Below are 57671 nucleotides of genomic sequence, written 5' to 3'. Positions count from 1 at the left end.
ACCAGCTTGCTGACGTCGAAGCAGGGCTGAACACCATAGAAGGCATACAGGTCAGATACTGTCGGCAAGTCGGAGGGCTTGTCGGGCGCAATGAGCGTCACCTGATGCCCAATGGCCCCGAACGCCTGGCACATCTTCATGACGTGGACGGAATTGGCAGCGGTAGACGGTAGCGTCGAACTCGAAAGATAAGCCAGTTTCATAGCATTCGTTTCAACTTCATGACGACACGTTCCAGCAAAGTCGGGCGGAACAGCTTGAGCCCAACGAAGTCCTTGTGAATAGTACTCAGTTTGTTGTCAGCATCAGCCTTGATCTGCGGCCAGGCCGCGGGCTTTTTGCTGGCAACGGCAAAGATATAAATGGACGCGTCCGACTCATCATTATAGCTGAGGTACAGCGACTCCATGCCGTTCTTCTTGAACAAACGATCTACCGCTTGCGGAGTAAAGCGCCAGAAGTCACCGTACTCGGCGTGTTGCTCTTGGATGAACGGCAGCACGATGATCACCAAGTCCTTGCTCATTGCGCAAAGGTTGGCGAATGCTTGGTCCACTTCGAATACATGTTCAAGCACCGTATGGTTGAACACTACATCGAATTTGCCCTGCAAATTTTCAGGACACGGCTGTGTCAGGTCGAGGAATATTTCATTGGCACGATCTCCCTGAAAACCCCTGGCTTCGGATTTGTAATTGGTAACGAAGTACTGGTCGGAAGACGAAAAATAGCGCTCGTAAAAACTCCCGGCCTTGTCTTCATCGCGCCAGCCTGAAACGTTGACCACACTGCCTTGGCAGGCAGAGGCAAACTTCTTCAGTTCATCATTGGACCAGAGGCGTGCCTTCCTGAATTTCCTATCCACGATCATACGCTTTCACCAAATATCACAATTCGCATCACACGTTCACCACGAATTTCGTCGTCGATACATGCGTATTTTTGTGTTGAATCAAGGCGCGGGTGCAAATCTGCCCTGAACTCGCCTGTAATGTGTTTGCTACGGAAGAACGAGCGACTCCAAACCACCGCATTTACGGCACCGTCATAGATCATCAAGGTCTGCCGGGCCCATCGGTCGGGATAGGTGTCGGTAAGAAAGCGATGTTGCGCATTAAAGTAGCTGGGATGTCCATCGACCTTGAGCACATTCTTGCCAACCGCCTTGACCTCGAACTGATCACCGTGCAACAGGTACTCGTGATAGAACAGAGGACCGTCAGCAGTCAGCGCGCAGTAAATGAGCAAGGTCTGGTCATCACGCCAAGTATAATGAGACACGCGGCCTGAGTTATTCAATATCACCAGTTTGGCGCTTCCCCGATCAACCCAGAGCAAACGGCTATAGCGCTTCCCATCACGGACCCACAGGTGCAGGAAGATAAAGGCAGCCCCGGACGGGTTGAAACTCAAATGATTGATGTAATGCTCTGCGCCTTGCATGGACTCGACAGGGGAAAACTCAAAAAGTGCCGAATAGCTGACAACAAGGCTCTGCTGATTCGACGCAAAGTCGTACAGCATAATACCGCCCTGTTGCGGCACAGGCTGTGCCGATGTGCCATCCTCAAAAACACTGTAACCGTACCCTGGCCTCAAGCGCTGAAGGCGCGCGAAGTCTAGCGAAAGCCCCCACTTACCGTCTTTGGAGATTTCATAAAGCGGAAGCGGTGTGGTCATGACTATCTGGCCGGTTTCGACATCTTGAACCACACCAACATAGTCACTGCCAGAAGCGTGATTGTAGAAAACCTGCCGCGTCACCCCAATGGCAGGGTACCACTGCAAGCGACAACCTTGCTGCCAGCACCAGGCAGTAGTCTGGCCGATACCACGAAATTCCTCAGGGTTGTCAAGTTGGTAGTAGCCAACTTCCATAACACGGTGTGGAGCTGGGGTTTTCAACGCGAGATCAACACGTCCTGCAAGCACTCGTTTACCATCGGCGGCAAACGGCGAGACGTCATAATAGCCAAAGAAAACATGATTGCCTGGCGAACTCAGGATCACTTCTTTGCGACGTTCTGCGATGTGTCGGGACATTACCCACTCGAACATCCATGACAGCCGATATGAGACCATGCGTATGACGAACTTCACAGCACGGGTGAATTGCTTCTTCATCGGTTGAGTATTTTCCTGAACAGCTTGCGAAATGGCTGACAAAGCACCGCACGCTGGAGGCGTGGGCGAAGTTGATACGCCTTTGCGCAATCATCCATCCCTGACTCAGCCAGCACGAACTTCAGCTGTTCTGCAGTAATCTCGGAAGAAAAATCCTTGAACAGCTGACCCGCCTGACGCAGCACCGGCTCAGATTCGTAATCAGTCGTTTCAAAATTTCTGAACTCTGCGCTGGGACCGCAAAAGAAAAACGGAATCCCCATCTCAACACTATAAAGAAGGTATGACCCCGCAACATTTGAGCTTGCATACTTATGCTCTGCCAATATTTTGTAGAAATTCTGGGCAAAGTCCTGCCCCTTCCGGCCGCCGGCGGAATATACCCTAAAGCCGCGCCGCAGGTAGTCACGATGCCGACCTCTTTTGATGTCATCATCATGCATACATATATTTACCGGCTGGAGCTCTGCTGGCAGATCGGCCAAATTTTTACAGTACTGCTCAACATCGAAAACTGTCTCGACTATCGTGCCAGAGTGCGCTGGGAAAGCAATTGTCCCACGGGCCGCTGGTGCAGGAACTATACCTTCCCGCCTCCGGTAATGGATGAATGGCGCCCCCAGAATCTCGACAGGAACGTTGCTTTTCCTGCGCCAGGCTTCAGCCTGACGCGCATTGAAAACCAAAATCAAAGCGAGGTCTTTTTTCAGATCTGCATCACGTGGCGCCTGCAGCGTATACCAACCGTGATGCACTTCCAGCGAGAGCGGCAACCAGTCACCCCAATTCAGATGCTGCTTGACAAGCTTATTGAAGCCATAATTCGTTATCTCTTGGCCAAAAAAGCGCAACGCGAGTTTGGCGCCAAGACTAGGCGCTGGAGGTAAGCTGTCAAAACCAGACATTTCATCGCTAACTGCCAAATGCCTGATCTGTAAAAAATCAGTTGGATCACAGATTGGCTGTGGTTCTGGCTGTGTGGTCATCAGATAACCTGAAAATCATCGAAGGTGACTGGTGAATTGACAAAAATATCGCGCTTCGCAACTTTCCCGACAACTTGATCCATATATTTTGGTGCCAGCCCATAGCCTGGACGGACACTGCGCACGCAATCTTGGCCGATCACCTGCCCGGCCTTGATGGCCTTGACGAAATACAACGAGCGGCGAAACTTAACGTTGCCCTGCTCACTGGATTTGTACCCGTAATCTACCTGACCGAGTGCCGTATGTACCGTTTTTGCATCCCGGCATAGAGCAGCCAATTCCGGCGGTTGCAGTGAAAAACTATCGTCCGGCCCACCGCCAGCACGGTCAAGCGTGAAATGTTTTTCGATAATCGACGCACCGAGCGCGACGCTTGCAATAGCAGTCGTATTGTCCAGCGTGTGGTCCGAAAGTCCCGTGACCAGACCAAACCTAGACTTCATGTCAGTAAGGGTTCGCAAGTTATAGTCCGCGGCAGGGGCAGGATAGCCACTCACACAGTGCAAGATAGCAAGCTCCTTGCAGCCGCCACTCCTGGCGGCGTCAATGGCTTCCTGAATTTCTTCAGTATCAGCCATGCCAGTGGAAATGATCATCGGTTTCCCGGTACCTGCAACGTACCGGATCAAAGGCAGATCAATGGCTTCAAACGAAGCAATCTTGTAGGCCGGCGCGTTCAGGTCCTCAAGCAGGTCGACTGCTGTATTGTCGAACGGAGAACTGAAGATAGTAATACCCACATCGCGTGCATGCTGAAACAGCATGGCGTGCCACTCCCATGGCATTTGGGCCTCGAGGTAGAGGTCATACAACGTACGCCCGTCCCACAGACCACCATGTATTTTGAATTCGTCGGAATCAGCGTTCAACGTGATGGTATCAGCGGTGTATGTCTGCAACTTTACCGCATTCGCGCCAGCCTTTTTAGCTTCCTCGATAATCTTCAAGGCGGTGTCAAGGCGACCATTATGGTTCGCCGACAATTCGGCAATGATATAGGGAGGGCAGCCCTCACCGATAGAAACACCATTGATCTGCATTAGCTTCGACATACCGTCTCCTTTACATAATTTGCAGCAAACTCAACCCCCATATTGGCCAACACATCGACAACCGACAAATGCGAAGCAAACGCCTTGTTGCCGAGTTGAACATATTCACCGGGCGAAAAGCTCTGAAACACTAGATTGATCGATGTCTGTCTCTCGAAACCATCCGACTCGAGGTAGTCTCGAGCGCCCTGAGGAGAGAGGTAGCGATCACAGCCAAGCGCCTCGCAAATGCGAATGACATGCGCGGTACGCTCGCCACTGCATTTCAAATCCGAGGCTTGAATGAAACGCGTATCAAGCTGCAACAGCCTGGCCAGCCTGATGATGATGTCTTTGTTGAGCTCGAAAAGATGCGTATGCCGACTTTCGTTATACACAGGGTTGAGCACATCAAGCAGTACTTTACCGCCAGGTGTCTTTTGATAGGCCGCTTCGAGTGACTTCCAGTGCTTTCCACGCCACGTGGTGATTTCAGGCAGTTCGATATCTGATATCGGCGTTTGCAACGGCATCTTCTTGACCGGCACGCTCAGCATGTGTTCATTGCCCGACAACAGAATTCTGTTACGGCTTTGCCAGGATTGCTTCTCGAACTGTACATCATCAAGAAAAACGAATGTATCAACAGAGGCGATCAGATTGAAGTAGCCAGACCATGGCAAGTAGGTCGGCTGCATGATGGCACAGGTGCTCATTTGTTGACGACCCTCTGGAAGGAAGCCTGAATGCTGGCGATTTTGGCGTCGCGACCATAGTACTGCCACCCGCCTGGGATCACCGAGTTCTGCTCCAGCAGCACTGACAGTTGATCAAGCAGTTGCTTGTCCCTGAGGGTCAGTAGCACATAACGTTTCTGTCTCATAAATGCGGGGTCGATCATGCGGCAGGTCCACCCAAGCCGAGTCATCAAAAGCTCCGCGGCACTTTGCAATTGTTCAATGTCTGCGTCCGCTTCCAGGAAGCCCTCGACGGTCACTTTTGGCCCATTGAGGTCATAGCTGAATATCCGGGTGAACGGCATATCTTTACAGAACGCTTGGTAATAGACCGGATCCCGCGGCTGGTCGCCTTCTATTTTACCAACCAGGTTGAAAGCATTGATGACCGGCGTGTCCAACCTCACACCCAGAACCGCGTGCGCCAGCGCCGTCGGGTTGGCACACCAAACGGTGATATCCGCCTTGATCGGCTCCCTCCTCGTCTGGAAGCTCAACTGCCCTTCCGCCATGAGCGGCACTACCGGGGCTCGAAGATTGACAGCAATGCCACGGCGCTGGAACTCGGCCTCTACCCGTTCAAAAAAATCATTGTAACCCTTAACTGGCAGGGCGGCCTCCTGCACCGGCAATGGCGGTTCAAAGCAGTTTCTGGGTACGCCAAGCAAATCATCAGCCGTAGCAGAACGCTGCTTTTCTGCAACTACGTAATCCAGCGCGTCGGGGTAGTAAATGCGCCCCAGTTGCATGTGATGGCAATTGCTAACCTCCAGGTCCAAGGGGTCGCCAAATCTACGCGCCCATCCAAGCAACTCAAGCGAAACCTCCGGCGTATAAGCAGACAGCCGCTCATGCAGGTTTAGGAAGGTGCTATCGGTAAACTGGAACTTCGGTTTGCCCGGCACGACAACTTGGGCAAAGTTATCATGACGGATGGCCTGACCGAAAAAGTCATTAACAGAGCCATACCGATGCGGAAACTCTACCAACTTCAAGCCTGGAAGTTTTTTGGCAATAGCTATCGCATCAGAGCCGACGTTGAGGTACTGGCAGTTCTGGAAATAAACTTCCTCGCCCACGAGCAGGTCTCGATGAATGCCCCCGAGTACCTCTGCCGCCTCATAGACGCTCACGTCATGCCCTTGATCGTGGAGAGATAACGCCGACAAGCAACCTGTTATTCCACCACCAACGATAGCTATCTTCATTTTTTTCCCGGCACGCGGTACGCGTAGACAGCAAACTCGAAAGGTACCTGCGTATCTTTGACCACGTAGTCATTGCGAACAGTCAAGTACGGCGTAATCGTCTTTACATAGCTGAACACACGCTCAGGATCTACATACCAGAGGCCTGGATCACGATAGTCAACATAACTGCTCATCAAATTGAACGCCAAGCCCTTGTCGGCGACATCAAATAGCTTTTTCACGCTATCAGCGAAGAACCCCCAGTTATCGTCGAGCACATTGTTAAAAACACCGCTCACGAAAACATAGTCGAAACGCTCATGGCAGAATTCCTCCCATAGGCCAAATCGGTGCTCTGGGTGTTTTGCCCGCCCATGCACGAAAAAGTTTTCAAGAATATCGACGCCGGTGTAGGAAAACTCAATACCTTGCTGGTGCAGATATGTGGCCAAATGGCCAGTACCGCAGCCGAAATCCAGAATTTTCGCACCGTTCAGATCAGCGATCGACGCCAGGACAGCGAATCGTGCTTCCTGTGACGCTCGTGAAGAATACTGCGCCGCCTCAAAAGTGTCGCCATGAGTTTCCAGCAGGTTACTGTAATGAATTCTATTTTTTTCAGTCATACATAGGACTCCAAATGACAAATAACCTGCCTGGCGCCATCCACCGGGACGACTCCTGCACCAGTAGAAAGGTAGGGTAAAGCGAGTAACTTAGTGAAGGTATCAAGGACCTGATTCGGATCTGAAAGCACCGTTGGCTCCACCACGATCGCCCGCCCCTGGCTGGCAAAATAATGTGCCACCGTCGCCTGAATATCGGACAACGGGATCAAGGCACAGGGCACTTCCAAGGCTTGCAGCTCAACAGCGAACATACCGCAGGCCACAACTGCCGCTCGCGTGTACTTGAGCAGGTCGCCAATACGATCATGGGCGACCGTGAAGGCGACATCCTGTTTGCGGCACCATTCGATGACGTCGTTTTTCCAAGGATTCATGGGACCAATCAGTACATGCAGCGGAAAGGCCAGATGTTGAAGATCGATATTCTGCAGCAAGCGCAGGGTATAGTTACCGGAATCCGCCCCCCCCAGAAAAACCAGGATACTTCCATTAGTGCCCAGCACATCACTGCACTCGCGGCGCTGCTCGGAGACATCGGAAAACTCTTTACGCAGCAGGGTGTAACGCGGCCCGAGCAACTTCAAACAGGAAGCCGGCACCAAATTGTTATAACGGAGGTGGTTAGCCTCAATGGCATTCTGGTCCACCAGCACGTCGCACGCATGCCATCGATCAGCAAGATCATCAATCACCGCGATACGCGCACCACAGCCGCCGAGGATCCTCTCCCAGCGCGCATCGAGCTGGTAATGATCCACGCATAACCAGTCAAATGCTTTCTGATGACGCTCAACCAACGCGAGGGTATCTTCAGCGTCGAGCTGCCAATCCCAGCCTTGTGCACATTGATAATGACTCGACGACTTCAGCGGCCAGACTTCGAAAGCCAAGCCCTTCAATTTATCGATCAAATTACCTTCGAGTTCGACACAAATGAAGATCACCTCATGCTGGCGTTCTTGCAGTGCTTCTGCCAAAGCGATGCAGCGCATCACGTGACCAGACCCCATACCCTCAGAGGCGTCTACACGAAATGCGACAATCACACCAGTTCTCCGTCACCACGATTCATGAACTTGAACAACCACTCCGCACGCATCCAATCCTCCATCGTATCGATATCTTGAACACGGCTGCGTGGCAGGATCACTGGCACGGTGTCGGACAGGAAAACAGGCTTTTCATCCAACCAAGCTTCTGCCGTTCCCCAGCAAAATTGACCGGCATCATGATATGCCTCAGTCAAGTCTTGTGACCGCACATGGAAGTTTTCCGGATTAAACATATCAATACGATTGTCGGGCTTCAAATAGATAGCGCGCTGAATCGGATAAGGGAATGTGGTGACCGAAAGGGCAAAATCGCAGCCTTCACGCTCCATGGCCTGCAATCCATTTTGCAGATCGTGGCCTTGCAGCATGGGCGCGGTGGCATAAATGCAGCAGACTTGTGAAGCCGACCATCCCTGGTCGCGCAGCGTTTGAATCGCATGGGCGATAACCGGTATCGTTCCGGCCATGTCGCCAGATAATTCAAGTGGCCGAATAAAAGGAACCTCGGCACCACAAGAACGGGCGACAGCGGCTATTTCTTCATCATCGGTGGACACAACGATTCTGTCAAAGCAGCCGCTGGCTTTCGCCGCTTCAATCGACCACGCCAACATCGGCCTGTCGCAAAACAATTTTATATTCTTGCGTGGAATACGCTTACTGCCGCCGCGCGCGGGAATGATAGCAAGCCTCATGCTTTCCACCTTTTACTATGCATTTGAATACTGCAGCCGCCGAGCACAGCGGCGAGCAACCGTTTTATTTACATCGATGCTCGCTCGACAGCCAGGCGACGAAAGCGGCATCACCAGTAGTTACACAGCCGACACCCCGGCATCAGTCTTTACGCCCCGCTGCAAAGCGACAGTCAAGGCGCTCACTACGGTCTGCTGCTGCTCATGGGTCATGGTCTGGAACATGGGCAAACTGATGGCTTCACTGTAATAGCGCTCAGCCTCCGGGAAATTACCCTGTTCAAAACCAAACTGCCGATAGTACGGTTGCGTGTGCACAGGAATATAGTGGAGGTTGACACCAATCCCTTGCGCCCGCAAAGCCTCAAATACGTCGCGATGGCTTACATCGACTTTGTCCAACTGAAGGCGAATCACATAAAGGTGAAGCCCGGAATATCCATCAGGGTGCTGCCACGGTGTCGTCAGCGCAAGCCCTGCCAGCAAGGTCTCATACCGCGCTGCCAGTTGATGACGTCGCGCCACGTACTCATCCAGCCGTTCCAGCTGACTGATACCAAGCGCTGCCTGCAACTCCGTCATACGATAGTTGAAGCCCAATGCAACCTGCTCGTAGTACCAAGGGCCGTCGGGTGCCTGACTCATCTGTGCCGGATCACGAGTGATCCCGTGGCTGCGCAACAACGCCATCTTGCTTGCCAACTCGGCACTGTTGGTCAACGCCATCCCGCCTTCGGCGGTGGTGATGATCTTGACCGGGTGGAAGCTGAACACCGTAATGTCACTGTGTCGGCCGCAACCGATGAACTCACCCTGGTACTTACCCCCAATGGAGTGGGACGCATCTTCAATGACGCTGAAACCATACCGCAAAGCTAGCGCGTGAATAGCCTGCATGTCACATGGCTGGCCGCACATATGCACCGGGATAACCACTTTTGGAAGACGCCCCTCGCGCTCCGCCACCTCCAGCTTTTCAGCCAGTTTCAGGGGACAGAGGTTGTAAGTACGTGGGTCGATATCGACAAAATCGACGTGTGCACCACAGTACAAACCACAGTTGGCAGACGCAACGAAGGTGATGGGGGTAGTCCACAGCCAATCCCCCGCCCCCAGGCCAAGCGCAAGACAGGCTACGTGCAAAGCGGAAGTAGCGCTGTTCATCGCCAACGCATAGTTCGCCCCAACGTGCTTGGCCACCTGCTCTTCAAAACGCGGAACCATTGGCCCCTGCGTGAGGAAGTCGGAGCACAACACCCCAGTTACGGCATCGATATCTGCCTGGGTAATGTCTTGCCGACCGTAGGGAATCATAGTCACGCCTCTGCGAGCTTATTGAACTCAACCAGTTCCGGCACATTCAGGAAGTGCGGGTTGGCTCCCGAGTTGTACTCGAAGCCTTGAACTACCGGTTTGCCCCTTTCACCCAGCATGTTGACAGTAAAGTCATTATTACGGCTATTGAAGGTGATCGTCGGGCGCAGGACGAAGTGGTCTTCGAACTCCAAGGTCAGGTGCGAGTCGTCGGATGGGCACATGATCTCGTGCAGTTTTTCGCCTGGGCGAATGCCGATGACTTTCAGCGGCATGCCCGGCGCCATGGCTTCGGCCAAGTCGGTGATGCGCACGGAAGGGATCTTCGGCACGAAGATCTCGCCACCGTACATGCGCTCGAAGTTCTTCAGGACGAAGTCCACGCCTTGTTGCAATGTGATCCAAAAGCGCGTCATACGCTCATCGGTGATCGGCAGCGCATCAGCGCCTTCGCCGATCAGTTTCTCGAAGTACGGCACTACGGAACCACGCGAACCCACGACGTTACCATAGCGTACGACGGCGAACTGGGTCTTGTGACCGCCGGACATATTATTGGCGGCGACAAACAGCTTGTCCGAGGCCAGCTTGGTGGCACCGTACAGGTTGATTGGATTGGCAGCCTTGTCGGTGGACAGGGCGATGACACGCTCGACGTTATTTTCCAGCGCTGCGTGAATTACGTTCTCGGCGCCGTGGATGTTGGTCTTGATGCATTCGGTTGGGTTGTACTCGGCCGCTGGTACCTGTTTCAGCGCCGCGGCATGGATGACGAAGTCCACCCCGCGCATGGCCTGGACCATACGCTCCTTGTCGCGCACGTCGCCGATGAAGTAGCGCATGCACGGCGCATTGAACACCTGCTGCATTTCGTACTGCTTGAGTTCATCGCGGGAGTAAATGATCAACTTCTTCGGCGAATAGCGGCTCAGAATGGTCTGAACGTACTTTTTGCCGAACGAGCCGGTGCCACCGGTAATGAGAATCGTTTTATCGTTGAACATCTGTATATCCTGAGAATGAATCATGCGTGTACTGCCATGCGTCTGAAAGACTCATTACGCGCGAACAGTTCATCATAAGTACCTTGGTCGATGACGCGCCCTTCAGACATGAAATAGATCACGTCACACTGCTTCACGGTCGCCAGCCTATGGGCAATCATGATAATCGTTTTCTGACCGGAAAAATCGTGGATGGCATCCATGATCAACTTTTCCGTGATGCCATCCAGTGCGCTGGTAGCCTCATCGAGCACCAGCACTTCGGCGTTATCGTACAGCGCCCTGGCAATGCCAATACGCTGGCGCTGACCGCCAGACAACTGCACGCCGCGCTCCCCCACCTTTGTATGCAGACCTTCGGGCAAGGCGGCCATCAACTCATCGAGGTGGGCGAGGCGCACAGCCCGGGCCACCTTTTCATCGTCAATTTGGCTGGCCGCAAGGCCGAATGCGATGTTCTCACGAATGCTGCAGTCAGCAAGGAAGATACTCTGCGGTACAAAGCCGATACTGTTCTGCCAAGCGCGAACATTGCCATCATTGATACTGACGCCGTCAACTAGCAGCGAGCCACTATCCGGCGCAATCAAACCGAGCAACAGGTCGATGGTGGTGGACTTGCCAGAGCCCGAAGCGCCCACCAGCCCCACAGCCTTACGCGCTGGGATCAGCAGGTCGAGCCCCTGAAGCGCAGCCGAGGTTTTACCTGGATAGGCAAAATCCACCGAGCGTAGATGAATGGAACAGCTCACCGGCAGCTTCGCGCCCGTCACCGACACCATGCCCTGACTCTCATGCTGAAGTGCTTGCCGATAGCTCTCACGCAAGGGCTCGCGAATCGCTTCGAAAGAGGCCACGCTACCTTTGATCTGGGAGAAGCTGCTGTACATCTGCTGGAAGGCTGGCAATAGCTTCAATCCGGCAAGGGCATAGACCGCCAACACGGGAACGACCTGACCAAAATCACCCGCATTGATTTTCAGCAGATACAGCACCAATAGAATCACCGAACCGAAGGCGACAAGCTCCATGGCGTAGCGCGGCACCTGGCTCATGGCCTGGTTACCTGCCTGGCTTCGAGTGAAGCGCTTGTTGGCTTTCTCGAAGCGCTCGACGTACAAGCGCTGGCGCCCAAGCAACAGGACATCCTTAATACCGCCGAACCCTTCACTCAACAACTTGAAGCGCTCGGACTGCACAGCCGAAATCTCCTTGCCATTGCGCAACAAGCGTAAGCGCACAAAACGATAGAGCACCACATAGGCACTGCAGAAAATCAGCAGACCTACCATCGCCACCAACGGGTTATAAGCAATGATGGCCAGGCTCATCAGGGAAGCGAGCACAAACTTGGCGTTGAGTTGCATCAACGGCTGGATGATGCCGCTGGTTACGCGCGACGCTTCCTGGGTGATCTGCTTGGTTAGCAGGCTGCTCGAATTACTGGCATGGAACAACCACGGTTTGCCAAGGTAGTAACGAAACAACCGGCTACTTATCTGCTCACCCACTGCTTGCCCATAAACCAGCAAACGCCAAGTGGTGATCATCGAGAACACCCCACCACAAACCAGCACGGCCAGCACTACCAGCCCCAGCCAGAAGAGAAAGTCCGAGGGTGTTGCGAAGCCGCTGGCAGCGTAGATGTGTGCCAGCTTACCGGTGCCTTCCAAGCGAGACATATCACTGACGATCGCCATGAATGGCGCGATCGACGCGATACCGGCGATCTCCGCGAACGACATGATCACTACCAGAAACTGCAGACGGAGCAATCTGCGCCGTTGCTGCGGCGTCAACAGCGAGATCAGCTCCCTGATCAATTTGTACATTGTTCAAACCAATTGAATTCAAAAAAACGATTAGCGACGCCCACAGACGTCAGACGTCAGACGTTACGAACATACCAGGGCATGGCTTTGGCAATACCCGCCTGAATTTTGTATTCAGGCTGGTAGCCGAGCAGCGCCACCGCTTTGCCGATGTCGGCCTGTGAATGTTTGACGTCCCCGGCGCGATAGTCCCGATAAAAAGGTTCGCGATCATACTTCACACCGTTTTGAGCCAGTGCAGCCTTGAGCGCATGGAAAAGCTCATTCAAGTCCGTACGATCGCCCAATGCGACGTTATATACATTGTCACGGGCAGCTTCGTCAGCCGTTGCTGCCAGCAGATTAGCCTGCACGGCGTTTTCGATGAAGCAGAAATCGCGGCTGGTATCGCCCGTGCCGTTGATGAAAACCTCATCGCCCTTGATCATCGCAGCGGTCCACTTGGGAATCACCGCCGCGTAAGCGCCGTTCGGATCCTGGCGCCCGCCAAAGACATTGAAGTAGCGAAGCCCAATGGTCTTGAAGCCATAGCTGCGAGCAAACACCTCGGCGTAAAGCTCATTCACATACTTGGTGACCGCATAGGGCGAAAGCGGCTTACCAATCAGGTCTTCCTGCTTGGGCAAGCCTGGGTGATCACCATAGGTGGAACTGGATGCGGCATAGGTAAAACTGCGGGCCTTGGCATCCCTCGAGGCAACCAGCATATTCAAGAAGCCATCAATGTTTGTGGCGTTGGTGATCAACGGATCATCCAGCGAACGTGGAACTGACCCCAGCGCAGCCTGATGAAGTACGTAGTCGACCCCCTCACAGGCTCGTGTGCAATCAGCTAATAGCCGAATATCTCCCTCGATGAAGCTGAAGCCAGCCCATTGTTGCGCGCTAACCAATTCGCGTACTTCGTCGAGATTGCGCTGATGGCCGGTGGCGAAATTATCCAGACCAACCACCTTCTGCCCCAACCCCAGCAAGGCCTGCAGCAGGTTCGAACCGATGAATCCGGCAACACCAGTAACCAACCAGGTACGTGGTTCGCGGGCAAGCTCGGTGATCAAACGTTGATATCGGGTCATGTCGTTCCCTAACTCTCGATCATGGCAACACTACGACCGCCCGGTCAGTCAATCCAGGGACAAGGGCAGTGCTCGGGAGGTTGTATGTTATTACAGGCGAAGATCGGCCTGATCAGACGCAAGCAGGTATTTCAAGTCGTAGAGCACATGCTCCGTTCGACCGAGCCGACGAATCTGCTCAACCCCCATGGCCTTGAACTGCTCGTGGGCAACCGCGAGGATGATCGCATCGTAACGACCCTCGAGGGGCATATCGATCATCTGAAGGCCATACTCGGCATGCGCTTCGACGCTATCGACCCAGGGGTCATAGACATCCACCGCCACATTGTACTCGCCCAGCTCCCTGACTATGTCGATGACTCGGGTATTACGCAGGTCGGGGCAGTTTTCCTTGAACGCCAGGCCCATGACGAGCACCCGAGCGCCTTCCACATGCAATCGGCGCTTTAACATGGCCTTGACCAACTGAGAAACGACGTAGCTGCCCATACTGTCATTCAGCCGACGCCCTGCAAGGATAATTTCCGGGTGGTAGCCGATCGACTGCGCTTTGTGGGTCAAGTAGTACGGATCGACCCCGATACAATGCCCGCCGACAAGACCCGGTCGGAAAGGCAGAAAATTCCACTTGGTACCGGCAGCTTCGAGAACGGCCTGGGTATCGATGCCCAGCTTGTTAAAGATCAGCGCTAGCTCATTGATCAAAGCGATATTCAGATCGCGCTGGGTGTTCTCGATCACCTTTGCCGCCTCAGCCACACGTATGCTTTGCGCCTTGTGGGTGCCTGCCGTAATGATACGCTGATACAGGGCGTCAACGAACTCGGCAATTTCGGGGGTGGAGCCGGCAGTCACCTTGCGGATGCTGGGCAAGCGATGTTCCTTATCTCCAGGATTGATTCGCTCGGGACTGTAGCCGGCGAAGAAATCCTGGTTGAACACCAGGCTGGAGAACCGCTCCAGAACCGGCACACAGTCTTCTTCGGTTGCACCGGGGTAAACAGTCGATTCGTAGATGACGATGTCGCCCTGTTTAAGCACCTTGCCGATGCTTTCCGATGCGCGCAGCAACGGGGTGAGATCCGGCTTCTTGTGCTCGTCGATAGGCGTTGGCACGGTGACAATGAACACATTGCAATCACGCAGCAACTCAAGCTCGGAGGTGTAGATAAGGTGTCGGGCCTGACCAAGATCCTCGTCCGCGACCTCCAGCGTGCTGTCATGCCCCGCCTGTAGCGCAGCAATACGAGCGGCACTGATGTCGAAGCCGACTACCGGAAGCTGCTTGCCGAACTCGACAGCCAACGGCAGCCCCACATACCCCAGGCCAACAATGCCGAGGCGCACATTATTCAAATCGAGCGTCATGAAAAGGTCTAGTTCCGTAAGTAACAATCAAGGCAGGCCTGGCAGGTCATATCGCAACCAGGTGCTCCTCCCTGCGGCGGCCGAGCGGATAGCGCCTGATGCACCCTGCAGCCAAGCGCACAAGCATACACTGATATGAAAATTTCAGAAATTAACTACAGCGTCGGGCTTCGGCCTCACTGGAGGCCTGCATCAGCCGCATAATGGCAAATGGCCACCTTAAGTCACTTGCGCATTACGCTGCAGACGCATCGCAATGGCAATATGCCACGCTTGAGCACCAAATAGCCTATTCGCTTCAGACAATGAGCGCAGGTGAAATGGGGCCGATGACAGACTTCGGCAACCACACGACTACCGTCATAGTAGGTGGGGGAAAGGAATACCATGGGGCGGAGCCGTTTGCATTCAACGGATAAACGCACCATCAAGCGAGATGCTCAGCCTTTGCACATGACACCAAGGCTCCGGCATCGACAGGAAACGTCTTTACTTACCAGCTAGTGCTTCGCGACGACCGCTCGCGTGGATCTTGCGCTTGCCACGCATGAGCCCATACCCCGCTATAACAGGGCCTACCGCCAACCCCAGCACCAGCACAGCCAGCACCAGCACAGCAAGCGGCATCTGCGGCGCGGACCAACCGAACAGCACCAAGGCGACCGACTGCTGATTTTCCAATACGAAGCACAGCACCACCGCCGAGAGCAGCACCACGAACAACACCGCCAAAGCCCGCTTGAGGTTACGCATCAGAGTGTTCCTTGCATTCAGATAGGTTCGTGCTCGTCTTCATTGACGCGATCCCGCAACTCTTTGCCCGGTTTGAAGTGCGGCACGAATTTGCCTTCGAGGCTGACCGACTGGCCAGTCTTGGGGTTGCGGCCCACCCGCGGAGCGCGGTAGTGCAAAGAGAAGCTGCCGAAGCCGCGAATCTCGATGCGATCCCCGGTCGCCAGGCACTGCGACATCTGCTCAAGCATGGTCTTGATGGCCAACTCGACGTCCTTGGACGAGAGCAGCCCCTGATGGGTGACAATACGTTCGATCAGCTCCGACTTCGTCATATTTTTCCCTTCGTTATCAAGCAGCTAGATCATTGCTTAATCAGTTTGTAGCACGCTCCAGCAGATTTGAACAGGGTAGTTCTTGACTAAAAGAAAAAATTCAAGATAAGGCTACAAACCGACTGAACGGCGATTACCGATAACCCAGGGCGGGTGCAGCTGAATTGCAGGCATGAAAAAGGGCGACCGAAGTCGCCCTTTTTCTTACCGATCAAACAGAACTCAGTTCTGCTTGGCCATTGCTTCGCGCAGCAGCGCAGCCATGGTGGTATCGGCAGCCGCTTCCGGAGCGTTTTTCAGGCTCTGGATGGCTTCGCGCTCTTCAGCATCGTCCTTCGATTTGATGGACAGGCTGATGACGCGGGACTTACGGTCGACGCTGATGATCTTGGCTTCGATCTCTTCGCCTTCCTTCAGCACGTTACGAGCGTCTTCAACGCGGTCACGGCTGATTTCGGAAGCTTTCAGAGTAGCTTCGATGTCGTCGGCCAGGGTCACGATAGCGCCCTTGGCGTCAACTTCCTTGACGATACCTTTGACGATAGCGCCCTTGTCGTTGATCGAAACGAAGTTGGAGAACGGATCGTCTTCCAGCTGCTTGATGCCCAGGGAGATGCGCTCGCGCTCTGGATCAACCGACAGGATGACGGTTTCCAGCTCGTCGCCCTTCTTGAAGCGACGCACGGCTTCTTCGCCAGCTTCGTTCCAGGAGATGTCGGACAGGTGAACCAGACCGTCGATGCCGCCGTCCAGGCCGATGAAGATACCGAAGTCGGTGATCGACTTGATGGTACCGGTGATCTTGTCACCCTTGTTGAACTGGCCGGAGAAGTCTTCCCATGGGTTGGACTTGCACTGCTTGATGCCCAGGGAGATACGACGACGCTCTTCGTCGATGTCCAGAACCATGACTTCCACTTCGTCGCCAACCTGAACGACTTTCGACGGGTGGATGTTCTTGTTGGTCCAGTCCATTTCGGAAACGTGTACCAGACCTTCAACGCCTTCTTCCAGCTCAGCGAAGCAGCCGTAGTCGGTCAGGTTGGTAACGCGAGCAGTGACGCGAGTGCTCTCTGGGTAACGGGCTTTGATAGCAACCCATGGGTCTTCACCCAGTTGCTTCAGACCCAGCGAAACGCGGTTGCGCTCGCGATCGTACTTCAGGACCTTGACGTCGATCTCGTCGCCAACGTTGACGATCTCGGACGGGTGCTTGATACGCTTCCAGGCCATGTCGGTGATGTGCAGCAGACCATCGACGCCGCCCAGGTCAACGAACGCACCGTAGTCGGTGAGGTTCTTGACGATACCTTTGACCTGCTGGCCTTCCTGCAGCGATTCCAGCAGAGCTTCGCGCTCGGCGCTGTTTTCGGCTTCCAGGACGCTACGACGGGAAACGACAACGTTGTTGCGCTTCTGGTCCAGCTTGATGACCTTGAATTCCAGCTCTTTGCCTTCGAGGTGGGTGGTGTCGCGCACTGGGCGGACATCAACCAGGGAGCCCGGCAGGAACGCACGGATGCCGTTAACGTCGACAGTGAAGCCGCCTTTAACCTTACCGTTGATAACGCCCTTGACCACTTCTTCAGCAGCGAAAGCAGCTTCCAGAACAATCCAGCACTCAGCGCGCTTGGCTTTTTCACGGGACAGCTTGGTTTCGCCAAAGCCGTCTTCGACCGCATCCAGCGCAACGTGAACTTCGTCACCGACCTTGATGGTCAGTTCGCCAGCTTCGTTGTAGAACTGCTCGAGCGGGATGACACCCTCGGACTTCAGGCCAGCGTGTACGGTAACCCAGTCGCCGTCGATGTCGACAACGATACCGGTGATGATGGCACCCGGCTGAAGATTGAGGGTTTTCAGGCTTTCTTCAAAGAGTTCTGCAAAGCTTTCGCTCATTTTAATTCCTGTAGATTCGGGCGAAAAAGACGCCCATAGCCACATTCCAGACAATGTGGGTTTCGTTAAGTTAAGAAGTGCTGACAGGACGTTGACTGGTGCCCCTGCCCGCTCTCCTCTCCATCAGACCAAGTCGCGTAGGGCGAGCTCGCTTCTGATGCGTTGCAGCACCTGCTCGATGGACAACTCCGTGGAATCCAGCTGGATCGCATCGGCCGCCGGTTTGAGCGGGGCCACTGCGCGCTGGGTGTCGCGCTCATCACGCGCTCGGATCTCATCTAGCAGACTCGACAGACTAACATCTTCGCCCTTGCCCTTCAACTGCAGGTAACGGCGACGGGCACGCTCTTCGGCACTGGCGGTGAGGAACACCTTCAACGGCGCGTCCGGGAACACCACGGTACCCATGTCACGGCCATCAGCGATCAGCCCGGGCGCCTCGCGGAAAGCCCGCTGGCGCTGCAGCAGCGCCTCACGCACGGCCGGCAGCGAGGCGACCATCGAGGCACCAGCACCAACCGTTTCGGTGCGGATGACATTGCTGACATCTTCACCCTCGAGAATGATCTGCTGCAACTTGCCAGGCTCGGCAGCGATGAACTGCACGTCCAGATGAGCCGCCAGGGCCTTGAGCAGCTCTTCGTTGGTCAGGTCGACACCGTGGTTGCTGGCATTGAATGCCAGCAGGCGATACAACGCGCCGGAGTCGAGCAGACGCCAGCCCAGCTCACGGGCCAGCAGCCCTGCGACCGTACCCTTGCCCGAGCCGCTTGGCCCGTCGATGGTGATGACCGGCGCTTGCGAATTCACGACTTGCCCTCTTCTGCGACGCGAATACCGACTTCCTTGCACAGCGCCAGGAAGTTGGGGAACGACGTGGCGACGTTGGCGCAGTCATGGATGACGATCGGTGCAGTGGCGCGCAGCGATGCGACGCTGAAAGCCATGGCGATACGGTGGTCACCGTGACCGTGCACTTCACCGCCGCCGATCTGGCCGCCATCGATGATGATGCCGTCAGGGGTAGGCTCGCACTTCACGCCCAGGGTGATCAGGCCATCGGCCATCACCTGGATGCGATCCGATTCCTTGACCCGCAGTTCTTCGGCACCGCGCAACACGGTACGCCCTTCGGCGCAGGCAGCAGCGACGAACAGCACCGGGAACTCGTCGATGGCCAGCGGTACAAGCTCTTCAGGGATGTCGATACCCTTGAGCTTGGCGCCACGCACACGCAGGTCGGCCACCGGCTCGCCGCCGACTTCACGCTGGTTCTCCAGGGTGATGTCGCCGCCCATCAGGCGCAGGATGTCGATCACACCGGTACGAGTGGGGTTGATGCCGACATGCTCCAGGACCAGCTCGGAACCTTCGGCGATCGAAGCGGCCACCAGGAAGAACGCTGCGGAAGAAATGTCCGCCGGCACTTCGATACGGGTCGCGGTGAGCTTGCCGCCGGACTGCAGCGAGGCGACCGGGCCATTCGACGCAACCGAGTAGCCGAAGCCACGCAGCATGCGCTCGGTGTGGTCACGGGTCGGGGCCGGCTCGGTAACAGTGGTGGTGCCTTCGGCGTACAGGCCCGCCAGCAGCAGGCAGGACTTAACCTGGGCACTGGCCATCGGCAGCGTGTAGGTCAGGGCCTTGAGCTTGGCGCCACCACGGATGGTCAGCGGCGGACGCCCTTCCGGGCCGGTTTCGACCACTGCGCCCATTTCTCGCAGCGGGTTGGCCACGCGGTTCATCGGGCGCTTGGACAGCGAGGCGTCGCCGGTCATGGTCACGTCGAACGGCTGGCCGGCCAGCAGGCCCGAGAGCAGGCGCATCGAGGTGCCGGAGTTACCGACATAGAGCGGGCCAGGCGGCGGCTTCAGGCCATGCAGCCCGACACCGTGAATGGTCACGCGGCCATGTTGCGGGCCCTCGATGACCACACCCATGTCACGGAACGCCTGCAGGGTGGCAAGCGCATCTTCACCTTCGAGGAAGCCTTCGACTTCGGTGGTGCCTTCGGCCAGGGAGCCGAGCATGATCGAACGGTGGGAAATCGATTTGTCGCCCGGTACGCGAATCCGTCCGGATACGCGGCCACCAGGTTGGGCCAGGAAAATCAGGTCGTTGGCGTTCATAGCGTCCACATAGGCCCGGCGGGCAAGGATTTTACTGAAATGCTCGCGGGCAACCCGGGCGCGGGTGAACACACCCAGCAGTTGGTGCCCGTCTCCAGCATCGACCGCGTCGCGCAAGGCGTCGAGGTCGCTGCGAAATGTATCGAGAGTACGCAGGACCGCTTCCCGGTTGGCGAGGAAGATGTCATGCCACATGATCGGGTCGCTGCCGGCGATTCTCGTGAAATCGCGGAAGCCCCCCGCAGCGTACCGGAAGATGTCCAGGTTTTCATTGCGCTTGGCCAGCGAGTCGACCAGGCCGAATGCCAGCAGGTGTGGCAGGTGACTGGTGGCAGCCAGCACTTCGTCGTGGCGCTCCACCGGCATGTGCTCGACATCGGCGTCCAGCGCGCGCCACAGCCGATCAACCAAGGCCAGGGCAGCGGGGTCGGTTTCAGCCAATGGCGTGAGAATGACCTTGTGCCGGCGGAACAGCGCGGAATTGGAAGCCTCCACCCCGCTCTGCTCGGAACCGGCGATCGGGTGCCCCGGGACAAAGTGCGATAGGCCTGCGGCGAAGGCCTCACGGGCGGCGCGCACCACATTGCCCTTGGCGCTGCCGACATCGGTGATGACCGCATCGCCAAGGTCAAGCTGCGCTAGGCGCGCCAGAACCTTCTCCATGGCCAGGATCGGCACGGCCAGCTGGATCACGTCGGCACCGACACAGGCCGCAGCCAGGTCGGCTTCACAGCGATCGACCACACCCAGCACCACCGCCTGCTTGCGCGATTCGGCATCCAGATCGACACCGACCACTTCGCGGCACAGGCCGCTCTCGCGCAGGCCTTTGGCGAAAGAGCCACCGATCAGGCCGAGGCCGACGACGACCAGGCGGTTGATCAGTGGAACGGGATTATTTGTTACAGCATTAACCACGAGCGCGAACCCTGTTCAAAAACATGCCAGTCAGTGAGACCGCAGGGGGCTGCTGCGCAACCCATCGCTGGCAAGCCAGCTCCCACAGGGCCGGCGACACACTGCTCCTGGTGGGAGCCGGCTTGCCGGCGATGGGCCGTAAAGCGGCCCCAGCAAAATCGATCAAAGCACCGCTTTCGGATAAGAGCCCAACACCTTCAGCGCCACAGCCTCCTGGCTGATCTGCTCGAGCACCGCCTTGATCAGCGGGTCGCGGTGATGGCCGACGAAGTCGATGAAGAACACGTAGGTCCACTTGCCACTGCGCGACGGACGGGTCTCGATGCGCGTCAGGTCGATGCCGTTCTCATGGAAGGGCACCAGCAGCTCGTGCAGCGCGCCCGGCTTGTTGCTCATGGAAACGATGATCGACGTCTTGTCGTCGCCGGTCGGCGGCACTTCCTGGTTACCGATCATCAGGAAGCGCGTGGAGTTGTCCGGGCGATCCTCGATCTTCTCGGCCAGGCGGGTCAGGCCATACAGGTTCGCCGCCATGTCGCCGGCGATCGCCGCCGAGTTCCACTCACCCTTGACCCGCTTGGCCGCCTCGGCGTTGCTCGAAACCGCGACGCGCTCGACATTCGGGTAATGCGCGTCCAGCCACTTGCGGCACTGGGCCAGCGACTGGGCGTGGGAGTAGATGCGGGTGATGCTGTCGGTCTTGGTGTTTTCGCCCACCAGCAGGTGATGGTGGATGCGCAGCTCGACCTCACCGCAAATCACCATGTCGTGCTCGAGGAAGCTGTCCAGGGTATGGCTGACCGCACCTTCAGTGGAGTTCTCCACTGGCACCACGCCGAAGTTGACGGCACCGGCCGCCACTTCGCGGAACACTTCGTCGATGGCCGCCATCGGGCGACTGACCACGGCATGGCCGAAGTGCTTCATGGCCGCGGCCTGGGTGAAGGTCCCCTCGGGGCCGAGGTAGGCGATCTTCAACGGCTCTTCAAGCGCCAGGCACGACGACATGATCTCGCGGAACAACCGCGCCATCTCTTCGTTGCCCAGCGGGCCCTTGTTGCGCTCCATCACGCGCTTGAGCACGGCAGCTTCGCGCTCAGGGCGATAGAACACCGGCTTCTCGCCTTCGGCCAGCGAGGCGGTCTTGACCCGCGCCACTTCTTCGGCGCAGCGCGCGCGGTCGCTGATCAGCTCGAGGATCTTCTCGTCGAGGCTGTCGATGCGTACGCGCAGGGCCTTGAGTTCCTGTTCGGACATCAGCCGTGCTCCTTCTCGAATTCAGCCATGTAACCCACCAGCGCCTCGACCGCTTCCAGGCCCAGGGCGTTGTAGATCGAGGCGCGCATGCCGCCAACCGAGCGGTGGCCTTTGAGGTTCAGCAAGCCACGGGCGTCGGCGCCGGCCAGGAAAGCCTTGTCCAGACGTTCGTCGGCCAGGCGGAACGGCACGTTCATCCACGAACGGGCATTGACGCTGATCGGGTTGGTGTAGAACTCGCTGGCGTCGATGAAACCGTAGAGACGGTCCTTCTTCGCCCGGTTACGCTGCTCCATGGCCTCGACGCCGCCCTGCTCCTTGAGCCACTCGAACACCAGGCCCGAGAGGTACCAGGAATAGGTGGCCGGGGTGTTGTACATCGAGCCGTTGTCGGCCGAAACCTTGTAGTCGAGCATGGTCGGGCAGCTGCTGCGGGCACGCCCCAACAGGTCTTCACGCACGATTACCACCACCAGGCCGCTCGGACCGATGTTCTTCTGCGCGCCGGCGTAGATCAGGCCGAACTGCGACACATCGATCGGGCGCGAGAGGATGTCGGAGGACATGTCGACCACCAGCGGCACGTCACCGGCCTCGGGCACCCAGTCGAACTGCAGGCCACCGATAGTCTCGTTGGAGGCGTAGTGCAGGTAGGCGGCGTTCTTGCTCAGCTGCCACTCGTTCTGGCCCGGGATGGCCAGGTAGTCGTAGGGCTTGGCGCTGGCGGCGACGTTGACGTTGCCGAAACGACGCGCTTCCTCGATGGCCTTTTTCGACCAGATACCGGTCTCGACATAGTCCGCAGTGCCGTTTTCCGGCAGCAGGTTCAGCGGGATCTCGGCGAACTGCTGGCTGGCGCCACCCTGCAGGAACAGCACCTTGTAGTTGGAGGGGACGGACAGCAGGTCACGCAGGTCCTGCTCGGCCTTCTCGGCGATGGCCACGTAGTCGTCGCTGCGATGGCTCATTTCCATTACCGACAGACCCTTGCCGCGCCAGTCCAGCATTTCTGCCTGGGCACGCTGCAGGACGGCATCAGGAAGCGCGGCGGGGCCTGCGCAGAAGTTAAAGGCTCGTTTGCTCACATCCACTCTCGCTCTGCCAAATAGTACAAATCTGCAATCTTCGATACTGCACAGACCCCTGTGGGAGCGGGCTCACCCGCGAACCCCGGCATGGCCGGGGCTTGCACCGCGGCGGCGCTTTCGCGGGTAAACCCGCTCCCTCAGGGTATTGCACCGCCCTTCAGGACGCTGCCGACGCTAATCAGTCAAACGGGGCGACCTTGGTCGCCCCGTTCGGGTTGTTGCACTTGCTTACTCTTGCGGCGCCTCTTCAGCGCCGGCGCTGTCCTCGTCAGCGGCATCCACCGCGTCGAGCGGTGCGCCCTCCTCGTCCGTCTCGATTACATCATCGAGTTCGTCCTCGGACGGCTCCTGGATACGCTCCAGGCCCACCAGCGTCTCGTCGGCAGCCAGCTTGATCAGCGTCACACCCTGGGTGTTACGGCTCAGGCTGGACACCTCGCCAACCCGCGTGCGCACCAGTGTGCCCTGGTCGGAGATCAGCATGATCTCTTCGCCTTCCTGCACCTGGATAGCGCCGACCAGCAGGCCGTTGCGCCCCTTGGTACCCATGGCGATCACGCCCTGGCCACCACGGCCGCGACGCGGGAACTTGGACAGCGGGGTACGCTTGCCGAAGCCACGCTCGGAGGCGGTGAGGATCTGCGCGCCGGACTCCGGGATCAGCATCGAGATGATCTGCTGCCCTTTGCCCAGCTTCATGCCACGCACGCCACGGGCGGTACGGCCCATTTCACGCACGACGCTCTCGGCGAAACGGATCACCTTGCCGGCGTCGGAGAACATCATGACTTCCTTGGCGCCGTCGGTGATGGCCGCGGCGATCAGGGTGTCACCCTCTTTGAGCTTCAGGGCGATCAGGCCATTGGAGCGCGGACGGGCGAACTGCACCAGCGGGGTCTTCTTGACGGTACCGGAGGCGGTGGCCATGAAGATGTAGGCGCCAGTCGCTTCGGCAACCCACTCTGGCGTGTCACCGTCTTCCTCGTCGATCTCCTCGGCTTCTACCAGCTCGCCTTCGATCACGCTGTCATCGCTGTCCTCCAGCTCTTCCTCAGGATCTGCGTGCTGCTGCAGCGCCTCCAGGTCGATCTGCAGCATGGCGGTGATGCGCTCACCTTCTTCCAGCGGCAGCAGGTTGACCAGCGGGCGACCGCGAGCGGCGCGGGAGGCCTCTGGGATTTCGTAGGTTTTCTTCCAGTACACCTTGCCCTTGCTGGAGAACAGCAACAGGGTGGCGTGGCTATTGGCGACCAGCAGGTGTTCGACGTAGTCCTCATCCTTGACGCCGGTAGCCGACTTGCCCTTGCCACCACGGCGCTGGGCCTGGTACGCGGACAGCGGCTGGGTCTTGGCATAACCACCGTGGGAGATGGTCACCACGCGCTCTTCTTCCGGGATCATGTCGCCGTAGTTGAGGTCGTGGCTGGCATTGAGGATCTCGGTGCGGCGGGCATCGCCGTACTCGGCGCGAATCGCTTCGAGCTCTTCGCGGATCACTTCCATCAGGCGCTCGGCGCTGCTGAGGATGCGGATCAGCTCGCCGATCTGCTCGAGAATCTCCTGATACTCGGCCAGCAGCTTCTCGTGCTCCAGGCCAGTCAGGCGGTGCAGGCGCAGGTCGAGAATGGCCTGGGCCTGTTCCGGCGACAGGTAGTACTTGCCTTCGCGCAGGCCGTATTGCTCCGGCAGGTCTTCCGGGCGGCACGACTCGGCACCGGCGCGCTCGACCATCACCTGCACGGCGCTGGATTCCCAGGCCATGGCAACCAGTGCTTCCTTGGCCTCGGAAGGCGTCGGCGAAGCCTTGATCAGGGCGATGACCGGGTCGATATTGGACAGTGCGACAGCCTGGCCTTCAAGGATGTGGCCACGCTCGCGGGCCTTGCGCAGCTCGAACACGGTACGCCGGGTCACCACTTCGCGGCGGTGACGGACGAAGGCTTCGAGCAGGTCCTTGAGGTTGAGCAGGCGCGGGCGACCGTCGATCAGGGCAACGATGTTGATGCCGAACACGCTCTGCAGCTGAGTCTGCTGGTAGAGGTTGTTGAGCACCACTTCCGGCACCTCGCCGCGACGCAGCTCGATGACGATGCGCATGCCGTCCTTGTCGGACTCGTCGCGCAGCTCGGTGATGCCTTCGATCTTCTTCTCTTTCACCAGCTCGGCGATCTTTTCGATCAGACGCGCCTTGTTCAGCTGGTAAGGCAGCTCGGTGATGACGATCTGCTGACGACCACCGACCTTGTCGATGTCTTCGATCTCGGAGCGGGCGCGCATATAAATGCGGCCACGGCCGGTGCGATAGGCCTCGATGATGCCCTGGCGACCGTTGATCTGGCCGGCCGTCGGGAAGTCCGGGCCCGGGATGAACTGCATCAGCTCATCGACCGTGATATCGGAGTTGTCGATCAGCGCCAGGCAGCCATCGATCACTTCGCCCAGGTTGTGCGGCGGAATGTTGGTGGCCATGCCCACGGCGATACCGCTGGAGCCGTTGACCAGCAGGTTGGGGATACGGGTCGGCATGACCGCCGGGATCTGCTCGGTGCCGTCGTAGTTGGGCACCCAGTCGACGGTCTCTTTGTGCAGGTCGGCCAGCAGCTCGTGGGCCAGCTTGGACATGCGCACTTCGGTGTATCGCATGGCCGCGGCGTTGTCGCCGTCCACCGAACCGAAGTTGCCCTGGCCATCGACCAGCAGGTAACGCAGCGAGAACGGCTGCGCCATACGCACGATGGTGTCGTACACGGCAGTGTCGCCGTGGGGGTGGTACTTACCGATCACGTCACCGACCACACGGGCGGATTTCTTGTACGGCTTGTTCCAGTCGTTGCCCAGTTCGCTCATCGCATACAGAACGCGACGATGCACGGGCTTCAAGCCGTCACGCGCATCGGGCAGCGCTCGCCCGACAATCACGCTCATCGCGTAGTCGAGGTAAGACTGTCTCAGTTCGTCTTCGATATTGACCGGGAGGATTTCTTTGGCCAGTTCGCCCATGAGAAGCCTGATTCCTTTTTCTGGTGAAACTTCGCCTGATCCCTCGAAGGACGAACGAAGCTCGCCGCCGCAGCGCATAGGGGTGCGACGACATACGACAAATCAATGAGTTGTGCCATGGATCTGCGCAATGAAGGCCGTCTCAACGAGCGGCCTTGGAAACTGCCGGATGTTACCACAAAGGCTGGGCGCATGGGAGATATGGCAGGATGCCGCCGTGCCCCGCAACAGCCCCATCCATTTGGAGAGGGCAAAGCCACCGAAACCCTCTCAATGCAGGCGTTTGCGGCACATCAGCTGGGCGATTTTCGCGGTATCCGGGCGCTCGACCACGCCTCTTTCGGTAACGATCACATCGATCAGGTCGGCCGGCGTGACATCCACCACCGGGTTGTAGGCCTCGACATCGGCCGTCACCTGGATGCCTTCCACCTCCAGCAGCTCTTCTTCACCGCGCACTTCCAACGGGATGTCTTCACCCGTGGCCAGGTTCAGGTCGATGCTGGTGCTCGGCGCCACCACCATGAAGCGCAAGCCATGGTGCATGGCCGTGACCGCCATCTGATAGGTGCCGATCTTCGCCGCCACGTCGCCATTGGCAGCGATACAGTCGGCACCGACCACCACCCAGGTGATGCCCTTGACCTTCATCAGGTGCCCGGCGGCAGAATCGGCGATCACCGTCACCGGCACGCCATCGGCGGCCAGCTCCCAGGCTGTCAGGCGCGAGCCCTGCAACCACGGGCGCGACTCACAGGCGTAGACCCGCTCGACCATGCCTTCCAGCGCCGCGGCCCGGATCACCCCCAGCGCGGTACCGAAACCACCGCTGGCCAGCGCCCCGGCATTGCCATGGGTCAGCAGCACCTGCTCGCTGCCCTGGTGCTTGCGGATCTGCTCGACACCGAACTGGGCCATGGTCAGGTTGGCCTCCCGATCGCTTTCATGGATGGCGATCGCCTCGGCCTCCAACGCCGCCAGCACGTCCTCTTCAGGGCGAATGCGCTGCAGGCGTTCGCGCATTCGGTTAAGCGCCCAGAACAGGTTGGCCGGCGTCGGGCGCGCCTCGCCCAGCATCATGAAGTCTTCTTCCAGGGCCTCTTCCCAGCCGTCGCCTTCCGCCAGCCGCTGACGCAACGCCAGCACCAGCCCGTAGGCGGCGCAGATGCCGATTGCCGAAGCGCCGCGCACGGCCATGTCGCCGATCGCCTCGACCACCGCCGCAACGTCGGTGCAGGCCAGCCAGTGCTGCTCGAGCGGCAGCAGGCGCTGGTCGAGCAGGTGCAACGCGCCGTCGCGCCACTGGATGCCCGTCACCGTCTCCGCCGCCAAAAGTTGCTCGCGCATCGCCTCTCCCCGTCGCCCTGGCATCAAAAGCCGGCGATTATAGCGACCCTCAGCCCCGGACGCTCGGGTATACTGCGCGTTTCGCCGAACCGACCCAGGTATATGCCGCGCATGCCCACCGCCACTCCCCCTCTCGACCTGCTGCTCGTACCGCAATGGCTGGTGCCCGTGGAGCCGGCGGGGGTGGTACTGACGGGGCACGCGCTGGGTATCCGCGACGGCCTGATCGCCTGGCTCGGGCCGCGCGAGCGGGCACCCCGGGCAAACGAGGTGCGCGAGCTGCCCGACTGCCTGCTCAGCCCCGGGCTGGTCAACGCCCACGGCCATGCCGCCATGAGCCTGTTCCGCGGGCTGGCCGACGACCTGCCGTTGATGACCTGGCTCCAGGAGCACATCTGGCCGGCCGAGGGGCGCTGGGTCGACGAAGCATTCGTGCGCGACGGCACCGACCTGGCCATCGCCGAGCAGCTCAAGGGCGGCATCACCTGCTTCGCCGACATGTATTTCTTCCCCCGCGAAGCCTGTGACCGCGTGCACCGCAGTGGCATCCGCGCACAGATCGCCGTGCCCCTGCTGGACTTCCCGATCCCAGGCGCACGCACCCCGGAAGAAGGCCTGCAGCTGGCCATCGAGCTGTTCGGCGACCTGCGCCACCACCCGCGCATCAGCATCGCCCTCGGCCCGCACGCGCCCTACACGGTCAGTGATCAGAACCTGGAAAAGATCCGCATCATCGCCGACCAGCTCGACGCGCCGCTGCACATGCACATCCACGAGACCGCCAGCGAAGTCGAGCAGGCGCTTAACGACACCGGCGAGCGCCCGCTGGCGCGCCTTGCTCGCCTGGGCCTGCTCGGCCCCAACCTGCAGGCGGTGCACATGACCCAGGTCAGCGACGAGGACTTGGCGCTGCTGGTAGAAAGCAACACCAGCGTGGTCCACTGCCCGGAATCCAACCTCAAGCTGGCCAGTGGCTTCTGCCCGGTGGAGCGCCTGTGGCAGGCCGGCGTGAACGTGGCCGTCGGTACCGATGGCGCAGCCAGCAACAACGACCTCGACCTGCTCGGCGAAACCCGCACCGCCGCCCTGCTGGCCAAGGCCGTCGCCGGCAGCGCCACCGCCCTGGATGCCCACCGGGCACTGCGCATGGCCACGCTCAATGGCGCCCGGGCGCTGGGCCTTGAGGACGTGACCGGCTCACTGGAGCCGGGCAAGGCCGCCGACCTGGCCGTGTTCGACCTGTCCGGCCTGGCCCAGCAACCCGTGCACGACCCGGTTTCGCAACTGATCTACGCCACCGGCCGCGACTGCGTCAAGGACGTCTGGGTCGCTGGCCACCCCCTGGTGCAGGACCGCCGCCTGACGCGGATGGACGAGCAGGCCCTGGCCGCCACGGCTCGCGCCTGGGGAGCCCGCATCGGCGGGCACAACGAATGACTGGCCGGCAGCCACGGCTGCCGCCCCGTGACACTCTTTATCGAAGTTTCAGAGGACTGTTCAGATGAGCAACGTCGACCACGCCGAAATCGCCAAGTTCGAAGCCCTGGCCCACCGCTGGTGGGACCGCGAAAGCGAGTTCAAGCCCCTGCACGACATCAACCCGTTGCGCGTCAACTGGATCGACGAGCGGGTCAGCCTGGCCGGCAAGAAAGTGCTCGACGTCGGCTGCGGCGGCGGCATCCTCAGTGAAGCGATGGCCCAGCGCGGCGCCACCGTCACCGGCATCGACATGGGCGAGGCACCGCTGGCGGTGGCCCAGTTGCACCAGCTGGAGTCCGGCGTCGAAGTCGAATACCGGCAGATCACCGCCGAAGCCCTGGCCGAGGAAATGCCCCAGCAGTTCGACGTGGTCACCTGCCTTGAAATGCTCGAGCATGTGCCTGACCCGTCCTCGGTGATCCGCGCCTGCTACCGCATGGTCAAGCCCGGTGGCCAGGTGTTCTTCTCGACCATCAACCGCAACCCCAAGGCCTACCTGCTGGCCATCGTCGGCGCCGAGTACATCCTCAAGATGCTGCCGCGCGGCACCCACGACTTCAAGAAGTTCATCCGCCCCTCCGAGCTGGGTGCCTGGAGCCGCGCTGCCGGCCTAGAAGTGAAGGACATCATCGGCCTCACCTACAACCCGCTGACCAAGCACTACAAGCTGAACAACGATGTCGACGTCAACTACATGATCCAGACCCTGCGCGAGGAATGAGCATGCGCCTGCGAGCAGTACTCTTCGACATGGATGGCACCCTGCTGGACACCGCGCCAGACTTCATCGCCATCTGCCAGGCGATGCTCGCCGAGCGCGGCCTGCCGGCCATCGACGACGCGCGCATCCGCGACGAGATTTCCGGCGGCGCCCGCGCCATGGTTGCCGCGACCTTCGCCATGGACCCGGACGCCGATGGCTTCGAGGCCCTGCGCCAGGAGTTCCTCGAGCGCTACCAGCGCGACTGCGCGGTGCACAGCAAGCTGTTTGACGGCATGGCCGAGCTTTTGGCCGACATCGAGCGCGGCAACCTGCTGTGGGGCGTGGTCACCAACAAGCCGGTGCGTTTCGCCGAGCCGATCATGCAGCGCCTGGGCCTGGCCGAGCGCTCGGCGCTGCTGATCTGCCCCGAGCACGTGAAGAACAGCAAGCCCGACCCGGAGCCGATGATCCTCGCCTGCAAGACACTGAACCTGGACCCGGCCAGCGTGCTGTTCGTCGGCGACGACCTGCGCGATATCGAGTCTGGCCGCGATGCCGGCACCCGCACCGCCGCCGTGCGCTATGGCTATATTCATCCACAGGACAACCCCAACAACTGGGGCGCCGACGTGGTGGTGGACCACCCGCTGGAGCTGCGCAAGGTGATCGACAGCGCGCTGTGCGGCTGCTGATTTCCGCTTGACAGCGCCTGTCTGTGGGAGCGGGTTTATCCGCGAAGAATCCACCGCGGTGCAAGGCGGGTAAACCCGCTCCCACAGGGACTGTGTCGCATCACCGAACCCGAAGGACAAATCACATGTTCGACTACACCGCCCGCCCCGACCTGCTCAAAGGCCGGATCATCCTGGTCACCGGCGCCGGTCGCGGCATCGGCGCCGCCGCCGCCAAGGCCTATGCCGCCCTGGGCGCCACGGTCCTGCTGCTGGGCAAGACCGAAGCCAACCTCAACGAGGTCTACGACCAGATCGAAGCCGCCGGTCATCCGCAGCCAGCGGTCATCCCGTTCAACCTGGAAACCGCCCTGCCGCACCAGTACGACGAACTGGCAGTGATGATCGAGGAGCAGTTCGGCCGCCTCGACGGCCTGCTCAACAACGCCTCGATCATCGGCCCGCGCACGCCGATGGAGCAGCTGTCAGGCGACAACTTCATGCGGGTGATGCACATCAACGTCAACGCTACCTTCATGCTTACCAGCACCCTGTTGCCGCTGCTCAAGCTGTCGGACGACGCCTCGGTGGTGTTCACCTCCAGCAGCGTCGGGCGCAAGGGCCGGGCCTACTGGGGCGCCTATGGCGTGTCGAAGTTCGCCACCGAAGGGCTGATGCAAACCCTGGCCGACGAGCTGGAAGGCGTGGCGCCGGTACGCGCCAACAGCATCAACCCGGGCGCCACGCGCACGGCGATGCGGGCACAGGCCTACCCAAGCGAAAACCCGCAGAACAATCCGCTGCCCGAAGAGATCATGCCGGTGTATCTGTACCTGATGGGGCCGGATAGCAAGGAAGTGAACGGCCAAGCGCTGAACGCGCAATAAACCCTGGATTGCCGGCGATTAGGCCCGCAAACCCAACAACGATCCTCAGCCCGCCGCCAAGGCCGGGCGCATACGCCCTTGCTGGCGCCCTTCCAGCTGCATGCAACGCTCCAGGAACAGGAACATGCAATCGTAGCTCTTGCAGATCGCCCGGCGCAGTTCGGTGCGCAACCCCAGCGTCGGGTTCTCTCCCGCCAGGGTGCAGATGATCTCCAGCGCTTCCCACGGGTGCGCATCATCGTACTGGGCGTGCATCTTCAGCCACTTCATCGCGCGCTTGCGGGTTTCATCGGGGAAACCTTGGGCGTAAGTGTCATTCGCGCAGACCACCGCCGACCACTCGCCCGTGGCACCTTCGATGGCGTAGTTGGTGGCGGCCATGGCGATGGCCAGTGACTCGGTGGCGCAGACCCGCCAGCACCAGTCGTTGAGGCCGTTGAGCTCTGGCGGCACTTCCTGCGCCTGCAACTCGTGCAGGTGAATACCGTGGGCCTGGCACCAGTGCACCCAGTAGTCGGCATGGTTGAGTTCGACGCGGATATTGCGCATCAGCCAGCGCCGCGCCATGTCTTCACCGGCGTGGCGCCCGTAGCGGGTCTTGGTGAGGTTGTGAGCCATGTACAGCGAGAACTGCTCGACCACCGGCCAACCGCCGATCAGGTACTGGCGCACGGTCGCCGGGCGCAGCTGACCGTCGCGCAGGCGCTGGTAGAACTCGTGCTCGACCACCCTGCGCTTGCTTTCGCGGCAATCCTCGATCAGTTGCTGGGCCCAATCCGGATAACTGGCCGGATCCATCAAGGGGCCGATCCTTATGAATGAATCAATCACTGTCAGCTCCTTGATTCCCTGTGATTCCCGGGCTGTATTCAGCGAAAGGTCCCCGGCGCCCGGTGCAACAGGGGTCTCGCGGCAATCCGTTGGCGCTGCAGGCTGTCGCAGGTGAACACCTGCGGCCGCTCGATGAGATAACCCTGGGCGTAATCCACGCCGATTTCCTGCAAAGCCTGTTCGATCAACGGCGTCTCGACGAACTCGGCGATGGTGCGCTTGCCCATCACATGACCGATGTGATTGATCACCTCAACCATAGCCCGATTGATCGGATCGTCGAGCATGTCTTTGACAAAACTTCCGTCGATCTTCAGGAAGTCTACTGGCAAATGTTTCAAATAGGCGAATGACGACATCCCGGCGCAGAAGTCATCGAGGGAGAACTTGCAGCCCAGCCCTTTCAATTCATTGATGAATCGAATCGCGCTCCCAAGATTGGCAATTGCGCTGGTCTCGGTTATTTCAAAACAGATGAGCCGTGGCGGGATATCGAACTCGCCAAACAGCCGTTGCAGGTATTCGAGGAAGTTGTCGTCACCGATGCTCGCCCCCGACAGGTTGATCGCGCACAGGGCCAACGGCCCTTCGCGCCCCTCGTCCAGGCATTGGCGGATCACCTGGAACACACTGCGCACCACCCAGCGATCGAGGGCCGTCATCAACCCGTAACGCTCGGCCGCCGGGATGAAGCTGTTGGGCAGGATGGTGCGGCCACTTTCATCGTGCAGACGCAGCAGGATCTCGATATGGCCGGGGCCTTCCTGCCCTTGCAGGGGGGCGATTTCCTGGGCGTACAGGCAGAAGCGGTTCTCCTCCAGGGCCACATGCAGGCGCTGGATCCAGGCCATCTCGCCAAAGCGCATGGACAGCTCGCTGTCGTCGGCGTGATACACCTGGACCCGGTTGCGGCCTTTCTCCTTGGCCATGTAGCAGGCCATGTCGGCAGCCCGCAGCGACGCCTCCAGGGTGCTCGGCGCCTGGGCGATATGCACCAGGCCAATACTCACGGTGGTGACGAATGGCCGGCCCTTCCACACGAAATGCAGGCTCTGCACCACCTGGCGCAACTGCTCGGCAATGCGCTCGGCCTGCTCCGGCGGGCAGTTCTCCAGCAGCACGCCGAATTCGTCGCCGCCCAGGCGCGCCAGGGTGTCACCCTCGCGCAGACCCGACTGAAGCACCGCACAGATATGCCGCAGCAACTCGTCGCCGGCGGCATGGCCAGAGGTGTCGTTGACCAGCTTGAACTGGTCGAGATCGAGGAACATCAACGAGTGGCGCCCCGCCTGGCGCATCAGGGTGTTGAGCGCCTGCTCCAGGCGATATTCGAATTCGCGGCGGTTGGCCAGCCCGGTGAGGGCGTCATGGGTCGCCTGCCATGACAGGTTGGCGATGTATTGACGCTCCTGGGTCATGTCGTGGAGCACCACGACGATGCCGCTGACCTGGCCGTCGGTGAGTATCGGCGAACCCACCAGGTTGATGGAGACCGTGCTGCCATCCAGGCGCTGGATCAACCGAGCATGCTCGTCGCTGCCCTTGAGGCTGCCGCTGAGCACCTGCTCGACCAGGGTCCGGCTGTCCTTCTCGGCGTTCTCGTCGAGCAGGCTGAACAACGCCGCCAGTGGCAGACCCTCGGCCTGGGCGGCCTGCCAGTGAGTCAGTTGCTCGGCAGCGGGATTCATGAAGGTGATGCAGCCATCGACGTCGGTGGTGATCACCGCATCGCCGATCGACTCGAGGGTGACCTGCGCCCGCTCCCGCTCTTCCTGCAAGGCACTGGCGAACGCCTGGCGCTGGGCCAGCAGCTTGCTTGAGCGCAGCCAGGCCATGGCGATGAGGAACAGCGCAGTGATCAGGTTGGTGAGCATCAGCACTTTGAGCAGCGCCCGCGAGCCCTCGCCCAGGGCATCGCTGAAGGCCTTGGCCGCCGGGGTCACGCCGTCGTTGATGGCGACGATGCGGGCCTTCCATTGCGCCACCTGGCCGGCGTCGACAGCACCGCCGACAAAGCCCTCGCGCATTTCGCCGGCCAGCACATCGAGCTGGCGCAAGTAGTCGTCGCCGATATCCCAGTAGTCGATGGCGGTCTGCATGTAGCTGATGTTGCGAAAGTTGCGGTAAAACCAGATGATCCGGGCGACATCGTCCGGGTGGTTGCCGCCCTGCAGGATGCCCTTGCGCGCGGCCTCGATGTCTGGCTCCGGCCGGTCGAGCGCCAGGCGCAGGTTGTGGTCGCCCTGGGGCACCAGAATGGCCTGACGATAGCGCTGGTAGGTCAGCGGATGCCGGTCGTCGGCATACAGGCTCAGGTAGTAGATGGCGTCTTTCTGCGCCTTGGACCACAGGCTTTCCCCCGCCACGTAGGCACGTACCGAGGACAACGCATAGAGGCTGAGGCTGCCCAGCAGCACCTGGAAAACCACAACGGCAACGAAAGGCCAGATGATGCCCAGCAGCCTTGGCGCTTCGAGAGTCCGATTTCCCTTCATGTAGTCCCTGTCACGGCGGCAGATAAGGCACGAATCGACCTAGACACAGCACAGCGTAGGCCATTTGCCATGAAGCAGCGACAAGCGACAAGCCTCAAGCGACAAGAAAAAGCGCACGCGTTTATCTTGCCGCTTGAGGCTTGCCACTTGCGGCTGTTTTTTCAGGTCTGCTGCAGATGCCCGTACAGCTTGGCGTACAAGCCACCTTCGGCGATCAGTTGCTGGTGGTCGCCGTCCTCGGCCACATGCCCGCCGTCGAACACCAGCACCCGGTCGGCCTGTTTCACCGCCGACAGTCGATGGGCGATGATCAGCGTGGTGCGTCCGCTGAGGAAACGCGCCAGAGCCTGGTGCAGGTTGTACTCGGTGGCGGCATCCAGCGCCGAGGTGGCCTCGTCGAGAATCACCACCTTGGGCTCGGCCAGCACCATGCGCGCAATCGCCAGGCGCTGACGCTGGCCGCCGGACAGGCGTACCCCGGAGCGGCCGACCACGCTGTCCAGGCCCTGAGGGAGTGCCGCGATGGTGGCATCCAGCTGAGCGATACGCAGCGCGTGCCAGCAGGCGTCGTCGCTGCAGTCGCGGCCCATGGTCAGGTTGGCACGTACGCTGTCGTTGAACAGCGACGGGTGCTGCAGCACCACCGCAACGTGCTCGCGCAGGGTCTCCAGGCCGATCTCCTGCAGGCTGGCACCACCAAAACGGATGGTCCCAGCCTGGGCGCTGTACAGCCCCAGCAACAGTTGCACCAGGGTGCTCTTGCCACCACCACTGGCACCGACGATCGCCACCTTCTCACCCGGGGCGATGGACAGGTTCAACTGGTCCAGCACCGGTTCTTCGGCATAGGCAAAACGCAGGTCACGCACCTCGATCCCCACGGTCTCACGCCCGGCGAACGGGTCGCTGGCCGCCGGGTACTGCGGCTCGTCAGCGCGCGCCAGCAGCTCGTTGAGCCGGCTCAGGGCGCCGCCGGCGGCGTAGTAGGCGTACTGCAGGTTCAGCAATTGCTCCACCGGGCCGATCATGAACCACAGGTAGCTGAACACCGCCAGCATCTGGCCGATGGACAGGTCGGAGAACAGCACGGTGAGCATGGCGGCGGCACGGAAGATATCGATGCCGAACTGGAACAACAGCCCGCTGGCGCGGCCACTGGCATCGCTTTTCCACTGCGAAGCGACGGCGTAGTCGCGCACCTCGCGGGCCCGCAGGCCAAGGCGGCCGAGGAAATAGCCCTGGCGGTTGCCAGCGCGGATCTCCTGGATGGCATCGAGGGTTTCGGTCAACGCCTGGGTGAAGCGTGCAGTGCTGTCGTTCTCGAGCTTTTTCAGGTGCTTGACGCGTTTGCCCAACTGCACGGTGAAGTAGATCACCAGCGGGTTGAACAGCAGGATCAGCAGCGCCAGCTGCCAGTGCATCCAGATCAGGATCGCCGCCGTGCCGGTGAGTGTCAGCACCGCCACCAGGAAACGGCTGAGGGTTTCGCCGACGAACTTGTCGAGGGTATCCAGGTCGGTGACCAGGTGCGTGGTCACCGTGCCGCTGCCCAGGCTTTCATACTCCTGCAGCGAGATGCGCTTGAGCCGCTCGATCAGGCGGATGCGCAGGCGGTAGACGATATCCTTGGCCAGGCCCGCGAACAGCTTGGCCTGGACCACGTTGAAGGCCAGCGCTGCCAGGCGCAGGGTCAGCGTGGCGCAGAGCATCAGGCCGATATAACCGGCGGCCACCTGCCAGTTGCTGGGCAGCAGCTGGTTCATCCATTTGAGCGCGGCATCGCCATGCCCCAGCAACACTTCGTCCACCAGCAGCGGCAGCAGCAAGGGGATCGGCACACTGCACAGGGCGGCGAACACGGCCACCAGGTTGGCGCTCCACAGGGCTTTCTTGTGGTGCAGGGCCAGGCGGCGGATTTCCGCCCAGCTCAAGCGATCGGGCACAGCGGGGGGCTTCCCGGGTACCGGGTCTGGCGACCCGGGCAGGTCAAGCACAAACGGCCTGCTGCAGCCAGCGGCCGAGCAAGGGTTGCAGGCTCTGCAGCGGCTGATAGCCGTTGGTCAGCAGGGCCAGCTGGCCGTTGCGCTCGGCCAGCAGCGTGGGGAAGCCGGCGATGCCCAGGTCCTGCACCCAGGCGAAATCGGCCGTGGTGGCGGTGCGGGTGTCGTGGCTGGCGAAGCGCAGGGAGAACGCCTCCCGATCGAACCCGGCCTGTTCGGCCAGCTCGACCAGTTGCGGGGCGCGGGTGACATCCACGCCCTGCTGGTAGAACGACGCCTGGATCAGCTTGAGCAGATGCCAGGCGCGCTGCTCGTCCAGCTCACGCGCCGCAACCAGGGCGCGGCAGGCGGGCTCGGTGTCGTAGACGAAACCGTCTGGCATCGCGCCTTCAAAACGGAACGGTTGCCCGGTGGCGTCATGCACCGCCTGCCAATGCTCGAGGATGTACTTGCGGGTCGAGGCGTCCAGGGCGCTGCCGCCGGTACGCAACCCGCCCGGCACCAGGCGGGTGCTGACACCGGCCTCGCGCGCCTGGGCGATCAGCGCTTCGGCCACCGGGGCGAAGCCCCAGCACCAGGAGCACATCGGGTCCATCACATAGAGCAGGCGTGCGGACATGCATCAGGCCTCGGCTTTGTAGTTGAAACCGATCGGGTGCGGCTGGTTGCGCGCCTTGGCCAGCTCGATCTGCTTCTGGCGGTCGATGGCGCTGCGCCGGGTCTTCTCGCTCAGGTTGTCCCAGCAATGCGGGCAGCTCACGCCTGGCGAATAGTGCTCGGACTCGCGGTCCTGCGCATCGACCGGGTGGCGGCAAGCGTGGCACTGGTCGTACTCGCCCTCGCTCAGGTCATGACGCACGGTGACCCGATTGTCGAAGACGAAGCAGTCGCCGTCCCACAGGCTTTCTTCCTGAGGTACTTCCTCGAAGTATTTCAGGATGCCGCCCTTCAGATGATAGACCGCTTCATAGCCCTCACTGAGCATGTAGCTCGAGGCTTTTTCGCAACGGATGCCACCGGTGCAGAACATGGCCACCTTCTTGTGCTTGCTGGGGTCGAAGTTGGCCTTGATGTATTCGGGGAACTCGCGGAAGGTCTCGGTCTTCGGGTCGATGGCGCCCTTGAAGGTGCCGATGGCCACTTCGTAGTCGTTGCGGGTGTCGATCAGCAGCACTTCAGGGTCGCTGATCAGGGCGTTCCAGTCTTTCGGATCGACGTAGGTGCCCACTGCCTTGTTCGGGTCCACGCCCGGCACGCCGAGGGTGACGATCTCTTTCTTGAGCTTGACCTTGGTGCGGTAGAACGGCTGCTCGTCGCAGTACGACTCTTTATGGTCAACGTCCACCAGGCGCGGGTCGTTGCGCAGCCAGGCCAGCAGCCCGTCGATGCCTTCACGGGTAGCCGACACGGTGCCGTTGATGCCTTCATGGGCCAGCAGCAGGGTGCCTTTGACGCCGTTTTCCAGCATGGCGTTGAGCAGCGGCTCGCGCAGCTCGAGGTAGTCTTCCAGGGTGACGAACTTGTACAGCGCCGCCACGACGATCGGTTGGGTCATTGCGTTGAATCTCCAGGTGGTTGCCCTCGTAAGGGGCGGACCGGGGTCTACAAGAACAAGGGGGCTGCTGCGCAGCCCATCGCCGGCAAGCCGGCTCCCACAGGTCGGGCGCATGCCTCAAGAGAGGCGCCGTACCTGTGGGAGCCGGCTTGCCGGCGATGGGCCGCACAGCGGCCCCCTAGGGAATGTCGCGAAGTGTACCAGAACGACGGAAAGGATTCAGTGCCCGCCGCCGGCACACACCGGCGAAGCCGGCGCACTGCCCACCTGCGCCCACTCTTCGGGGGTGTAGGTGTGAATGGCCAGGGCATGGATCTCGCCCATCAGCTCAGCCATGGTGGAGTAGACCTTCTGGTGACGCTTGACGCTGTTCAGCCCGGCGAACTGCTCGCTGACCAGCACCGCCTTGTAGTGCGTCTCCTGGCCACGGCTGTGCATGTGGCTTTCGTTGAGCACTTCAAGGTGCGCGGTGCCCAGCGGCGCCAGTTGCTGTTCGATGCGTTGCTGCATGCTCATCGCGATGGGCTCACTTCTTGGCCGGGGCCTTGCCGGCGTTCGGGTCGAGTTCCTTGGTCATGTCGTCGAGCAGCTTGTTGACCACCGGTACCGCAGGCTCGAGGCTCTGTTGGGTGAGCTGGGCCGACTGCTGGGTAACCTTGGGCATTTCGCGCAGGACTTTCTTGCCCAGCGGCGACTCGTAGAACTTGACCAGGTCGTTCAGCTCGCCTTCGGTGAAGGTGGCGGTGTACAGGTCGACCATCTTCGGCTTGAGCTTCTTCCAGCCGATGGCGTTGTCCAGGGCGGCGTTGGCCTTGGCCTGGTAGCTGTCGAGCACGGTTTTCTTGGAGGCCGGCGCCTTGGTCTGCTCGAAGCGCTGGGCGAACATCTGCTGGACCTGCATGTACACCGGCGTGCCCAGCTTGTCGGCGTTGGCCAGGGTCAGGAATTTCTCGGCGGCGGCATTGTGGCTGGGGGTGGCAGCGAGTACCTGGCCGCTGGCACAGACCAGGGCTACGGCGGCACAGAGGACACGGAGACGGGTCATTGCATTTCCTTCAAGAAAGGGAGGCGGGTACCTCAGAGTAGAGCATTCTGCGCTGTGATGGCGAAGTGCTCAAGGGCTACGACAAGCGTGGGAACCGCTTGGTCGAATCAGGGCCTAAACTGCGAATTCGGACTACAAAGGAGTGAGCGCAGCATGAGCCGTATCGAGACAGACAGCCTGGGCCCGGTGGAAGTTCCGGAGGGCGCCTACTGGGGCGCGCAGACCCAGCGCTCGCTGATCAACTTCGCCATCGGCAAGGAACGCATGCCCCTCGCCGTGCTGCACGCCCTGGCGCTGGTCAAGAAAGCCGCGGCGCGGGTCAACGACCGCAACGGCGACCTGCCCGCCGACATCGCCCGGCTGATCGAGCAGGCCGCCGACGAAGTGCTCGGCGGCAAACACGACGATCAGTTCCCGCTGGTGGTCTGGCAGACCGGCAGCGGCACCCAGAGCAACATGAACGTCAACGAGGTGATCGCCGGGCGCGCCAACGAGCTGGCCGGCAAAGGTCGTGGCGGCAAGGTGCCGGTCCACCCCAACGATCACGTCAACCGTTCGCAAAGCTCCAACGACTGCTTCCCCACCGCCATGCACATCGCCGCCGCCCAGGCCGTGCAGCACAAACTGCTGCCGGCCATCGCCGAGCTGTCATCCGGGCTGGCCGAGCTGTCGGCGCGCCACCAGAAGCTGGTCAAGACCGGCCGCACGCACATGATGGACGCCACGCCGATCACTTTCGGCCAGGAAGTCTCGGCCTTCGTCGCCCAGCTCGACTATGCCCAGCGCGCCATCCGCGCCACCCTGCCGGCGGTCTGCGAGCTGGCCCAGGGCGGTACGGCGGTGGGCACCGGGCTCAACGCCCCGCACGGTTTTGCCGAGGCCATCGCCGCGGAGCTTGCAGCCCTCTCCGGCCTGCCTTTCATCACCGCACCGAACAAGTTCGCCGCCCTCGCCGGCCACGAGCCGCTGACCAGCCTGGCCGGCGCGCTGAAAACCCTCGCGGTGGCGCTGATGAAGATCGCCAACGACCTGCGCCTGCTCGGTTCCGGCCCGCGCGCGGGGCTGGCCGAAGTCCGCCTGCCGGCCAACGAGCCCGGCAGCTCGATCATGCCGGGCAAGGTCAACCCGACCCAGTGCGAGGCGCTGTCGATGCTGGCCTGCCAGGTGCTGGGCAACGACGCGGCAATCGGCTTTGCCGCAAGCCAGGGGCACCTGCAGTTGAACGTTTTCAAGCCGGTGATCATCCACAACCTGCTGCAGTCGATCGAGCTGCTGGCCGATGGCTGCAGCAACTTCCAGCAGCACTGCGTGGCCGGTATCGAGCCCGACGCCGAGCAGATGGCCGAGCACCTGGAGCGCGGGCTGATGCTGGTGACTGCGCTTAACCCGCACATCGGTTATGACAAGGCTGCAGAAATCGCCAAGAAGGCCTACAGCGAAGGCAAGACCCTGCGCGAGGCGGCACTGGAGCTGAAGTACCTGACCAACGAGCAGTTCGACCAGTGGGTAAGGCCGGAGAACATGCTGGCGCCAGGCGGCAAGGGCTGATCGATTGACCGCGCAGGCTTCATCGCCGGCAAGCCGGCTCCCACAGAGTGAACGCGAGCCCCTGTAGGAGCCGGCTTGCCGGCGATGAAGCCAGCACCGATGCTCAGTGAACCTGCACTGCCCGCGCCCGCCGCGCCTTCCACCCCGCCACCAACGATGGCCCCAACGCCACCAGCGCCGACCCCAGCACCACCGTCACCGCCCCGAGATACCCCAGCGCATTGATATCCTCGGCATGCACGTATTCCGGCCAGGCCCAGGCCGCGATCGCCACCGCAATGAAAGTGACCAAAGGCGTCAACGCCAGCGTCGCGCTCACCCGCGAGGCCTCCCAGTGCGCCAGGGCTTCGGCGAAGGCGCCATAGGCCACCAGCGTGTTGAGGCAGCAGGCCAGCAGCAGCCAGCCCTGCAATGGGCTCAACTGCAGGGCCTCCAGTGGGTGCACCCAAGGCGTCAGCAGCATGGCGCAGCCCAGGTACATCACCATCATCACCTGCTGCGAGCCCCACACCGTCAGCAGTTGCTTCTGGCTCAGGGCGTAGAACACCCAGATGCTGGTGGCCAACAGGATGGTCAACACCCCGGTGGTGTAGGCCCCCAACGAGGTCAGCAATTCTTCCAGGCGCTGGTTGAAGAACAGCCCGAAGCCCGCCAACAGCACCACCAGGCCAATGCCCTGCCCAATGCTGAAGCGCTCCTTGAACACGAACACACTGGCCACCAGCAACAATACCGGCCCCAGTTGCACCACCAGCTGCGCGGTACCGGGGCTGAGCAGCTTCAGGCCGATCAGGTACAGCACATAGTTGCCCAGCAACCCGCCGATGGCGACCAGCATCAGCAGTTTGCCCTTGCCGCCCAGCCGGCCGAACGACGGCAGGCGTCGACGGGCCGCCAGCCAGGCGAACAGCAGCCCACCGGACACCGCAAGGCGGTACCAGGTGACGGTCACCGGGTCCATCACTTGCAGTACCTGCTTGAGCTTGATGGGCAAGATGCCCCATAGCAGCGCGGTCAACAGGGCGAGCAGCAGGCCGAAAAGCCAACGGCCGGAAGTGATGTGCATGGTGTCCTCGGTCAGGCCCGTGGTGGGGGTAACTGGATTCTAAGGGGTTGCAGCACCGGGCCGAGGACGGGTTGCGGGAAAAGAATTCATCAGGTCATTCCCGGGGGGCATGGTTGCCCCCCAGCGGCAAGCTACAAGCCTCAAGCTTCAAGCTTCAAGAATTGCGGCCCGTGCGCCGAGCCGCTTTTACTTGAAACTTAAAGCTCGCAACTTGCCGCTGATTCATTTCTTATGCCGGGCAAACGCCGCTTCCAGCGCCTCATTGATGGTGCGCAGCACCTTCACCCGTGCCCAGCGTTTGTCGTTGGCCTCCACCAGCGTCCACGGTGCGATCTCGGTGCTGGTGCGGTCGACCATGTCGCCCACCGCTTCGCTGTAGAGGTCCCACTTGTCGCGGTTGCGCCAGTCTTCCTCGGTGATCTTGTAGCGTTTGAACGGGATCTGCTCGCGCTCCTCGAAACGCTCAAGCTGGGTCTGCTGGTCGATGGACAGCCAGAACTTGACCACCACCACCCCGGCGTTGCGCAGCTGCTCCTCGAAGTCGTTGATCTCGCCATAGGCGCGCATCCAGTCGGCCGGGCTGCAGAAGCCCTCGACCCGCTCCACCAGCACCCGCCCGTACCAGGAGCGGTCGAAGATGGTGAACTTGCCGCGCGCCGGAATGTGCCGCCAGAAGCGCCACAGGTAAGGCTGGGCGCGCTCCTCCTCGGTGGGCGCGGCCACCGGCACGATCCGGTACTGTCGCGGGTCGAGCGCCGCCGCCACCCGACGGATCGCCCCGCCCTTGCCCGCGGCGTCATTACCTTCGAACACCGCCACCAGCGCATGCCGGCGCATGTGCTTGTTGCGCAGCAGGCCGGCCAGGCGCGCCTGCTCGGTGACCAGCTGTTCTTCGTAGTCGCGTTTGTCCAGGCGCAAGGTCAGGTCCAGCGCCCCGAGCAGGCTCTTTTGGTCGATGGCGCGCCCAAGCGGCGCCACATTGCCCTGATGCTTGCCCTTGGGGTTGTTGGCCAGCGCAGCCTGCAGGCTTTCCAGCAGGATGCGCCCCACCGCCAGGCTGCGGTAATGCGGGTCGAAGCCTTCGACCACATGCCAGGGCGCATAGTCGCGGCTGGTGCGGCGCAGCACGCGCTCGCCAAAGCGCACGAAGCGGTCGTAGGTTTCCGATTGCTGCCAGTCCAGCGGGCTGATGCGCCAGTTGTGCAGCGGGTCGTCCTTCAACGCCTTGAGCCGCGCCTTCATCTGCTTCTTGGACAGGTGGAACCAGAACTTGATGATCAGCGCGCCTTCGTCGCAGAGCATCTGCTCCAGGCGCTCGGCCCCGGCGATGGCCTGATCGAGCACGGCGTCCTTGAACTGGCCATGCACCCGACCTTCGAGCATCTGGCTGTACCAGTTGCCGAAGAACACGCCCATGCGCCCTTTCGGCGGCAGGGCCCGCCAGTAGCGCCAGGCCGGCGGGCGGGCCAGCTCTTCGTCAGTCTGCTGGTCGAAGGTGCGCACCTCGATCAGGCGCGGGTCCATCCACTCGTTGAGCAGCTTGACCGTCTCGCCCTTGCCGGCGCCCTCGATGCCGTTGATCAGCACGATCACCGGGAAGCGCCCCTGCTGCTTGAGGTCGTACTGGGCTTCGAGCAACGCCTCGCGCAGGGCGGGCACTTCGGCCTCGTAGGTGTCCTTGTCGATGCTGTGACCGATTTCCGCGGATTCGAACATGCTGGGCTCCTTCAATGGATCAGCTACAAGCTACAAGCTTCAAGCTGCAAGAAAAAGCGGCGCGTGCGACTATCCGCTTTTATCTTGCAGCTTGAAGCTTGCAACTTGCGGCTTAATACGACCATGTCTGACTCACCCCTCTCCCTGCATGCCCAGATCGACTGGGACGAACAGGGCCGCCCCCACTCGCGCCAATACGACGATGTGTATTTCTCCAGGGAAGATGGCATCGACGAAACCGTGCATGTGTTCATCGAGCAGAACCGCCTGCGTCAACGCTTCGCCGAACTGCCGCCACACGCCTGCCTGGTGATCGGCGAGACCGGCTTCGGCACCGGCATGAATTTTTTCTGTGCCTGGCAACTGTTCGCCGAACTGGCCCATGCCGATGCCCGCCTGCATTTCGTCAGTGTCGAAAAGTACCCGCTGACCCGTGACGACCTGGCGCGGGCCATGCAGCTGTGGCCACAGTTCGCGGCGTTCACCGGCCCGCTGCTCGAGCAGTACGTGGCCATCCACCCAGGCTTCCAGCAGTTCAGCCTCGATGGCGGCCGGGTGACCCTGACGCTGATGATCGGCGATGCCCTGGAGCAGTTGCCGCAGCTCGACGCGCGCATCGATGCCTGGTTCCTCGACGGCTTCGCCCCGGCGAAAAACCCGGACATGTGGACCCCCGAGCTGTTCGCCCAGCTGGCACGCCTGTCGCACGCCGGCACCACCCTCGGCACCTTCACCACCACCGGCTGGGTTCGCCGGTCGCTGGTCGATGCCGGCTTCACCATGAAGAAGGTGCCGGGGCTGGGCAAGAAATGGGAGGTGATGCATGGCCACTACAGCGCTGAACCGGCCGCCCTGCCCGCCCCTTGGTACGCCCGCCCGGCCGCACCACCCGGCCCGCGCGAAGCCCTGGTGATCGGCGCCGGCCTGGCCGGCAGTGCCACGGCCGCCAGCCTGGCCGCACGCGGCTGGCAAGTCAGCGTGCTGGAACGCCACGACGGCCCGGCACAGGAAGCCTCGGGCAACCCGCAAGGCGTGCTCTACCTCAAGCTGTCCGCCCATGGCACGGCGCTGTCGCAGATGATCCTTGCCGGCTTTGGCTACACCCGCCGCTGGCTGCAGCGCCTGCAACGCGGCCAAGCCTGGGATGGCTGCGGGGTATTGCAACTGGCCTTCGACGACAAAGAGGCCGAGCGCCAGGCCAAACTGGCGGCTGCGTTCGACACCAGCCTGCTGCGGGTACTGGACCGCGACCAGGCCCAAGCCGTCGCCGGCGTTGCCCTGCCCGCTGGCGGCCTGTTCTACCCCGAAGGTGGCTGGGTGCATCCGCCCGCGCTGTGCCAGGCGCAACTCGACCATCCGCGTATCCGCCTGCTGAGCCACGCCAATGTGCTCGAACTGCGCAAGGCCGATGGCCTGTGGCAAGCCTGGGACGGCGAACGCCTGCTGGCCAGCGCGCCGCTGGTGGTGCTGGCCGGTGCCGCCGAGGTACGCAACTTCCCGGCCTGCGCCGGGCTGCCGCTCAAGCGCATTCGCGGGCAGATCACCCGCTTGCCGGCCACCGAGGCCAGCCGGGCGTTGCAAACGGTGGTGTGCGCCGAAGGCTATGTGGCGCCGCCACGTGGCGATGAGCACACCCTGGGCGCCAGCTTCGACTTCCACAGCCAGGACACCACACCCACCCTCGCCGAGCACAAGGGCAACCTGGCGCTGCTGGACGAGATTTCCACTGACCTGGCCGAGCGATTGGCCGTCGGCAAGCTCGATATCGAGCAACTGCAAGGTCGCGCGGCGTTCCGTTGCACCAGCCCGGACTACCTGCCCATCGTCGGGCCGGTGGCGGACACCGAGGCGTTCAATGAGGCCTATGCCGCGCTGGCCAGGGACGCGCGGCAGGTGCCGGATATCGCTTGCCCGTGGCTGGAGGGGCTGTATGTGAACAGCGGGCATGGCTCGCGTGGGTTGATCACCGCACCGCTGTCTGGGGAGCTGATTGCGGCGTGGGCCAGTGGTGAGCCGTTGCCGGTGCCCCGAGCCGTGGCCGAGGCCTGCCACCCGAACAGGTTCGCGTTGCGCCGGTTGATTCGCGGTAAATAACCAAAGCATCGCGGGGCAAGTCGCATCGGCGCACCGCCGCTCCCACGCTATCGTGGGAGCGGGCTTGCCCCGCGATGGCCACCCAGGCCATATAACAGATTGATCTAAAACTCTCACAACCCACCCCGGTCCCTACCTAAGTGCCCCGATTTTTGGGCACCTTCCCCAACGGCAAAACCGGTAAGGACTTATGTGCGGATTAGCAGGAGAGTTACGTTTCACCCCCTTCGACCAAGCCCCTCGCCCGGCGGACCTCGCCGCCGTGGAGCGCATCACCCACCATCTGGCGCCCCGCGGCCCGGACGCCTGGGGCTTCCATAGCCAGGGCCCGATCGCCCTCGGCCACCGCCGGCTGAAGATCATGGACCTGTCCGACAACTCGGCGCAGCCGATGGTCGACAACCCCCTCGGCCTGGCCCTGGCCTTCAACGGCGCCATCTACAACTTCCCCGAGCTGCGCGAGGAACTGCAGGCGCTGGGCTACCGCTTCCACTCCGATGGCGACACCGAGGTGCTGCTCAAGGGCTACCACGCCTGGGGCGCAGCGCTGCTGCCCAAGCTCAACGGCATGTTCGCCCTGGCCATCTGGGAACGCGACAACCAGCGCCTGTTCCTCGCCCGCGACCGACTCGGCGTCAAGCCGCTGTACCTGTCGCGCAACGGCGAACGCCTGCGCTTCGCCTCGACGCTGCCGGCGCTGCTCAAGGGCGGCGACATCGACCCTGTGCTCGACCCGGTGGCGCTCAACCACTACCTCAACTTCCACGCCGTGGTACCGGCGCCGCGCACCCTGCTGGCCAACGTGCAGAAGCTCGAACCCGGCACCTGGATGCGCATCGACCGCCACGGCGAAGTCGAGCGCCAGACTTGGTGGCGACTGCACTACGGGGCCAACCCCGACGAGCAGGAACTGGACCTGGAAGGCTGGACCAGCCGGGTGCTCGACGCCACCCGCGACGCCGTGGCGATCCGCCAGCGCGCGGCGGTGGACGTTGGCGTGCTGTTGTCCGGCGGGGTCGATTCGAGCCTGCTGGTCGGCCTGCTGCGTGAAGCCGGGGTCGACGACCTGTCGACCTTTTCCATCGGTTTCGAGGATGCCGGTGGCGAGCGCGGCGACGAATTCCAGTACTCCGACCTGATCGCCCGCCATTACGGCACCCGTCACCACCAGTTGCGCATCGCCGAGCACGAGATCATCGAGCAGCTGCCGGCGGCGTTCCGGGCCATGAGCGAACCGATGGTCAGCCATGACTGCATCGCCTTCTATCTGTTGTCGCGGGAAGTGGCCAAGCACTGCAAGGGCGTGCAGAGCGGCCAGGGCGCCGACGAGCTATTCGCCGGCTACCACTGGTACCCGCAGGTGGATGGCGCGCAGGACCCGTTCGCGGCCTACCGCGAAGCCTTCTTCGACCGCAGCCACGGCGAATACCGCGACACCGTGCAGGCCCCCTGGCTGCTGGACAACGACGCCGCTGGCGACTTCGTCCGCGAGCACTTCGCCCGCCCTGGCGCGCCGGACGCGGTGGACAAGGCACTGCGCCTGGACAGCACGGTGATGCTGGTCGACGACCCGGTCAAACGGGTGGACAACATGACCATGGCCTGGGGCCTGGAGGCGCGCACCCCGTTCCTCGACTACCGCCTGGTCGAGCTGTCGGCGCGCATCCCGGCGCGCTTCAAGCTGCCCGATGGCGGCAAGCAGGTGCTCAAGCAGGCGGCGCGGCGGGTCATCCCCCACGAAGTGATCGACCGCAAGAAGGGCTACTTCCCGGTGCCTGGGCTCAAGCACCTGGAGGGCGCGACCCTGGGCTGGGTGCGCGAGCTGCTGACCGACCCCCAGCCAGGACCGCGGCCTGTTCAACCCGGCGATGCTCGACCGCCTGCTGAGCAACCCCCATGGCCAGCTCACCCCGTTGCGCGGCTCCAAGCTGTGGCAGCTGGCAGCGCTGAACCTGTGGCTCAGCGAACAAGGAATCTGATCGATGAAAGCCCACGAAATCGCCTACGGCCAGCGCCTGTTGCGCGGCCAGGCGCCGTCCTACGAACGCCTGCAGGCGCGCCTGGCCGGTGACGGCAGCGAGCCCCACGACCAACCCCGCGCAGTGCACTGTGGCTGGGGCCGCCTGCTGATCGGGCACACCTACCCCGACCCGGCCAGCCTGGCCGACGCCCTGCTGCAAGAGCGTGCCGGCGAACGCGACATCGCCCTGTACGTGGCCGCGCCGCAGCAGGTGCTGGCCCAGGCGCCACAGCAACTGTTCCTCGACCCGTCCGACACCCTGCGCCTGTGGTTCACCGACTACCGCCCGGCGCAGCGGGTGTTCCGTGGCTTTCGCATTCGCCGTGCGCAGAGCCCGGCGGACTGGCAGGCGGTCAACGCGCTGTACCAGGCCCGCGGCATGCTGGCGCTGGACCCCGGCCTGCTGACCCCGCACCACCTCGGTGGCCCGGTGTACTGGCTGGCCGAGGACGAAGACAGCCACGCGGTGATCGGCAGCGTCATGGGCCTGAACCACAGCAAGGCCTTCGACGACCCCGAACACGGCAGCAGCCTGTGGTGCCTGGCGGTCGATCCACACTGCACCCGCCCCGGCGTCGGCGAGGTGCTGGTGCGCCACCTGATCGAACACTTCATGAGCCGCGGGCTGGCCTGCCTCGACCTGTCGGTGCTGCACGACAACCGCCAGGCCAAGCGCCTGTACCAGAAGCTGGGGTTTCGCAACCTGCCGACCTTCGCGGTCAAGCGCAGGAACGGCATCAACCAGCCGCTGTTCCTGGGCCCCGGCCCCGAGGCCGGGCTCAACCCCTATGCGCGGATCATCGTCGACGAAGCGTTGCGCCGCGGCATCGAGGTGCAGGTGGACGATGCCGCCGCCGGGCTGTTCACCCTGAGCCTGGGCGGCCGACGCATCCGCTGCCGCGAGTCGCTCAGCGACCTGACCAGTGCCGTGAGCATGACCCTGTGCCAGGACAAGCGCCTGACCCGCCAGGTGCTGCACGACGCCGGCCTGCAGGTGCCGGCGCAGCAACTGGCAGGCAACGCCGACGACAATCTGGCGTTTCTCGACGAGCATGGCGCGGTGGTGGTCAAGCCGGTGGACGGTGAGCAAGGCCAGGGCGTGGCCGTGAACCTGACCTGCATCGACGACGTCGGCCAGGCGGTGGAACAAGCCCGGCGCTTCGACAGCCGCGTGCTGCTGGAAAGCTTTCACCCGGGCAGCGACCTGCGCATCCTGGTGATCGGCTACGAGGTGGTGGCCGCGGCCATCCGCCACCCGGCCCAGGTGATCGGCGACGGCAAGCACAGCCTGCGCGCGCTGATCGAGGCCCAGAGCCGTCGGCGCCAGGCCGCCACCGGCGGCGAGAGCCGCATCCCGCTCGATGACGAGACCGAACGCACGCTCAAGGCGGCGGGCGTTGGCTACGACCATGTACTGCCGGCCGGCCAGCGCCTGGCCGTGCGACGCACCGCCAACCTGCACACCGGGGGAACGTTGGAAGACGTGACCGAACGCCTGCACCCGGTGCTGGCCGATGCCGCTGTGCGGGCTGCGCGGGCGCTGGAAATCCCGGTGGTGGGGCTCGACTTCATGGTGCGTGATGCCGAGCAGCCGGATTACGTGATCATCGAGGCCAATGAACGCGCGGGGCTGGCCAACCATGAACCGCAGCCCACGGCTGAGCGTTTTGTCGATTTGCTGTTCGCCCATAGCCGCGCGCCAGCGTAAGCCTGCAAAGGCCTCTTCGCGGGTAAACCCGCTCCCACAGGTGCAGCGCCGCCTTCAAGGAGAGTGAAATCCCTGTGGGAGCGGGTTTACCCGCGAAGAGGCCGGCACAGGAACCAAGGAGTACCCATGACTGAACGACACCCCGAACCCGATCTCGACTACCTGAAGAAAGTCCTGCTGGAAATGCTCGCCATCCCCAGCCCCACCGGTTTCACCGACACCATCGTGCGCTATGTCGCCGAACGCCTGGACGAACTGGGCATCCCCTTCGAACTGACCCGCCGCGGCACCATCCGCGCCACGCTCAAGGGCCGACAGAGCTCGCCGGACCGAGCCGTCAGCGCGCACCTGGACACCATCGGCGCCAGCGTGCGCCAGCTGCAGGACAACGGCCGGCTGGCGCTGGCGGCCGTGGGCTGCTGGTCGAGCCGCTTCGCCGAAGGCAGCCGGGTCAGCGTGTTCACCGATACCGGCGTGTACCGCGGCAGCGTGCTGCCGCTGATGGCCAGCGGGCACGCCTTCAACACCGCCATCGACCAGATGCCGATCAGTTGGGAACACGTGGAAGTGCGCCTGGACGCCTACTGCACCACCCGCGCCGACTGCGAGGCGCTGGGGATAGCCATCGGTGATTTCGTCGCCTTCGACCCGCTGCCGGAGTTCACCGAAAGCGGCCATATCAGCGCCCGTCACCTGGACGACAAGGCCGGCGTGGCGGCGCTGCTGGCAGCGCTCAAGGCGGTGGTGGAAAGCGGCCGGCAGCCATTGATCGACTGCCACCCGCTGTTCACCATCACCGAGGAAACCGGCTCGGGCGCTGCCGCCGCCCTGCCCTGGGATGTCAGCGAGTTCGTCGGTATCGACATCGCTCCGGTGGCCCCCGGCCAGGCCTCCAGCGAACATGCGGTGAGCGTGGCCATGCAGGACTCGTCCGGGCCCTACGACTACCACCTGTCGCGCCACCTGCTCAAGCTGGCTGGCGACCAGGGCCTGCCGGTGCGCCGCGACCTGTTCCGCTACTACTTCAGCGACGCCCATTCGGCGGTGACCGCCGGCCACGACATCCGCACCGCCCTGGTGGCCTTCGGTTGCGATGCCACCCATGGCTACGAGCGCACCCATATCGACAGCCTGGCGGCCCTCAGCCGGCTGCTCTGCGGCTACCTGTTGAGCCCGCCGGTGTTCGCCAGCGATTCGCAGCCGGCCAACGCCTCGCTGGAGCGCTTCAGCCACCAGCTGGAGCACGATGCGCAGATGGAAAGCGACACCCGGGTGCCGGCGGTGGACAGCCTGGTGGGTAACAAGGGTTGAGGTTTTGTGGCGTCTGTACGGGCATCATCGCCGGCAAGCCGGCTCCCACATGGACCGCGCCATCCTTAATGTGGGAGCTGGCTTGCCAGCGATGAGGCCAGTGCAGGCAATACAAGACAGTTGCGCCCACTAAGTGGACTTGCACACCCACTGCCGGAGCGGCCAATGCGCATCGCGCACCTTGCCCCGCCCTGCGCCACCCCGCACAATGTCAGGCCTTTCTGGCGTCAATCCGCAGGACCCTGCATGAAAATCAACAAACCCACCGCCATCGCCCGCCGCAACGAAGCGCTGGCCCGCCCGGTACTCGACAGCGACAACACCCTGTTCGCCATCCTCGACACCAAGCGCAACCTGTGGTGGTTCGAAGTGCCGGTGGCACTGCTGCGCAAAGGCCAGCCCGACTGGGTCAACCTGTTGCTGCACACCCCGGAAACCGACGAACTGCAGCACCTGAAGGTGCCGGTCAACTTCCTCCGCGCTCACCAGGAGCAGATGGAAGTGCGCCACCCCGGCAAGCGCCGCTCCACCATCAGCCTGGCGCTGAGCGCCGACCGCGATTCGCTGCTGCGCGACACCCGCCCGGGTGGCGAGCAACTGGATTTCCGCACCTTCGTGCAGGCCTGATCAGGCCCGCTCGATCCGGTCGTCATGGATGACGATCTTGCCCTGCTTGAACAACGCGCCGATGGCCTTCTTGAAGTTGCCCTTGCTGACGTTGAACATCTGGCTGATCACCGCCGGGTCGCTCTTGTCGCACACCGGCAGCACGCCACCGGCCGCTTCCAGGCGCTGCATGATCTGCTCTTGCAGGCCGTCGGCCAGGGCTTCGCCCACCGGCTGCAGGCTCAGGGCGATCTTGCCGTCGTGGCGCACTTCCTTGATGAAGCCCTTCTCGTGCATGCCTGAACGCAGGAACTTGAACACCTCGTTCTTGTGGATCAGGCCCCAGTGGCGATTATTGATGATCGCCTTGAAACCCATCGGCGTCTCACCGGCCACCAGCAGCTCGACCGGCTGGCCGACCTTGTAGTCGACCGGGGCGTTGTCCAGGTAGCGATCCAGCTTGGCGGTGGCGGTGATGCGGCGGGTGCGCTTGTCCAGGTAGGCGTGGACCACGCAGTAGTCGCCGATTTTCAGCGGCCGCGACTCTTCCGAGTACGGCATCAGCAGGTCCTTGGACAGGCCCCAGTCGAGGAAGATGCCCGCGCCGTTGATGTCCTTGACCTTGAGGCTGGCGAACTCGCCCACCTGCATTTTCGGCTTCTCGGTGGTGGCGATCAGCTGGTCTTCGCTGTCCAGGTAGATGAACACGTTGAGCCAGTCATCGAGTTCCAGCTCTGCGCCCTTGGGGAAGTAGCGCCGTGGCAGCAGGATTTCGCCATCGGCGCCGCCGTCCAGGTACAGGCCGAATTCCACGTGTTTCACGATTTGCAAACTGTTGTAGCGCCCAAGCAGAGCCATTTGTGAAGATCCTCAAGACAAGGCGGCTATTCTAACACCTGACCCGCCCGGCCGCCCGAGCGCACATGCGCCGGAACCGCCGCGCGCCCTTTGCGTCTACCGCCTGGCCAGTCCCTGCAAGGATTCGCTCATGCCTGTACGCCTGACCAAAGCCCTGTTCATGGTCGTTGCCCTGGCCCTGGTGCTGGCGGCCTGCAACCGCATCGACCTGGCCTACCGCAACCTCGACCGCCTGGTGCCGTGGTCGCTGGGCGACTACCTGGACATGAACCGCGAACAGAAGCGCCTGCTCGACGAACGGCTCAAGGAGCAACTGGCCTGGCACTGCCGGACCCAACTGCCTGGCTACCTCGACTGGCTCGACCGGGTGCAAGGGATGGTCGCCAGCGATACCGTCACCGATGCGACCCTGCAACAGCGCACTGCCGAGGCACGCCAGGCGATCGGGCGGGTCGCCGAGCAGATCACCCCCTCCGCCAGCGAGCTGCTGCGTGGCATGAGCGACGCCCAGGTGGCCGAGATGCGCCAGGCGTTTCGCCAAGACATCGACAAACGCCGGCAAGCCTATGCCCAGACGTCGCTGCCCAAACAGGTCGCACAACGCGCCACGCGCATGGAAAAACGCCTTGAACCCTGGCTTGGCGAACTGACCCCTGAGCAACGCCTGCGGGTGATGAGCTGGTCACAGGCCTTGGGCGACCAGAACCGCAGCGCAATCGCCAACCGCGCCCACTGGCAGCAGCAACTGGCGCTGGCGATGGAGCAACGCGCCTCTCCCGGTTTCGAGCCACGCCTTGCACAGTTGCTGCAGCGCAAGGAGAGCCTGTGGACGCCGGAGTACCGTCAGGCCTTCCAGAACAGCGAGCAGCAGGCACGCAGCCTGCTGGTGGACCTGATGAAACAGAGCAGCCCGGCGCAGCGGCAATTCCTGCAGCAGAAATTGAACAAGGTGCGCACGGATTTCAGTGAGTTGAAGTGCCTGAAAGGGTAAATCAGGCGCCTGGACCTCGTGGGAGCAACTGTCTTGCTCAGATGCTGAAAAGCCCGTGCTTTCCCTGTGGGAGCGGGTTTACCCGCGAACACGGGCATAGCCCGTGCCAGGCACCGAGTCGTCAACTTCGGGTAAACCCGCTCCCACAGCTCCCCTTGTCAGCGCACCTTGCGCCGGTACGGGAACACATCGATCACCTTCCCCGCCCGGATAGCCTCCTGCAGCCCCTTCCAGTAATCGGCGTCATACAGCTCGCCATGCAAGCGGCTGAACAAACGCCGCTGGCCCATATCAGCGAACAGGAACGGGGGGAACTCCTCGGGGAACACGTCGTGTGGGCCGATCGAATACCACGGCTCGCCGGACATTTCGTCCTCCGGATAGCGCGGTGGCGGGATATGGCGGAAGTTGACCTCGGTAAGGAAACAGATTTCGTCGTAGTCGTAGAACACCACCCGGCCATGGCGGGTGACACCGAAGTTCTTCAGCAGCATGTCGCCGGGGAAGATATTGGCCGCCGCCAGTTGCTTGATCGCCAGCCCGTAATCCTCCAGCGCCTCCAGCACCTGCGCCTCGCTGGCCTGCTCCAGGTACAGGTTGAGCGGGGTCATGCGCCGCTCGGTCCAGCAGTGGCGGATCAATACCGTGTCACCTTCCAGCGTTACGGTGGAAGGCGCCACCTCCAATAGCTCGGCCAGGCACTCGGGGTCGAACTTGGCCTGCGGAAAGCGAAAATCGGCGAACTCCTGGGTATCGGCCATGCGCCCGACGCGATCGACGCTTTTCACCAAGCGGTATTTGTCGATCACCGTGGCACGGTCAACGGTCTTTGAGGGCGAAAAGCGGTCCTTGATGATCTTGAACACCGTGTTGAAGCCCGGCAGGGTGAACACGCTCATCACCATCCCCCGTACCCCCGGGGCCATGATGAAACGGTCATCGCTGCGCGCCAGGTGGCCGATCAGCGCGCGGTAGAACTCCGACTTGCCGTGTTTGTAGAAGCCGATCGAGGTGTACAGCTCGGCGATATGCTTGCCCGGCAGGATGCGCTTGAGAAAGTTGACGAACTCCGCCGGTACCGGCACATCGACCATGAAGTACGAGCGGGTGAAGGAGAAGATGATCGACACCTCGGCCTCGTCGGTGATCAGCGCGTCGGCCTCGATGCCATGCCCTTCGCGGTGCAGCAGCGGGATCACCAGCGGCCATTGCTCGTCGACCGTGTGCAGGCGCCCGACCAGGTAGGCGCCCTTGTTGCGGTACAGCACCGGGGTGAACAGCTCCACGGCCAGCGCCGGGTCCTTGCACACCCAGTCGGGCAGGCTCTCGCGCAGTTGCTGCTCCAGGCGTGTCAGGTCGCCCTCCAGGTCACCGTAGGGCTCGTTGAATGCATAATCGGCGAAGATCGCCCGCAGCAACCCCTTCAGCCCACCCTGGAGCGGGTAAGTACAGGTTTGCGCCGCGCGCTCGTGGCTGCGCATCGAAGGCCGGGTGGTGTGGATGAACATGCAGCCGTCGCTGATCTGGTCATGGCTGAACAGGCTGCAGAACAGCGAGTTGTACCAGGTCTCCGACAGTTCATCGTCCAGGCGCGGGTCAATAAGGCGGATGTAAGCGTTCTTCACCAGCGGCCACTGCTCAACGTCCAGCAGCACCGGCGCCTCGAACCCTTGGCGCAACCTGCCGTTGGCCTCGGCGACCTTTTCTTCGTAGAGGTTGATACGGGCCGCTGCCGCCTGCTGGATGTCCTGCCAGCGCGCCTGCTCGAAACGCTCGCGGGCGCCCAGGGTGATGCGGCGAAAGTGCTCGCGGTAGTCGTCGAAGCCCTCGAGGATCACGCGGGCGATATCGGCAGCGGGCCAGGGTTGGGTCATGCGCGGGGGCTCTGTGCAGTGGGCATCGCAAGAGCTTAGCCGGCCCCTGGCCAGTGTGTGGCCTGCCAGGGCCTCATCGCTGGCAAGTCGCAGCGGCGAACCGCAACTCCCACAGGAAGTCGGCGGCCATTGTGGGAGCCGGCTTGCCGGCGATGAGGCCCTCAGGGTTTTACACCGCAAGAAAGCACAAGAATCGCCAAGGCCCGTGACGTACACTCGCGCCCCTGCCCCACTGCCGGAGACCCCCGTGAGCCCCATCGCCCTAGCCCGCCTGCTGACCCTTGCCGCTGTCTGGGGGGCGAGTTTCCTGTTCATGCGCATCATCGCCCCGGAACTCGGCACCGTGCCGACCGCATTCTTCCGGGTGTCGATCGCCTGCCTTGGGCTGATCGCGATCCTCGCCGCTACCCGGGTGCGCTGGGACTTCAACGGCAAGCTGGGCGCCTGCCTGGTGCTGGGCATGATCAACTCCGGCATCCCGGCGACCTTCTATTCGGTGGCGGCGCAGGTACTGCCGGCCGGCTATTCGGCGATCTTCAACGCCACCACGCCACTGATGGGCGTGCTGATCGGCGCGCTGTGCTTCCGTGAACCTATGACCCTGGCCAAGCTGTGCGGGATATTCCTGGGCCTGTTCGGTGTCGGCATCCTTAGCGGCGCAGGGCCTGCGGCGCTGGACCTGGCCCTGCTGCAAGGCGCTCTGGCGTGCCTGGCGGCAACCACCTGCTATGGCTTTGCCGGCTTCCTCGCGCGGCGCTGGATCAGCGGCCTGGACAGCCGCCTGTCGGCCCTGGGCAGCATGCTCGGCGCGACGCTGCTGCTCAGCCCGCTGTTCGCCTGGAGCGCCCTCACCCAACCACCAGCCAGCTGGGGTGGCTGGCAGGTATGGTTGTCACTGCTGGGCCTGGGCCTGCTGTGCACCGCGTTCGCCTACATCCTGTACTTCCGCTTGCTGGACGAGATCGGGCCGGTCAAGGCCAGTACCGTGACCTTCCTGATTCCGGTGTTCGGCGTGCTGTGGGGGGCATGGCTGCTGGACGAGCCACTGTCGATGGCGCACCTGTACGGCGGGATGCTGATTGGCGCGGCACTGTGGCTGGTGCTGCGCCCTACCCGGCAGTCAGCTGGGTAGCGTGGGAGCGGCGGTGCGCCGCCGCTCCCACAGGTGTCAGGCCTGCGCCGTACGCAACGCCGGCTTGCGGAACACAAACAGCAGCCCGACCACAATCAGCCCCATGCCCAGCAGGCTGAGCGGCGCCAGGCGGTTACCGAAGATGATGAAATCCATCACCGCCGTTACCGCCGGCACCAGGTAGAACAGGCTGGTGACATTGACCAGGTTGCCCCGCGCAATCAGCCGGTACAGCAGCAGCGTGGCCAGCAACGAGACCACCAGCCCCATCCACAGCAGCGCGCCGAGGAAGCTGGCATTCCACGCCACCTGCAACGGCTGGAACGGCGCGAACACCGCGCACAGGGCAAAACCTGCCAGGTACTGCAATGGCAAGGTACCCATGGGATTGTCGGTGATGCGCTTCTGCAGGATCGAGCCGCAGGTCACGCTGGCCAGCGCCAGCAAGGCGAACAGCATCCCGAGCAACGAGACGCCACCCAGGTTGATGCCCTGATAGACCACCATCACCAGCCCGCCGAGGCCCAAGCCGAGACCGAACAGCCGACTCCAGGAGCGCTGACGTTCCATCAGGACCACGGTGAGGATTGGCTGTACGCCCATCACTGTGGCCATGACGCCCGGGGTGACGTGGGTGTTCAGCGCCAGCAGGTAGAAGATCTGGTACGCGCCAAGCAGCACGCAGCCGGTACCCAGGGCTCGCAGGATTCCACCCCGGCTACGCGGCCAGCGCAACCCCAGCAACGGGCCGATCAGCAACAGGCCGGCCAGTGCCAGCGCCGAGCGCAGCAAAAGGAAGGCGAAGGGGCTGGCCTGGGCCAGGCCAAGCTTGGAGACGATCGCCCCGCTGCTCCACAGCAGGACGAACAGGCTGGTAGTGGCCGCCGAGGCCACGGATGCTTTGTTGAAAACAGACATGTATTGCCACCTGTTTGGGCAAGGAAAGCCGTACGGGCGGTTCTATCGCGTATCGAGGGATAGCCGACCGTGTTCAGTAGGTTGCGTGTGCTGGGGATGCGGCCAGAAGCCGATCAGCCCAGTACGACCACGCAAGGAGGCGGAGCTACGCCGCCTACGACGCCACTGACAGGTGGTGGTGGGTAATGACTGATCATGGCCGGCTGCTGGCTGCCACGCACAACCACGCCCGCGACAGGCGCGAGAACGTAAGCAGTGGTGGAAGGGATGGCTGGCATGAGCAGGTCTTCTGCAGAAGTGAATGTTTCGGAATATAACGGCAATTCTTTGGCTGGGCAACAGGGCCCCATCGCCGGCAAGCCAGCTCCCACAGGGCGATGCGATTCACTGTGGGAGCCGGCTCCCACAATGACC

General features: G+C 61.7%; 47 protein-coding genes and 1 pseudogene (1 of these 48 running past the window's edge). 12 read left to right on the top strand and 36 right to left on the bottom strand.

Going from position 1 to position 57671, the window contains the following annotated elements:
• The 24 genes from ACQ4N9_RS12725 to mtnA form a co-directional block, all read right to left on the bottom strand.
• Nucleotides 1-203: the beginning of a glycosyltransferase family 4 protein gene (locus tag ACQ4N9_RS12725; RefSeq protein ID WP_390967707.1), read on the bottom strand. The gene continues 931 nt to the left of window position 1, outside the view; only the first 203 of its 1134 coding nucleotides appear in the window; it begins with the start codon at nt 201-203; its stop codon lies beyond the left edge, outside the window.
• The gene (locus ACQ4N9_RS12720) at nt 200-871 is read right to left on the bottom strand and encodes a hypothetical protein (protein ID WP_390967706.1); all 672 of its coding nucleotides are present in this window, start codon (nt 869-871) and stop codon (nt 200-202) included. The genes ACQ4N9_RS12725 and ACQ4N9_RS12720 overlap by 4 nt, the downstream gene beginning before the upstream one ends.
• The gene (locus ACQ4N9_RS12715; protein WP_390967705.1) at nt 868-2124 is read right to left on the bottom strand and encodes a hypothetical protein; all 1257 of its coding nucleotides are present in this window, start codon (nt 2122-2124) and stop codon (nt 868-870) included. Before ACQ4N9_RS12715 ends, ACQ4N9_RS12720 begins: the two co-directional genes overlap by 4 nt.
• Nucleotides 2121-3110: a hypothetical protein gene (locus ACQ4N9_RS12710; protein ID WP_390967704.1), complete on the bottom strand. Its 990-nt coding sequence runs from the start codon at nt 3108-3110 to the stop codon at nt 2121-2123. Before ACQ4N9_RS12710 ends, ACQ4N9_RS12715 begins: the two co-directional genes overlap by 4 nt.
• Nucleotides 3110-4165: a pseudaminic acid synthase gene (pseI, locus tag ACQ4N9_RS12705; RefSeq protein WP_390967703.1), complete on the bottom strand. Its 1056-nt coding sequence runs from the start codon at nt 4163-4165 to the stop codon at nt 3110-3112. Before pseI ends, ACQ4N9_RS12710 begins: the two co-directional genes overlap by 1 nt.
• Complete coding sequence (locus tag ACQ4N9_RS12700) at nt 4153-4860, bottom strand: WbqC family protein (protein ID WP_430932976.1); 708 nt, start codon at nt 4858-4860, stop codon at nt 4153-4155. Before ACQ4N9_RS12700 ends, pseI begins: the two co-directional genes overlap by 13 nt.
• Complete coding sequence (locus tag ACQ4N9_RS12695; RefSeq protein ID WP_390967701.1) at nt 4857-6089, bottom strand: NAD(P)-binding protein; 1233 nt, start codon at nt 6087-6089, stop codon at nt 4857-4859. The genes ACQ4N9_RS12700 and ACQ4N9_RS12695 overlap by 4 nt, the downstream gene beginning before the upstream one ends.
• Nucleotides 6086-6697, bottom strand: coding sequence for a class I SAM-dependent methyltransferase (locus tag ACQ4N9_RS12690; RefSeq protein ID WP_390967700.1), 612 nt, complete (start codon nt 6695-6697; stop codon nt 6086-6088). Before ACQ4N9_RS12690 ends, ACQ4N9_RS12695 begins: the two co-directional genes overlap by 4 nt.
• A complete protein-coding gene (gene pseG, locus ACQ4N9_RS12685; protein ID WP_390967699.1) occupies nt 6694-7746 on the bottom strand; it encodes a UDP-2,4-diacetamido-2,4,6-trideoxy-beta-L-altropyranose hydrolase in 1053 nt (350 codons plus the stop codon). Before pseG ends, ACQ4N9_RS12690 begins: the two co-directional genes overlap by 4 nt.
• Nucleotides 7743-8447 carry a pseudaminic acid cytidylyltransferase gene (gene pseF / locus ACQ4N9_RS12680; protein ID WP_390967698.1) on the bottom strand — a complete coding sequence of 235 codons (705 nt, stop codon included), beginning with the start codon at nt 8445-8447 and terminating at the stop codon, nt 7743-7745. The genes pseG and pseF overlap by 4 nt, the downstream gene beginning before the upstream one ends.
• Before the next feature lie 120 nt (nt 8448-8567).
• Entirely contained in the window at nt 8568-9761 is a 1194-nt protein-coding gene (pseC, locus tag ACQ4N9_RS12675) for a UDP-4-amino-4,6-dideoxy-N-acetyl-beta-L-altrosamine transaminase (protein ID WP_390967697.1), read from the bottom strand.
• Between the two features lie 2 nt (nt 9762-9763).
• On the bottom strand, nt 9764-10765 hold the full coding sequence (gene pseB, locus ACQ4N9_RS12670) for a UDP-N-acetylglucosamine 4,6-dehydratase (inverting) (RefSeq protein ID WP_390967695.1): 1002 nt from the start codon (nt 10763-10765) through the stop codon (nt 9764-9766).
• Between the two features lie 20 nt (nt 10766-10785).
• Nucleotides 10786-12597 (bottom strand): ABC transporter ATP-binding protein, encoded by a 1812-nt coding sequence (locus ACQ4N9_RS12665; RefSeq protein ID WP_390967694.1) that lies wholly within the window; start codon nt 12595-12597, stop codon nt 10786-10788.
• A gap of 56 nt (nt 12598-12653) precedes the next feature.
• Nucleotides 12654-13673 carry an NAD-dependent epimerase/dehydratase family protein gene (locus ACQ4N9_RS12660; protein WP_390967693.1) on the bottom strand — a complete coding sequence of 340 codons (1020 nt, stop codon included), beginning with the start codon at nt 13671-13673 and terminating at the stop codon, nt 12654-12656.
• Between the two features lie 90 nt (nt 13674-13763).
• Nucleotides 13764-15044 carry a Vi polysaccharide biosynthesis UDP-N-acetylglucosamine C-6 dehydrogenase TviB gene (gene tviB / locus ACQ4N9_RS12655; RefSeq protein WP_390967692.1) on the bottom strand — a complete coding sequence of 427 codons (1281 nt, stop codon included), beginning with the start codon at nt 15042-15044 and terminating at the stop codon, nt 13764-13766.
• Between the two features lie 489 nt (nt 15045-15533).
• Complete coding sequence (locus ACQ4N9_RS12650; RefSeq protein ID WP_390967691.1) at nt 15534-15797, bottom strand: lipopolysaccharide assembly protein LapA domain-containing protein; 264 nt, start codon at nt 15795-15797, stop codon at nt 15534-15536.
• Nucleotides 15798-15814: 17 nt separating this feature from the next.
• On the bottom strand, nt 15815-16111 hold the full coding sequence (ihfB, locus tag ACQ4N9_RS12645) for an integration host factor subunit beta (RefSeq protein ID WP_110992525.1): 297 nt from the start codon (nt 16109-16111) through the stop codon (nt 15815-15817).
• 222 nt (nt 16112-16333) lie between these two features.
• A complete protein-coding gene (gene rpsA / locus ACQ4N9_RS12640; RefSeq protein WP_110992524.1) occupies nt 16334-18010 on the bottom strand; it encodes a 30S ribosomal protein S1 in 1677 nt (558 codons plus the stop codon).
• Between the two features lie 123 nt (nt 18011-18133).
• On the bottom strand, nt 18134-18820 hold the full coding sequence (gene cmk, locus ACQ4N9_RS12635; protein WP_110992523.1) for a (d)CMP kinase: 687 nt from the start codon (nt 18818-18820) through the stop codon (nt 18134-18136).
• A complete protein-coding gene (locus ACQ4N9_RS12630; protein WP_390967690.1) occupies nt 18817-21057 on the bottom strand; it encodes a bifunctional prephenate dehydrogenase/3-phosphoshikimate 1-carboxyvinyltransferase in 2241 nt (746 codons plus the stop codon). The genes cmk and ACQ4N9_RS12630 overlap by 4 nt, the downstream gene beginning before the upstream one ends.
• A gap of 162 nt (nt 21058-21219) precedes the next feature.
• Complete coding sequence (gene pheA / locus ACQ4N9_RS12625; protein ID WP_125463104.1) at nt 21220-22314, bottom strand: prephenate dehydratase; 1095 nt, start codon at nt 22312-22314, stop codon at nt 21220-21222.
• Entirely contained in the window at nt 22314-23399 is a 1086-nt protein-coding gene (gene serC, locus ACQ4N9_RS12620; RefSeq protein WP_390967689.1) for a 3-phosphoserine/phosphohydroxythreonine transaminase, read from the bottom strand. The genes pheA and serC overlap by 1 nt, the downstream gene beginning before the upstream one ends.
• 231 nt (nt 23400-23630) lie before the next feature.
• Nucleotides 23631-26402 (bottom strand): DNA gyrase subunit A, encoded by a 2772-nt coding sequence (gyrA, locus tag ACQ4N9_RS12615; protein ID WP_390967688.1) that lies wholly within the window; start codon nt 26400-26402, stop codon nt 23631-23633.
• Between the two features lie 270 nt (nt 26403-26672).
• A complete protein-coding gene (gene mtnA / locus ACQ4N9_RS12610) occupies nt 26673-27749 on the bottom strand; it encodes an S-methyl-5-thioribose-1-phosphate isomerase (RefSeq protein WP_390967687.1) in 1077 nt (358 codons plus the stop codon).
• 111 nt (nt 27750-27860) lie between these two features.
• Here mtnA and ACQ4N9_RS12605 point away from each other — a divergent pair, with 111 nt between their 5' ends.
• The 4 genes from ACQ4N9_RS12605 (at nt 27861) to ACQ4N9_RS12590 (ending at nt 31489) form a co-directional block, all read left to right on the top strand.
• Nucleotides 27861-29186 (top strand): TRZ/ATZ family hydrolase, encoded by a 1326-nt coding sequence (locus ACQ4N9_RS12605; RefSeq protein ID WP_390967686.1) that lies wholly within the window; start codon nt 27861-27863, stop codon nt 29184-29186.
• A gap of 64 nt (nt 29187-29250) precedes the next feature.
• Complete coding sequence (gene ubiG / locus ACQ4N9_RS12600) at nt 29251-29949, top strand: bifunctional 2-polyprenyl-6-hydroxyphenol methylase/3-demethylubiquinol 3-O-methyltransferase UbiG (protein WP_110992516.1); 699 nt, start codon at nt 29251-29253, stop codon at nt 29947-29949.
• Nucleotides 29950-29951: 2 nt separating this feature from the next.
• Nucleotides 29952-30623, top strand: a complete 672-nt coding sequence (gene mupP, locus ACQ4N9_RS12595; protein ID WP_390967685.1) for an N-acetylmuramic acid 6-phosphate phosphatase MupP — start codon at nt 29952-29954, stop codon at nt 30621-30623.
• Between the two features lie 125 nt (nt 30624-30748).
• Nucleotides 30749-31489, top strand: a complete 741-nt coding sequence (locus ACQ4N9_RS12590; RefSeq protein WP_110992514.1) for a YciK family oxidoreductase — start codon at nt 30749-30751, stop codon at nt 31487-31489.
• A gap of 45 nt (nt 31490-31534) precedes the next feature.
• On the opposite strand, the gene ACQ4N9_RS12585 is transcribed toward ACQ4N9_RS12590, so the two are convergent.
• The 7 genes from ACQ4N9_RS12585 to ACQ4N9_RS12555 all read right to left on the bottom strand — a co-directional run bounded on the left by ACQ4N9_RS12585 (nt 31535) and on the right by ACQ4N9_RS12555 (nt 39415).
• The gene (locus ACQ4N9_RS12585) at nt 31535-32320 is read right to left on the bottom strand and encodes a TenA family transcriptional regulator (RefSeq protein ID WP_390967684.1); all 786 of its coding nucleotides are present in this window, start codon (nt 32318-32320) and stop codon (nt 31535-31537) included.
• A 38-nt stretch (nt 32321-32358) separates the two neighbouring features.
• Entirely contained in the window at nt 32359-34815 is a 2457-nt protein-coding gene (locus ACQ4N9_RS12580; protein ID WP_390967683.1) for an EAL domain-containing protein, read from the bottom strand.
• A gap of 161 nt (nt 34816-34976) precedes the next feature.
• Complete coding sequence (locus ACQ4N9_RS12575) at nt 34977-36809, bottom strand: ABC transporter ATP-binding protein (protein ID WP_390967682.1); 1833 nt, start codon at nt 36807-36809, stop codon at nt 34977-34979.
• Nucleotides 36802-37434, bottom strand: a complete 633-nt coding sequence (locus tag ACQ4N9_RS12570; protein ID WP_390967681.1) for a DsbA family protein — start codon at nt 37432-37434, stop codon at nt 36802-36804. Before ACQ4N9_RS12570 ends, ACQ4N9_RS12575 begins: the two co-directional genes overlap by 8 nt.
• 3 nt (nt 37435-37437) lie before the next feature.
• Nucleotides 37438-38370, bottom strand: coding sequence for a rhodanese-related sulfurtransferase (locus tag ACQ4N9_RS12565; protein WP_390967680.1), 933 nt, complete (start codon nt 38368-38370; stop codon nt 37438-37440).
• Between the two features lie 219 nt (nt 38371-38589).
• The gene (locus tag ACQ4N9_RS12560; protein WP_390967679.1) at nt 38590-38886 is read right to left on the bottom strand and encodes a BolA family protein; all 297 of its coding nucleotides are present in this window, start codon (nt 38884-38886) and stop codon (nt 38590-38592) included.
• A 10-nt stretch (nt 38887-38896) separates the two neighbouring features.
• A complete protein-coding gene (locus tag ACQ4N9_RS12555) occupies nt 38897-39415 on the bottom strand; it encodes a DUF2059 domain-containing protein (RefSeq protein ID WP_110992507.1) in 519 nt (172 codons plus the stop codon).
• Nucleotides 39416-39568: 153 nt separating this feature from the next.
• Here ACQ4N9_RS12555 and ACQ4N9_RS12550 point away from each other — a divergent pair, with 153 nt between their 5' ends.
• A complete protein-coding gene (locus tag ACQ4N9_RS12550; RefSeq protein WP_390967678.1) occupies nt 39569-40963 on the top strand; it encodes a class II fumarate hydratase in 1395 nt (464 codons plus the stop codon).
• 103 nt (nt 40964-41066) lie between these two features.
• Here the strand turns inward: ACQ4N9_RS12550 and ACQ4N9_RS12545 are convergent, their stop codons facing one another.
• Entirely contained in the window at nt 41067-42029 is a 963-nt protein-coding gene (locus ACQ4N9_RS12545; protein WP_390967677.1) for a DMT family transporter, read from the bottom strand.
• A gap of 222 nt (nt 42030-42251) precedes the next feature.
• Nucleotides 42252-43745, bottom strand: coding sequence for a polyphosphate:AMP phosphotransferase (gene pap / locus ACQ4N9_RS12540; RefSeq protein WP_125463089.1), 1494 nt, complete (start codon nt 43743-43745; stop codon nt 42252-42254).
• A gap of 123 nt (nt 43746-43868) precedes the next feature.
• On the opposite strand from pap, the gene mnmC reads away from it, so the two are divergent.
• The 5 genes and pseudogenes from mnmC (at nt 43869) to ACQ4N9_RS12515 (ending at nt 51505) form a co-directional block, all read left to right on the top strand.
• Nucleotides 43869-45839 (top strand): bifunctional tRNA (5-methylaminomethyl-2-thiouridine)(34)-methyltransferase MnmD/FAD-dependent 5-carboxymethylaminomethyl-2-thiouridine(34) oxidoreductase MnmC, encoded by a 1971-nt coding sequence (mnmC, locus tag ACQ4N9_RS12535; RefSeq protein ID WP_390967676.1) that lies wholly within the window; start codon nt 43869-43871, stop codon nt 45837-45839.
• A gap of 190 nt (nt 45840-46029) precedes the next feature.
• Nucleotides 46030-47818: pseudogene (locus ACQ4N9_RS12530) on the top strand (N-acetylglutaminylglutamine amidotransferase).
• Nucleotides 47819-47821: 3 nt separating this feature from the next.
• On the top strand, nt 47822-49567 hold the full coding sequence (gene ngg / locus ACQ4N9_RS12525; protein WP_390967674.1) for an N-acetylglutaminylglutamine synthetase: 1746 nt from the start codon (nt 47822-47824) through the stop codon (nt 49565-49567).
• 126 nt (nt 49568-49693) lie between these two features.
• Nucleotides 49694-50878: an osmoprotectant NAGGN system M42 family peptidase gene (locus ACQ4N9_RS12520; RefSeq protein WP_125857798.1), complete on the top strand. Its 1185-nt coding sequence runs from the start codon at nt 49694-49696 to the stop codon at nt 50876-50878.
• Nucleotides 50879-51124: 246 nt separating this feature from the next.
• On the top strand, nt 51125-51505 hold the full coding sequence (locus tag ACQ4N9_RS12515; RefSeq protein ID WP_125857797.1) for a hypothetical protein: 381 nt from the start codon (nt 51125-51127) through the stop codon (nt 51503-51505).
• On the opposite strand, the gene ACQ4N9_RS12510 is transcribed toward ACQ4N9_RS12515, so the two are convergent.
• A complete protein-coding gene (locus ACQ4N9_RS12510) occupies nt 51506-52342 on the bottom strand; it encodes a CvfB family protein (RefSeq protein WP_110992498.1) in 837 nt (278 codons plus the stop codon). It lies immediately after the preceding gene.
• 130 nt (nt 52343-52472) lie between these two features.
• On the opposite strand from ACQ4N9_RS12510, the gene ACQ4N9_RS12505 reads away from it, so the two are divergent.
• Complete coding sequence (locus ACQ4N9_RS12505; protein ID WP_390967672.1) at nt 52473-53333, top strand: DUF6279 family lipoprotein; 861 nt, start codon at nt 52473-52475, stop codon at nt 53331-53333.
• A 158-nt stretch (nt 53334-53491) separates the two neighbouring features.
• On the opposite strand, the gene aceK is transcribed toward ACQ4N9_RS12505, so the two are convergent.
• The gene (aceK, locus tag ACQ4N9_RS12500; RefSeq protein ID WP_390967671.1) at nt 53492-55207 is read right to left on the bottom strand and encodes a bifunctional isocitrate dehydrogenase kinase/phosphatase; all 1716 of its coding nucleotides are present in this window, start codon (nt 55205-55207) and stop codon (nt 53492-53494) included.
• Between the two features lie 247 nt (nt 55208-55454).
• Here aceK and ACQ4N9_RS12495 point away from each other — a divergent pair, with 247 nt between their 5' ends.
• On the top strand, nt 55455-56339 hold the full coding sequence (locus ACQ4N9_RS12495) for a DMT family transporter (RefSeq protein WP_390967670.1): 885 nt from the start codon (nt 55455-55457) through the stop codon (nt 56337-56339).
• A gap of 36 nt (nt 56340-56375) precedes the next feature.
• Here the strand turns inward: ACQ4N9_RS12495 and ACQ4N9_RS12490 are convergent, their stop codons facing one another.
• Complete coding sequence (locus ACQ4N9_RS12490) at nt 56376-57257, bottom strand: DMT family transporter (protein ID WP_390967669.1); 882 nt, start codon at nt 57255-57257, stop codon at nt 56376-56378.
• Between the last annotated feature and the right edge of the window lie 414 nt (nt 57258-57671).

The sequence above is a fragment of the Pseudomonas sp. ES1 genome (assembly GCF_050586605.1).
Lineage (GTDB): Bacteria > Pseudomonadota > Gammaproteobacteria > Pseudomonadales > Pseudomonadaceae > Aquipseudomonas > Aquipseudomonas sichuanensis.
The sequence above is the reverse complement of the archived record's forward strand: the minus strand, read 5'-3'. Positions and strand labels throughout refer to the sequence as shown.

Coding starts and splice junctions, on each gene's coding strand:
- ACQ4N9_RS12570 (WP_390967681.1), bottom strand. CDS start 37,434: ATGTCCGCACGCCTGCTCTATGTGATGGACCCGATGTGCTCCTGGTGC.
- pseC (WP_390967697.1), bottom strand. CDS start 9,761: ATGATTCCCTACGGTCGGCAAGACATTACCCAGGCAGATATCGATGCC.
- mnmC (WP_390967676.1), top strand. CDS start 43,869: ATGTCTGACTCACCCCTCTCCCTGCATGCCCAGATCGACTGGGACGAA.
- ACQ4N9_RS12515 (WP_125857797.1), top strand. CDS start 51,125: ATGAAAATCAACAAACCCACCGCCATCGCCCGCCGCAACGAAGCGCTG.
- mtnA (WP_390967687.1), bottom strand. CDS start 27,749: ATGCGCGAGCAACTTTTGGCGGCGGAGACGGTGACGGGCATCCAGTGG.
- ACQ4N9_RS12690 (WP_390967700.1), bottom strand. CDS start 6,697: ATGACTGAAAAAAATAGAATTCATTACAGTAACCTGCTGGAAACTCAT.
- pseF (WP_390967698.1), bottom strand. CDS start 8,447: ATGAGGCTTGCTATCATTCCCGCGCGCGGCGGCAGTAAGCGTATTCCA.
- pheA (WP_125463104.1), bottom strand. CDS start 22,314: ATGTCCGAACAGGAACTCAAGGCCCTGCGCGTACGCATCGACAGCCTC.
- ubiG (WP_110992516.1), top strand. CDS start 29,251: ATGAGCAACGTCGACCACGCCGAAATCGCCAAGTTCGAAGCCCTGGCC.
- rpsA (WP_110992524.1), bottom strand. CDS start 18,010: ATGAGCGAAAGCTTTGCAGAACTCTTTGAAGAAAGCCTGAAAACCCTC.
- tviB (WP_390967692.1), bottom strand. CDS start 15,044: ATGACGCTCGATTTGAATAATGTGCGCCTCGGCATTGTTGGCCTGGGG.
- ACQ4N9_RS12550 (WP_390967678.1), top strand. CDS start 39,569: ATGAGCCGTATCGAGACAGACAGCCTGGGCCCGGTGGAAGTTCCGGAG.
- ACQ4N9_RS12695 (WP_390967701.1), bottom strand. CDS start 6,089: ATGAAGATAGCTATCGTTGGTGGTGGAATAACAGGTTGCTTGTCGGCG.
- pseI (WP_390967703.1), bottom strand. CDS start 4,165: ATGTCGAAGCTAATGCAGATCAATGGTGTTTCTATCGGTGAGGGCTGC.
- pap (WP_125463089.1), bottom strand. CDS start 43,745: ATGTTCGAATCCGCGGAAATCGGTCACAGCATCGACAAGGACACCTAC.
- gyrA (WP_390967688.1), bottom strand. CDS start 26,402: ATGGGCGAACTGGCCAAAGAAATCCTCCCGGTCAATATCGAAGACGAA.
- ACQ4N9_RS12650 (WP_390967691.1), bottom strand. CDS start 15,797: ATGCGTAACCTCAAGCGGGCTTTGGCGGTGTTGTTCGTGGTGCTGCTC.
- ACQ4N9_RS12720 (WP_390967706.1), bottom strand. CDS start 871: ATGATCGTGGATAGGAAATTCAGGAAGGCACGCCTCTGGTCCAATGAT.
- ACQ4N9_RS12505 (WP_390967672.1), top strand. CDS start 52,473: ATGCCTGTACGCCTGACCAAAGCCCTGTTCATGGTCGTTGCCCTGGCC.
- ACQ4N9_RS12520 (WP_125857798.1), top strand. CDS start 49,694: ATGACTGAACGACACCCCGAACCCGATCTCGACTACCTGAAGAAAGTC.
- ACQ4N9_RS12565 (WP_390967680.1), bottom strand. CDS start 38,370: ATGACCCAACCGATCGTCGTGGCGGCGCTGTACAAGTTCGTCACCCTG.
- ACQ4N9_RS12665 (WP_390967694.1), bottom strand. CDS start 12,597: ATGTACAAATTGATCAGGGAGCTGATCTCGCTGTTGACGCCGCAGCAA.
- ACQ4N9_RS12580 (WP_390967683.1), bottom strand. CDS start 34,815: ATGAAGGGAAATCGGACTCTCGAAGCGCCAAGGCTGCTGGGCATCATC.
- ACQ4N9_RS12590 (WP_110992514.1), top strand. CDS start 30,749: ATGTTCGACTACACCGCCCGCCCCGACCTGCTCAAAGGCCGGATCATC.
- ACQ4N9_RS12710 (WP_390967704.1), bottom strand. CDS start 3,110: ATGACCACACAGCCAGAACCACAGCCAATCTGTGATCCAACTGATTTT.
- ACQ4N9_RS12660 (WP_390967693.1), bottom strand. CDS start 13,673: ATGACCCGATATCAACGTTTGATCACCGAGCTTGCCCGCGAACCACGT.
- aceK (WP_390967671.1), bottom strand. CDS start 55,207: ATGACCCAACCCTGGCCCGCTGCCGATATCGCCCGCGTGATCCTCGAG.
- mupP (WP_390967685.1), top strand. CDS start 29,952: ATGCGCCTGCGAGCAGTACTCTTCGACATGGATGGCACCCTGCTGGAC.
- ngg (WP_390967674.1), top strand. CDS start 47,822: ATGAAAGCCCACGAAATCGCCTACGGCCAGCGCCTGTTGCGCGGCCAG.
- ACQ4N9_RS12700 (WP_430932976.1), bottom strand. CDS start 4,860: ATGAGCACCTGTGCCATCATGCAGCCGACCTACTTGCCATGGTCTGGC.
- pseB (WP_390967695.1), bottom strand. CDS start 10,765: ATGTTCAACGATAAAACGATTCTCATTACCGGTGGCACCGGCTCGTTC.
- ACQ4N9_RS12545 (WP_390967677.1), bottom strand. CDS start 42,029: ATGCACATCACTTCCGGCCGTTGGCTTTTCGGCCTGCTGCTCGCCCTG.
- ACQ4N9_RS12510 (WP_110992498.1), bottom strand. CDS start 52,342: ATGGCTCTGCTTGGGCGCTACAACAGTTTGCAAATCGTGAAACACGTG.
- ACQ4N9_RS12715 (WP_390967705.1), bottom strand. CDS start 2,124: ATGAAGAAGCAATTCACCCGTGCTGTGAAGTTCGTCATACGCATGGTC.
- ACQ4N9_RS12605 (WP_390967686.1), top strand. CDS start 27,861: ATGCCCACCGCCACTCCCCCTCTCGACCTGCTGCTCGTACCGCAATGG.
- ACQ4N9_RS12490 (WP_390967669.1), bottom strand. CDS start 57,257: ATGTCTGTTTTCAACAAAGCATCCGTGGCCTCGGCGGCCACTACCAGC.
- ACQ4N9_RS12555 (WP_110992507.1), bottom strand. CDS start 39,415: ATGACCCGTCTCCGTGTCCTCTGTGCCGCCGTAGCCCTGGTCTGTGCC.
- ACQ4N9_RS12560 (WP_390967679.1), bottom strand. CDS start 38,886: ATGAGCATGCAGCAACGCATCGAACAGCAACTGGCGCCGCTGGGCACC.
- ihfB (WP_110992525.1), bottom strand. CDS start 16,111: ATGACGAAGTCGGAGCTGATCGAACGTATTGTCACCCATCAGGGGCTG.